The organism is Flavobacterium sp. (assembly GCF_031537875.1).
Lineage (GTDB): Bacteria > Bacteroidota > Bacteroidia > Flavobacteriales > Flavobacteriaceae > Flavobacterium.
Genome location: NZ_JAVKNB010000011.1, coordinates 288,358 through 346,028, shown reverse-complemented (window position 1 = coordinate 346,028; position 57,671 = coordinate 288,358). Strand labels below are relative to the sequence as shown.

Annotated in this window: 53 protein-coding genes and 3 tRNA genes (2 of these 56 only partly in view); 23 read left to right on the top strand and 33 right to left on the bottom strand. The window is 34.5% G+C overall.

Annotated features, from left to right (window positions below; translation table 11 throughout):
- Nucleotides 1-982: the 3' end of a DUF2194 domain-containing protein gene (locus RMR09_RS08815; protein WP_310595428.1), read on the top strand. Its footprint begins 1,946 nt before the window's first position; the window shows 982 of its 2,928 coding nt (coding positions 1,947-2,928); the start codon falls outside the window, past its left edge; its stop codon occupies nt 980-982.
- Between the two features lie 40 nt (nt 983-1,022).
- Here RMR09_RS08815 and RMR09_RS08810 read toward each other — a convergent pair whose 3' ends face one another.
- The 17 genes from RMR09_RS08810 to RMR09_RS08730 all read right to left on the bottom strand — a co-directional run bounded on the left by RMR09_RS08810 (nt 1,023) and on the right by RMR09_RS08730 (nt 20,171).
- Nucleotides 1,023-2,648, bottom strand: a complete 1,626-nt coding sequence (locus RMR09_RS08810; RefSeq protein ID WP_310595427.1) for a DUF4832 domain-containing protein — start codon at nt 2,646-2,648, stop codon at nt 1,023-1,025.
- A 397-nt stretch (nt 2,649-3,045) separates the two neighbouring features.
- Nucleotides 3,046-3,119: transfer RNA gene (locus RMR09_RS08805), tRNA-Arg, on the bottom strand.
- Between the two features lie 176 nt (nt 3,120-3,295).
- Nucleotides 3,296-3,541 carry a GIY-YIG nuclease family protein gene (locus RMR09_RS08800; RefSeq protein ID WP_310595426.1) on the bottom strand — a complete coding sequence of 82 codons (246 nt, stop codon included), beginning with the start codon at nt 3,539-3,541 and terminating at the stop codon, nt 3,296-3,298.
- Between the two features lie 196 nt (nt 3,542-3,737).
- Nucleotides 3,738-4,187 carry a GatB/YqeY domain-containing protein gene (locus RMR09_RS08795; RefSeq protein WP_310595425.1) on the bottom strand — a complete coding sequence of 150 codons (450 nt, stop codon included), beginning with the start codon at nt 4,185-4,187 and terminating at the stop codon, nt 3,738-3,740.
- Between the two features lie 293 nt (nt 4,188-4,480).
- Nucleotides 4,481-6,430 (bottom strand): cell division protein FtsZ, encoded by a 1,950-nt coding sequence (gene ftsZ, locus RMR09_RS08790; RefSeq protein WP_310595424.1) that lies wholly within the window; start codon nt 6,428-6,430, stop codon nt 4,481-4,483.
- A gap of 54 nt (nt 6,431-6,484) precedes the next feature.
- On the bottom strand, nt 6,485-7,870 hold the full coding sequence (gene ftsA / locus RMR09_RS08785; protein WP_310595423.1) for a cell division protein FtsA: 1,386 nt from the start codon (nt 7,868-7,870) through the stop codon (nt 6,485-6,487).
- A 6-nt stretch (nt 7,871-7,876) separates the two neighbouring features.
- Nucleotides 7,877-8,599: a cell division protein FtsQ gene (locus tag RMR09_RS08780; RefSeq protein ID WP_310595422.1), complete on the bottom strand. Its 723-nt coding sequence runs from the start codon at nt 8,597-8,599 to the stop codon at nt 7,877-7,879.
- Nucleotides 8,586-9,935 carry a UDP-N-acetylmuramate--L-alanine ligase gene (gene murC / locus RMR09_RS08775; protein ID WP_310595421.1) on the bottom strand — a complete coding sequence of 450 codons (1,350 nt, stop codon included), beginning with the start codon at nt 9,933-9,935 and terminating at the stop codon, nt 8,586-8,588. Before murC ends, RMR09_RS08780 begins: the two co-directional genes overlap by 14 nt.
- Before the next feature lie 69 nt (nt 9,936-10,004).
- Nucleotides 10,005-11,093 (bottom strand): undecaprenyldiphospho-muramoylpentapeptide beta-N-acetylglucosaminyltransferase, encoded by a 1,089-nt coding sequence (gene murG, locus RMR09_RS08770; RefSeq protein ID WP_310595420.1) that lies wholly within the window; start codon nt 11,091-11,093, stop codon nt 10,005-10,007.
- Nucleotides 11,094-11,104: 11 nt separating this feature from the next.
- Complete coding sequence (locus RMR09_RS08765; protein WP_310595419.1) at nt 11,105-12,397, bottom strand: FtsW/RodA/SpoVE family cell cycle protein; 1,293 nt, start codon at nt 12,395-12,397, stop codon at nt 11,105-11,107.
- A 38-nt stretch (nt 12,398-12,435) separates the two neighbouring features.
- Nucleotides 12,436-13,770, bottom strand: a complete 1,335-nt coding sequence (gene murD / locus RMR09_RS08760) for a UDP-N-acetylmuramoyl-L-alanine--D-glutamate ligase (protein ID WP_310595418.1) — start codon at nt 13,768-13,770, stop codon at nt 12,436-12,438.
- On the bottom strand, nt 13,771-15,000 hold the full coding sequence (gene mraY, locus RMR09_RS08755; protein ID WP_310595417.1) for a phospho-N-acetylmuramoyl-pentapeptide-transferase: 1,230 nt from the start codon (nt 14,998-15,000) through the stop codon (nt 13,771-13,773).
- 6 nt (nt 15,001-15,006) lie between these two features.
- Complete coding sequence (locus tag RMR09_RS08750; RefSeq protein WP_310595416.1) at nt 15,007-16,470, bottom strand: UDP-N-acetylmuramoyl-L-alanyl-D-glutamate--2,6-diaminopimelate ligase; 1,464 nt, start codon at nt 16,468-16,470, stop codon at nt 15,007-15,009.
- Complete coding sequence (locus RMR09_RS08745) at nt 16,467-18,467, bottom strand: penicillin-binding protein (protein ID WP_310595415.1); 2,001 nt, start codon at nt 18,465-18,467, stop codon at nt 16,467-16,469. The genes RMR09_RS08750 and RMR09_RS08745 overlap by 4 nt, the downstream gene beginning before the upstream one ends.
- Complete coding sequence (locus RMR09_RS08740; RefSeq protein ID WP_310595414.1) at nt 18,458-18,805, bottom strand: FtsL-like putative cell division protein; 348 nt, start codon at nt 18,803-18,805, stop codon at nt 18,458-18,460. Before RMR09_RS08740 ends, RMR09_RS08745 begins: the two co-directional genes overlap by 10 nt.
- Nucleotides 18,806-18,814: 9 nt before the next feature.
- Nucleotides 18,815-19,723, bottom strand: a complete 909-nt coding sequence (rsmH, locus tag RMR09_RS08735) for a 16S rRNA (cytosine(1402)-N(4))-methyltransferase RsmH (protein ID WP_310595413.1) — start codon at nt 19,721-19,723, stop codon at nt 18,815-18,817.
- On the bottom strand, nt 19,698-20,171 hold the full coding sequence (locus RMR09_RS08730; protein WP_310595412.1) for a division/cell wall cluster transcriptional repressor MraZ: 474 nt from the start codon (nt 20,169-20,171) through the stop codon (nt 19,698-19,700). The genes rsmH and RMR09_RS08730 overlap by 26 nt, the downstream gene beginning before the upstream one ends.
- A gap of 306 nt (nt 20,172-20,477) precedes the next feature.
- Between RMR09_RS08730 and RMR09_RS08725 the strand changes: the two genes are divergently transcribed.
- Together RMR09_RS08725 and yihA are read left to right on the top strand one after the other, a co-directional pair.
- Nucleotides 20,478-21,251 carry an alpha/beta hydrolase gene (locus tag RMR09_RS08725; RefSeq protein WP_310595411.1) on the top strand — a complete coding sequence of 258 codons (774 nt, stop codon included), beginning with the start codon at nt 20,478-20,480 and terminating at the stop codon, nt 21,249-21,251.
- Nucleotides 21,252-21,270: 19 nt separating this feature from the next.
- The gene (gene yihA / locus RMR09_RS08720; protein ID WP_310595410.1) at nt 21,271-21,891 is read left to right on the top strand and encodes a ribosome biogenesis GTP-binding protein YihA/YsxC; all 621 of its coding nucleotides are present in this window, start codon (nt 21,271-21,273) and stop codon (nt 21,889-21,891) included.
- A gap of 69 nt (nt 21,892-21,960) precedes the next feature.
- Here yihA and gldC read toward each other — a convergent pair whose 3' ends face one another.
- Together gldC and gldB are read right to left on the bottom strand one after the other, a co-directional pair.
- A complete protein-coding gene (gene gldC / locus RMR09_RS08715; RefSeq protein WP_310595409.1) occupies nt 21,961-22,296 on the bottom strand; it encodes a gliding motility protein GldC in 336 nt (111 codons plus the stop codon).
- The gene (gene gldB / locus RMR09_RS08710; RefSeq protein WP_310595408.1) at nt 22,296-23,252 is read right to left on the bottom strand and encodes a gliding motility lipoprotein GldB; all 957 of its coding nucleotides are present in this window, start codon (nt 23,250-23,252) and stop codon (nt 22,296-22,298) included. Before gldB ends, gldC begins: the two co-directional genes overlap by 1 nt.
- 178 nt (nt 23,253-23,430) lie before the next feature.
- On the opposite strand from gldB, the gene nadE reads away from it, so the two are divergent.
- A complete protein-coding gene (nadE, locus tag RMR09_RS08705) occupies nt 23,431-24,237 on the top strand; it encodes an NAD(+) synthase (protein ID WP_310595407.1) in 807 nt (268 codons plus the stop codon).
- A gap of 88 nt (nt 24,238-24,325) precedes the next feature.
- Complete coding sequence (locus RMR09_RS08700) at nt 24,326-24,955, top strand: response regulator transcription factor (RefSeq protein ID WP_310595406.1); 630 nt, start codon at nt 24,326-24,328, stop codon at nt 24,953-24,955.
- Nucleotides 24,956-25,008: 53 nt separating this feature from the next.
- Here RMR09_RS08700 and dnaG read toward each other — a convergent pair whose 3' ends face one another.
- Nucleotides 25,009-26,985 carry a DNA primase gene (dnaG, locus tag RMR09_RS08695; protein ID WP_310595405.1) on the bottom strand — a complete coding sequence of 659 codons (1,977 nt, stop codon included), beginning with the start codon at nt 26,983-26,985 and terminating at the stop codon, nt 25,009-25,011.
- Between the two features lie 236 nt (nt 26,986-27,221).
- Here dnaG and RMR09_RS08690 point away from each other — a divergent pair, with 236 nt between their 5' ends.
- Together RMR09_RS08690 and RMR09_RS08685 are read left to right on the top strand one after the other, a co-directional pair.
- A complete protein-coding gene (locus RMR09_RS08690; protein ID WP_310595404.1) occupies nt 27,222-29,558 on the top strand; it encodes a PAS domain S-box protein in 2,337 nt (778 codons plus the stop codon).
- A 4-nt stretch (nt 29,559-29,562) separates the two neighbouring features.
- Nucleotides 29,563-29,919, top strand: coding sequence for a response regulator (locus RMR09_RS08685; protein WP_310595403.1), 357 nt, complete (start codon nt 29,563-29,565; stop codon nt 29,917-29,919).
- A gap of 350 nt (nt 29,920-30,269) precedes the next feature.
- On the opposite strand, the gene RMR09_RS08680 is transcribed toward RMR09_RS08685, so the two are convergent.
- The 4 genes from RMR09_RS08680 to rlmN form a co-directional block, all read right to left on the bottom strand.
- Nucleotides 30,270-30,419, bottom strand: a complete 150-nt coding sequence (locus RMR09_RS08680; RefSeq protein ID WP_310595402.1) for a hypothetical protein — start codon at nt 30,417-30,419, stop codon at nt 30,270-30,272.
- A 202-nt stretch (nt 30,420-30,621) separates the two neighbouring features.
- On the bottom strand, nt 30,622-31,398 hold the full coding sequence (locus RMR09_RS08675) for a response regulator (RefSeq protein ID WP_310595401.1): 777 nt from the start codon (nt 31,396-31,398) through the stop codon (nt 30,622-30,624).
- Nucleotides 31,399-31,536: 138 nt separating this feature from the next.
- A complete protein-coding gene (locus RMR09_RS08670) occupies nt 31,537-32,514 on the bottom strand; it encodes a polyprenyl synthetase family protein (RefSeq protein ID WP_310595400.1) in 978 nt (325 codons plus the stop codon).
- 64 nt (nt 32,515-32,578) lie between these two features.
- A complete protein-coding gene (gene rlmN / locus RMR09_RS08665; protein ID WP_310595399.1) occupies nt 32,579-33,619 on the bottom strand; it encodes a 23S rRNA (adenine(2503)-C(2))-methyltransferase RlmN in 1,041 nt (346 codons plus the stop codon).
- 106 nt (nt 33,620-33,725) lie between these two features.
- Here rlmN and RMR09_RS08660 point away from each other — a divergent pair, with 106 nt between their 5' ends.
- The gene (locus RMR09_RS08660) at nt 33,726-34,367 is read left to right on the top strand and encodes an O-methyltransferase (protein ID WP_310595398.1); all 642 of its coding nucleotides are present in this window, start codon (nt 33,726-33,728) and stop codon (nt 34,365-34,367) included.
- Here RMR09_RS08660 and RMR09_RS08655 read toward each other — a convergent pair.
- The 4 genes from RMR09_RS08655 to RMR09_RS08640 all read right to left on the bottom strand — a co-directional run bounded on the left by RMR09_RS08655 (nt 34,353) and on the right by RMR09_RS08640 (nt 38,442).
- A complete protein-coding gene (locus RMR09_RS08655; RefSeq protein WP_310595397.1) occupies nt 34,353-34,910 on the bottom strand; it encodes a phosphatase PAP2 family protein in 558 nt (185 codons plus the stop codon). The genes RMR09_RS08660 and RMR09_RS08655 overlap by 15 nt on opposite strands.
- Nucleotides 34,910-35,311, bottom strand: coding sequence for a twin-arginine translocase TatA/TatE family subunit (locus RMR09_RS08650; protein WP_310595396.1), 402 nt, complete (start codon nt 35,309-35,311; stop codon nt 34,910-34,912). Before RMR09_RS08650 ends, RMR09_RS08655 begins: the two co-directional genes overlap by 1 nt.
- A 327-nt stretch (nt 35,312-35,638) precedes the next feature.
- Nucleotides 35,639-37,882, bottom strand: a complete 2,244-nt coding sequence (locus RMR09_RS08645) for a M1 family metallopeptidase (protein ID WP_310595395.1) — start codon at nt 37,880-37,882, stop codon at nt 35,639-35,641.
- A gap of 56 nt (nt 37,883-37,938) precedes the next feature.
- The gene (locus RMR09_RS08640) at nt 37,939-38,442 is read right to left on the bottom strand and encodes a DUF6702 family protein (RefSeq protein WP_310595394.1); all 504 of its coding nucleotides are present in this window, start codon (nt 38,440-38,442) and stop codon (nt 37,939-37,941) included.
- 222 nt (nt 38,443-38,664) lie between these two features.
- Here RMR09_RS08640 and RMR09_RS08635 point away from each other — a divergent pair, with 222 nt between their 5' ends.
- Nucleotides 38,665-39,135, top strand: coding sequence for a hypothetical protein (locus tag RMR09_RS08635; RefSeq protein ID WP_310595393.1), 471 nt, complete (start codon nt 38,665-38,667; stop codon nt 39,133-39,135).
- A 186-nt stretch (nt 39,136-39,321) separates the two neighbouring features.
- On the opposite strand, the gene RMR09_RS08630 is transcribed toward RMR09_RS08635, so the two are convergent.
- Complete coding sequence (locus RMR09_RS08630) at nt 39,322-40,089, bottom strand: carboxypeptidase-like regulatory domain-containing protein (protein ID WP_310595392.1); 768 nt, start codon at nt 40,087-40,089, stop codon at nt 39,322-39,324.
- A gap of 369 nt (nt 40,090-40,458) precedes the next feature.
- Here RMR09_RS08630 and pepE point away from each other — a divergent pair, with 369 nt between their 5' ends.
- Nucleotides 40,459-41,166, top strand: a complete 708-nt coding sequence (gene pepE / locus RMR09_RS08625) for a dipeptidase PepE (protein WP_310595391.1) — start codon at nt 40,459-40,461, stop codon at nt 41,164-41,166.
- 30 nt (nt 41,167-41,196) lie between these two features.
- Here the strand turns inward: pepE and RMR09_RS08620 are convergent.
- Together RMR09_RS08620 and RMR09_RS08615 are read right to left on the bottom strand one after the other, a co-directional pair.
- A tRNA-Gly gene (locus tag RMR09_RS08620) sits at nt 41,197-41,269 on the bottom strand.
- Between the two features lie 46 nt (nt 41,270-41,315).
- Nucleotides 41,316-41,388 (bottom strand) — tRNA-Gly (locus RMR09_RS08615).
- A 169-nt stretch (nt 41,389-41,557) separates the two neighbouring features.
- Between RMR09_RS08615 and RMR09_RS08610 the strand changes: the two genes are divergently transcribed.
- Nucleotides 41,558-41,998, top strand: a complete 441-nt coding sequence (locus RMR09_RS08610) for a GNAT family N-acetyltransferase (RefSeq protein WP_310595390.1) — start codon at nt 41,558-41,560, stop codon at nt 41,996-41,998.
- Here RMR09_RS08610 and RMR09_RS08605 read toward each other — a convergent pair.
- The gene (locus RMR09_RS08605; RefSeq protein WP_310595389.1) at nt 41,995-42,684 is read right to left on the bottom strand and encodes a murein L,D-transpeptidase catalytic domain family protein; all 690 of its coding nucleotides are present in this window, start codon (nt 42,682-42,684) and stop codon (nt 41,995-41,997) included. The two genes, RMR09_RS08610 and RMR09_RS08605, sit on opposite strands and share 4 nt — an antisense overlap.
- 248 nt (nt 42,685-42,932) lie before the next feature.
- On the opposite strand from RMR09_RS08605, the gene RMR09_RS08600 reads away from it, so the two are divergent.
- The 8 genes from RMR09_RS08600 to pruA all read left to right on the top strand — a co-directional run bounded on the left by RMR09_RS08600 (nt 42,933) and on the right by pruA (nt 52,765).
- Complete coding sequence (locus tag RMR09_RS08600; RefSeq protein ID WP_310595388.1) at nt 42,933-45,347, top strand: DUF5916 domain-containing protein; 2,415 nt, start codon at nt 42,933-42,935, stop codon at nt 45,345-45,347.
- Between the two features lie 117 nt (nt 45,348-45,464).
- Nucleotides 45,465-46,982 carry a 2,3-bisphosphoglycerate-independent phosphoglycerate mutase gene (gpmI, locus tag RMR09_RS08595; RefSeq protein ID WP_310595387.1) on the top strand — a complete coding sequence of 506 codons (1,518 nt, stop codon included), beginning with the start codon at nt 45,465-45,467 and terminating at the stop codon, nt 46,980-46,982.
- A 118-nt stretch (nt 46,983-47,100) separates the two neighbouring features.
- Nucleotides 47,101-47,919 (top strand): type I methionyl aminopeptidase, encoded by an 819-nt coding sequence (gene map, locus RMR09_RS08590; protein ID WP_310595386.1) that lies wholly within the window; start codon nt 47,101-47,103, stop codon nt 47,917-47,919.
- Between the two features lie 55 nt (nt 47,920-47,974).
- Nucleotides 47,975-48,385, top strand: a complete 411-nt coding sequence (locus RMR09_RS08585; protein ID WP_310595385.1) for a GxxExxY protein — start codon at nt 47,975-47,977, stop codon at nt 48,383-48,385.
- A 36-nt stretch (nt 48,386-48,421) separates the two neighbouring features.
- Nucleotides 48,422-49,192 (top strand): methyltransferase domain-containing protein, encoded by a 771-nt coding sequence (locus RMR09_RS08580; RefSeq protein ID WP_310595384.1) that lies wholly within the window; start codon nt 48,422-48,424, stop codon nt 49,190-49,192.
- A 48-nt stretch (nt 49,193-49,240) separates the two neighbouring features.
- A complete protein-coding gene (locus RMR09_RS08575; RefSeq protein ID WP_310595383.1) occupies nt 49,241-50,494 on the top strand; it encodes a DUF5103 domain-containing protein in 1,254 nt (417 codons plus the stop codon).
- An 85-nt stretch (nt 50,495-50,579) separates the two neighbouring features.
- Nucleotides 50,580-50,966, top strand: a complete 387-nt coding sequence (gene apaG, locus RMR09_RS08570) for a Co2+/Mg2+ efflux protein ApaG (protein ID WP_310595382.1) — start codon at nt 50,580-50,582, stop codon at nt 50,964-50,966.
- Between the two features lie 173 nt (nt 50,967-51,139).
- Complete coding sequence (pruA, locus tag RMR09_RS08565) at nt 51,140-52,765, top strand: L-glutamate gamma-semialdehyde dehydrogenase (protein ID WP_310595381.1); 1,626 nt, start codon at nt 51,140-51,142, stop codon at nt 52,763-52,765.
- 136 nt (nt 52,766-52,901) lie between these two features.
- Here pruA and rsmG read toward each other — a convergent pair whose 3' ends face one another.
- Nucleotides 52,902-53,531, bottom strand: a complete 630-nt coding sequence (rsmG, locus tag RMR09_RS08560) for a 16S rRNA (guanine(527)-N(7))-methyltransferase RsmG (RefSeq protein ID WP_310595380.1) — start codon at nt 53,529-53,531, stop codon at nt 52,902-52,904.
- Nucleotides 53,532-53,638: 107 nt separating this feature from the next.
- Here rsmG and RMR09_RS08555 point away from each other — a divergent pair, with 107 nt between their 5' ends.
- The 4 genes from RMR09_RS08555 to RMR09_RS08540 form a co-directional block, all read left to right on the top strand.
- Nucleotides 53,639-54,736: an acyl-CoA desaturase gene (locus RMR09_RS08555; RefSeq protein ID WP_310595379.1), complete on the top strand. Its 1,098-nt coding sequence runs from the start codon at nt 53,639-53,641 to the stop codon at nt 54,734-54,736.
- A 68-nt stretch (nt 54,737-54,804) separates the two neighbouring features.
- Entirely contained in the window at nt 54,805-55,992 is a 1,188-nt protein-coding gene (locus tag RMR09_RS08550) for a pyridoxal phosphate-dependent aminotransferase (RefSeq protein WP_310595378.1), read from the top strand.
- Nucleotides 55,993-56,366: 374 nt separating this feature from the next.
- Entirely contained in the window at nt 56,367-56,582 is a 216-nt protein-coding gene (locus RMR09_RS08545; RefSeq protein WP_310595377.1) for a helix-turn-helix transcriptional regulator, read from the top strand.
- 4 nt (nt 56,583-56,586) lie between these two features.
- Nucleotides 56,587-57,671: the 5' portion of a DNA cytosine methyltransferase gene (locus RMR09_RS08540; RefSeq protein WP_310595376.1), read on the top strand. Its footprint extends 133 nt past the window's final position; only the first 1,085 of its 1,218 coding nucleotides appear in the window; the start codon lies at nt 56,587-56,589; its stop codon lies beyond the right edge, outside the window.

Sequence of the window (57,671 nt, the reverse complement as noted above, 5' to 3'; positions counted from 1 at the left end):
GTCAAAAGAAGCTTTAGAAAACGAGTACAAAAAAATCAAAGCCGCTTATTCTGACTATTTAATCGCTTTCAAAAAGAATTACGACTTTATCAATGGGTATTCTGATACTGATTCTGACGAGTTAGAAATGAATTTATTAAAAGAAAAAATGGTGGCTAATCCAACAATTGACTACGCTACCTGGAATACCTATGCTGATTATATGGCTTGGAAACGAAAACCAATTGAAGTTTGGAAATTACTAAAAGACAAATGTCAAAAATACCCTTCGCAAAGCAATATCAAATACTCTTTAGAATTAGACAAAACTATTGGCTACCCTAATTCGGTAACACAAGAATATTGGCTGTACAAACAAATAGAAATTGACCCTAAAAATAGCACTTTATTAAACGATTATATTGGCAATTTCAATTCAGAGGAAAATGCAAAAAAAATTACTAAAGCCTATCAAAAACTATTAAAAATAGACTTTAATGCCACCACGTATTACAACTATATCGAACATGTTTTGGCATTTGATTCTAAAGTAGCTTTAAAAGAATTAGCTAAAGTAGAACCTAATGAAAATCTGAAACCTTTGGCTGAATCCATCACCTGGTTATTTGCTGATAATAAAGAATTCAAAAAGGCATTAGCTTGGTCAAAATTGACCAATAAAATTGACTTTAGATCCAAATTATATTGGTTAGAGTCGTTAAAAGATTATGACACACTCGAAACTCAGTACCTTATTTATATTTCTAAAAATCCTACTGATTATGCAACACGAGCTGAAATGAGTCGTATTTATTTGGATTTAAACCGTGTTAAAGAAGCTTGGATGATTGCCAATTCATTACCGAATTGTCCAGAGAAAAAAGAAATACAAAAAACACTCAACAATGGACTTTTGGATTTCGATAGTAGCGTCCAAAAAGAAATACTCTCGCGCTACCCACAATTAGTATTTCCTGAGATAAAAGCAAAAATTCAAAACTAAAGATTACAAAAAAGGAAGGTTAAAACCTTCCTTCTTTGTTTTAATGCTGAATGACTACCTTTAAAAAAAGAGAATCATTTTCATTTTTTAGCTCAACTAAATAAGTCCCGTCTGGTAGATTCTTAGTTGCAAATACTTTTGTGTTAGCAGTCTCACTAATTTTGTCTACGGCTACTTTTTCTCCTACACTATTATAGAAAATAATTTCAAACGAAGCTATCGCTGGTGCTTCAATCGTCACGCTCTCATCTGCGGGGATAGGATCAACACTCGTAGTAGGTTTCATAACTTCAGGCTCACTTTTTGTAGTTTGTGGCGCACTGATTTCAATTGAATGCAGTAATTTATTATATCCTGTGCGTGATTCCCATATCCCTAAATTAGCAAATTGAATGGCATATTCGGGTCTGTCTTTCAATCGGCTATCATCATCCGCAATATGAAGCAACAGCTCATAAATTCCTGAAGTTATGGTTTCAGGAATCGCTAAATCATAAGTTAATAAATGCTCCGAATCTTTGTCCCAAAAACGTGGATCTGCATCCAATGCAATTGGATATTCCTTTTTATTCTCCTTATTGCGAAGTATAAGCTGCACTGATTTTTTATTGAAAGGAGTGGCAAACCCCGTATTGACTATTTTCAAAGTACAATGTAGCCGATCCGAAACTGCTAATCGATTAGGAAACTCTGCCGTTTTTAATTCAAAACGGTAGCCTAACCTATTCCCAATTTCGCCAAAACACTTATCATTTTTAAATTTTGACAAAACCCCTGCATTGTAATCCATATTCAAAAATGAATAATGAAAACGATTCATCTCGGTTAGTGCCGTAATACAATTGGATCGAATGGTATTAGGGTCGCAGGTTTCCCCTCCCATAGGAACATATTTTGTCTCTGCTTCCAAGTAAGGAAATTCGACACCCACATTACTAAACGTTCCGTTGTCTGTTTCATCAGAAAGAAAACAATCATTAAAATGCCCCGTTCTAGCAACTGCCGTTTCCTTATACGCCTCCTCCTTGCTAACTGGATTTAGTTGGTAGATTTTCTGCTTTAAAAAAGGAGTGCGAAATTGCACCATTCTAGTTTTTGGAACAGCCGCTAATAACGCCTCCATAATGTCCTTTCTATTCGCATAATCCACAGCGGTAGGTTTCATACCAAAATTAGTGGTGTAAAACCATTCTCCCCAAGTCCCTATAAACCCAGCTTGTACCAAGGCAATCACATCTGAATTAGCTTCAAATATTGGCTTGAGTTGTGCTATGTGTTGTAGCATTTGTTTTTTATTAGCGTCTCGTTGCCCTTCTGTGGTTCTAGAATAAGCAAATCGTACAATGCACTTCAATCCTGCTTTTCGAATGGTTACAAAATCCGCTTTGATGGCATTCAAATACGTTTTATCGATGGGAGTATTTAAAAACTTTTCAATATAAAATATTCGTAAGAGTAAGGTAGTATTGTTCTTTACTCGATACGAAATAAGTTCCTCTTCATCAAGCGGAATATACTTAGTAGCGGTAGTTTCTGTATGTTTATAAAACCCACGTTCTGGATTAGGGATAGTAGCAGTATTCACTTTGTAGTTCACTACCGTAGTGTTTTGAGCAAATGCAGTACTTACTATAAATAGGCACAAAATAAAACCTATTCTTTTCATTGAATTCATATCTAAATAATAATTTTCAAAGGTACTGATTTTGTGCGTCAAGAATAAATAGGGCTGCCAAAATAATTAATTCAATGTATCTCGATACAATAACTTATAAACGAGTAACTTCTCCAATTAAAATTCATTCCATTGCTACCCACACAAAAACCTACTGTAAAACAGTAGGTTTTTGTGAGCACTATAGACTTAAAATCAAATCAACTTATTGATTTCCTGAAGTTTATGGGTTCCCCGCTACCGCGCGAATCCCTTCGCGTGGTCATTAAGTTAAAATTACTAAAAACCGCTGCGCAAAGTCTCCTGACTTTGAGCTCAATCAAATATACTGAAAATTATTGCTTATTAATACCCACAAAAAAACCTACTGCAAAACAGTAGGTTTTTGTGACCGCGGAGGGGTTCGAACCCCCAACCCTCAGAGCCGAAATCTGATATTCTATCCAGTTGAACTACGCAGTCAGGTTTTACTTTTATTAATTACTACTATTCAAATCTGATATTCCCTGCCTGTCGGCAGACAGGTATCCAGTTGAACTACGCAGTCAGTTTATTTACAATTTTTGATATTCGATTTACGAAATCAAGATAATAATTTTTTTGTCAGCAAAAAGCGATTCAGTTGAATTAAAAAAATATTACTTTATCAATACTCTTTTTAAAAATTCTCTACCAATGCCTGTCTTTAAATATTTCTCTCGAAGAACAGCTTCTTCTCTTGTTTCAAATTCTTCGAAATATACTAATTTCCATGGAATATATCCTTTAGTAGATTTTGTCTTTCCAGAATTATGTTCTTGAACACGATTATCCAAATTAGATGTTTGACCTTTATAGAGTCTGCCATCTTTTTCACTTTCTAATACATAAACAAAATACTCCATCACTATTGAAATCTGATATTCCCTGCCTGTCGGCAGACAGGTATCCAGTTGAACTACGCAGTCAGGTTATTTACGATTTTTGATATACGATATTCGATGTACGATGTACGATTTACGATATTTGATATACGATGTACGATATTAGCTTCGCTCCGTTCGGCTTTGTCTCGGGTCGATATACGAAATCAATTTAATCCTAAGATAATAATTTTTTTACAATAGTCGAGATGGTTTTTCCATCAGCTTTTCCAGCTAATTCAGCCGAAGCTAATCCCATTACTTTGCCCATAGCAGCCATTCCTGACGCTCCATTATCGGCAATAATTGTAGCCACTACAGCTTCTACTTCCACTTCTGATAATTGAGCGGGTAAGAATTTTTCAATTACGGCAGCTTGTAACAATTCAGGTTCAGCTAAATCAGGACGTCCTTGTTCTGTATAGATATTAGCGCTGTCTTTACGTTGTTTTACCAAACGTTGCAACAATTTAATTTCTTCGTCTGCACTGATTTCTTCTTTGGCTCCACTTTCAGTTTGTGCTAAAAGCAAGGCTGATTTTACCGCTCTCAATGATTCTAAAGCAACTGTATCTTTGGCTCTCATGGCGTTTTTAATTTCGTCCATGATTTGTGTGGCTAAACTCATATTTTCTATTTTTTAGTGTTTTGATTTTTTGCCCCAGATGGTAGTGAAAAGCCTTTTTAGGAGAAAATGTATTTTTTTCTTGGAGTTAAAAAGCGACTTTAGGAGCTCTTTTACCTCTTTATAAAAAAGCATTTTCGAGAAAAAGCTTGCAACGACAGCTGGACTAAGGCACGCAAATTTAGAACAATTTACTCGAACTAACAAAAGATTGATTACTTGGACTACTAGACAAAAAAATAACCCGAAAATCAGTTGACTTTCGGGTTATATTGGTTTTTGGTTAGCGGGGTTCTTTAATCTACATTATCGTGTAGGTACGAGTTGTTAGAACGCAACTGCAAGTCATTGTTACTGTCTGTTCCCACAGATATTCTCGAATTGGTAGAATTTGATTGATTGGTAGAAAGTTCTACTCCTAATCTTTTATAGGCAGGTTCTTTCTCGTATTCATCAATTTTAGACACGTTATTGTGAAACTTATAATTGAACTCTTTCAACTTTCTTCTTCTTTCGTCAGCACGAGCGCGCAAAGTTTCTTCGATGGTCATTTCCATTGGAGAAATCGATTCGAACTCAGAAGCTGCAATAGTTGATTCGTCTATTTTTTTCATAGTGATGTTCAACTCTTCTGGAACTACTTCAGCCACTTTTTGCACTGGTTGAGTAGCCACAAATTCATTTTCTACTTCCATGTACTCTTCTAACGAGTGACGGATTACTCCGTTTTCAGCCACTTCAGTCATAGGTACAAACTGAACTGGATCAACTACTTTGATATCGTTGATTTCGTTAGAAGTCAATTCGAAAACCACTTTATTTTCTTCTACCGCTGGCTCTGATTTAAACAAAGGCAAATCGAAAGAGAAAGTAGCTTGTTCTTCTTTTTGAACGGCTTTTGGCTGCGCTGTTTCAATAGCGTGCGCCTCAGGCGTTGTGAAGGTAAAATCAATATCATTAATTGGTGAAACGATTTCGAAAGTCACATCTAAATTTTTGATGAATTCAGACATTACGATTAAATCATTTTCATTGGTAATTGGTTCGTAAGCAGCAACCACTGGCTCAGCCACAACAGCTGCAACAGGCTCTTCTTCTTCCAATAACTCAAAAACAATTCTTTCTTCAGTCGCCACTGGAGTTTCTGTATTCAAATCGAATGCAGGAACTGGAGTGTTCGATAAATTATGTGTGATTTTTTGCTCATCTTCTAAAGCGTGAATGATTTTTTTTGGCTCATTATTCACGATTTCATTTTGTTGCTCCAAGTCAAAACCTGTAGCAATAACTGTTACTGCGATGGCATCACCAAGAGTTTCGTCTTCACCAACTCCCATGATAATATTCGCATTGAAACCAGCTTCTGATTGGATGTGGTCATTGATTTCACCAATTTCATCCAAAGTGATTTCATTCGTTCCAGAAACGATAAGCAACAATACGTTTTTGGCACCTTTAATTTTGTTGTCATTTAATAAAGGAGAATCTAAAGCAGAAATAATAGCATCTTTCGCTCTTGTTTCACCTTCAGCTATTGCAGAACCCATAATAGCTGTTCCACTATTAGACAATACCGTTTTAGCATCACGTAAATCGATATTTTGTGTGTAGTGGTGTGTAATTACTTCAGCAATACCTCTTGAGGCAGTTGCCAATACTTCGTCAGCTTTTGAGAAACCCGCTTTGAAACCTAAGTTTCCGTACACTTCTCTCAATTTATTATTATTGATAACAATTAGCGAATCAACTTGTTTGCGCAATTTTTCAATACCAATTAAGGCTTGTTCTTGACGTACTTTACCTTCAAAAACAAATGGAAGCGTCACAATACCTACAGTAAGGATATCGCGTTCTTTAGCCAATTGAGCAATTACAGGCGCAGCACCAGTTCCAGTTCCACCTCCCATACCAGCAGTGATAAATACCATTTTAGTATTTTGATCTAACATTTTTTCAATGTCAGAAATACTTTCAATAGCTGATTGTTGTCCTACATCTGGATTTGCTCCAGCTCCCAATCCTTCTGTTAAGTTGACACCTAACTGAATTTTGTTAGGCACAGCACTATTTTGCAAGGCTTGTGAATCCGTATTACAAACAATAAAATCTACCCCTTTGATTCCTTGTTTAAACATGTGGTTGATGGCGTTGCTCCCGCCGCCTCCAACACCTATTACTTTGATTACATTTGATTGGTTCTTTGGTAAATCAAATGAAATACTTCCAAATTCTGAGTTGCTCATCATTTTATTTGGTTTTTGCTATTTGTTATTAATTTAATATTGTCAAAGGCTAGGCCTCTATTCTGCATTATCTAAGAAATCTTTGATTTTAGTAACGTACTTGTCAAAAAAAGATTCTCTGATTTGGGTTCCTGTAGATTTCCCTTTTGGTTCTTCTACAGTTGCTGGTTTTTCTGCAACCGCTTCGTCTTCGACTTGGATTTCAGTTTCAACCTCTGGGGCTTTGTAAACAGGCATACTTGGGGCTTCTGTCTGTTGATTTATTCTAACAGCACTCTGAGTTTGGTTTTCGATACTATTCATCACTAAACCAACAGCAGTTGCATATAAGGGACTTGATATTTCTTCGCTTGAATTGCCAGCCAAATGTTCGTTTGGATATCCGATTCTAGTATCCATACCCGTGATGTATTCTACCAATTGCTTAATGTGTTGCAATTGTGATCCTCCACCAGTAAGAACAATTCCTGCGATTAATTTTTTTCTAGGGTCTTCGTGTCCGTACGCTTTAATTTCAACAAAAACTTGTTCAATAATTTCGACTACACGAGCGTGAATTATTTTTGACAAATTCTTTAACGAAATCTCTTTCGGCTCTCTTCCTCTCAATCCAGGAATAGAAACAATTTCATTTTCTCTATTTTCTCCTGGCCAAGCTGACCCAAATTTCACTTTCAATAATTCGGCTTGCTTTTCAATAATCGAGCAACCTTCTTTAATGTCGTCTGTAATTACGTTTCCTCCAAAAGGAATTACAGCAGTATGACGAATAATGCCATCTTTAAAAATAGCCAAGTCAGTTGTTCCACCACCAATATCAATCAAGGCAACTCCCGCTTCTTTTTCTTCTTGACTCAAAACAGCATCTGACGAAGCCAATGGCTCTAAAGTCAAACCAGACAATTCAATCCCAGAATCGTGAATACAACGCCCCACGTTTCTGATGGATGAAGCCTGTCCCACTACTACGTGAAAACTAGACTCCAAACGTCCGCCATACATTCCAATTGGTTCTTTAATTTCGGCTTGCCCGTCAATTTTGAATTCTTGAGGCAAAACGTGAATAATTTCTTCCCCAGGAAGCATCGCTAATTTATTTACTTGATCAATCAACTGCTGAATGTCATTCCCTCCAATCACTTCGTCGGGATTGCTTCTGCTGATGTAATCAGTATGTTGAATACTACGAATATGCTGACCCGCAATACCTACTACGCAATCTTTTATTTTATAACCTGAGTTATTTTCAGCTTCTTGTACAGCGTGTTGGATCGACTGAATTGTTTGTGTGATATTATTCACAACACCTCTAGCCACACCTAAACTTTTGGATTTTCCAACACCCAAAATTTCTAGTTTCCCGTACTCATTTTTCTTTCCTATCATCGCGACAATTTTAGTTGTCCCAATGTCTAGTCCTACTGCAATATTCTCTTTTTCCATTACCTCTTATTTTGTGCAAACTACTTGTTCCGTAAAACGGAGATCAATTTTTTTATATTTATACAACGAACTGTCTACAATTGCTTTTTGAAAAAACGCTTTATAATTTCTAATTTTTCGATCCACATTGATGGTTCCACCAAAATCAATTTGAAAATCAAAATTCCTATTCAACATTTTTAAGCTACCATTGGGCATAATTTGAATGGCAATGATGTTTTTTTTCAAAAACGCATCGTCATAAATTTTTCGAAATAATTCAGCTAAGGCGTCACTATTTTTTTTGTTTATCACTCCCAAAACTAGGGGGACTCTCGCGGTAAAATTCGCCGAAAGAGGCATTGTACTTCCCTTGTAATCAATATAAAAAGAACGCTTCCCGTCAAAAACTCTTGCTATTGGAGTTTTTTGTTTTACAACTGCTTTTAGCACTCCGTCGATAGTTACAAAAACATCTGATTTTTCAACCATTTGGTTCGCATCTATGACTTTTTCTAATTTATTCAAATCTAATTTATCTTTTCGGATAGCTGAAGCGTCTTTCTTATTTTCTATTAACAATTTATTAACCGTTTCTTGTTTAAGAAATGGCTCATTTTCTCCAACAAAAACCACCATTGATTTTGTCAATTTTCGGTTTCCATTTCGGTTTGAAGTGAACGAAAACAGGAAAATGACCAAGCCCAACATGAGCAGCAATCGAATCGTTATCCAATTAAATCGTTTCATATAATGCGTTTTTTATTGATGGTACCATTTCTCCTAAATCTCCTGCGCCAATTGTCACAATAATTGGAGCATCACTTGCTACAATTGTTGGAATCAAATCGTCTTTGGAAACTAGTTTTTTATTATCGTTTGTCATTTTATTCATCAACCATTGTGAAGTTATTCCTTCCATAGGCAATTCACGAGCCGGATAAATATCTAACAAAAGTACTTCGTCAAACTGAGACAAACTTTTGGCAAAATCATCTGCAAAATCCTTCGTTCTACTAAACAAATGCGGTTGAAAAATAGCCAATACCTTTTGGTTAGGATACAACTCACGAACTGCCTGATGCACCGCATTAATTTCGGTTGGATGATGGGCGTAATCATCGATGTACACCAAATTAGGCGTTTTAATTTGGTAGGAGAAGCGTCTTCTAATTCCTTTAAAAGAAGCTAAGGCATTTGCAATAGCTTCAGACGAAGTTCCAAAAGTTTTGGCCATTGCCAAAGCCATCAATGCATTCATCAAATTGTGTCTGCCTGGCAATCCAAAAGCTATGTCACGTATTGTTTCTGTTGGGGTTTGCACGTCAAAAACATAACTCCCGTTTCCAACTCTAACATTAAAAGCTTTATAGACCGCTTCCTCATTCACAGCACAAGTCACCCCTTCAATTGGCAATTCATTCGTAATAAACAATTGACTTTTATCTTCTACTTTGTTAGCAAACTCTACAAACGAAGCTTCTATTTCTTCACTCGTACCATAAATATCCAAATGGTCAGCATCCATCGAAGTCACACACGCAATGTTGGGATGCAAGTGCAAAAACGAACGGTCAAATTCATCAGCTTCAACTACCGTAACTGTTTTTCCAGTGCCAATTAAATTAGAATTGTAATTTTCAACAATTCCGCCCACAAAAGCAGTGACATCAGCGCCACTTTCAAATAAAATATGACCTAAAATACTCGAAGTAGTTGTTTTACCATGCGTTCCAGCAACTGCAAAACAGAAGGTATCTTTAGTAATGATTCCTAAAACTTCGGCTCTTTTTTTCACCACATAATCACGCTCTAAAAAGTAATTCCATTGCGAATGAGATACAGGAACGGCTGGGGTGATAATAACCAAGGTGTTCTCTACATAATACTCTTTCGGAATTAAATCGATTCGGTCTTCAAAATGAATATCGATACCGCTTGCAATTAATTCATCGGTTAGCATTGAAGGCGTTTTGTCGTAACCCGAAACATTTTTTCCGATGGTTTTAAAATAACGCGCCAAAGCACTCATTCCGATTCCTCCGATTCCTATAAAAAAGACGTTATGTATTTGATTTAAGTTCATTTTAAATATCAATTTCAAAATTCAATTTCAAAACTCAACTTTTATCATTGATTTTTGAAATTGACATTGTTATTTTATTAGTTTTAGTATCTCTTCTACAATGGCTTTAGTTGCATTAGGCAAAGCCAATTTTTTAATATTTTGACTCAATTCTAGTCGCTTGCTTTCATTGGCAATCAAATCTGAAAGAGTCGATTCAAAAGTGGCATCCAACTCGCTTTCACGAATTAAAATAGCCCCTTTTTTATCGGCAACCGATTGAGCGTTTTTTGTTTGATGGTCTTCAGCCACATTCGGAGACGGAATAAAAACAACCGGTTTCCCTACGATACATAATTCAGAAACCGAAGAAGCTCCAGCTCTTGAAATTACTATGTCTGCCGCTGCATACACTAAATCCATTCGTTCTATAAACGCCATTACTTGAACATTAACCGAATTGTATTTTTGGTATTCTTCAAAATACAATTTCCCACATTGCCAAAGCAATTGTACATTTTGCGAAGCAAAAAACTCCAATTCTTTTTCAATCAATTGGTTCACACGACGCGCACCTAAACTTCCTCCTAAAATCAAAATTGTTTTTTTGTTCGGGTCTAGGTTAAAATGAGTAATGCCTTCGGCTCTTTTACTTTCCACATCTATCAAATCTTGACGCACCGGATTGCCTGTCAAAACCATTTTTTCTTTTGGAAAAAAGCGTTCTAAATTTTCATAAGCCACACAAATTGCATTGGCTTTCTTACTCAATAATTTATTGGTTATTCCAGGAAAAGAATTTTGTTCTTGAATCACTGTCGGTATTCCAGCACTATTGGCCATTTGCAACAAAGGTCCACTTGCAAAACCTCCTGTTCCAATTACTACATCTGGTTGGAATCGTTTTATAATTTGTCTTGATTTTAGCAAACTACTCAATAGTTTTACTGGAAACAACGCATTGTCAAAAGTCAATCGTCTTTGTAAACCAGCAATCCAAAGTCCTCGTATTGGGTAACCCGCTTGAGGCACTTTTTGCATTTCCATTTTATCCTGAGCACCAACAAAAAGAAATTCGGCAGTCGGGAAACGAGATTTCAATTCATTAGCGATAGCAATTGCTGGATAAATATGACCTCCTGTTCCTCCTCCGCTTAATATGAATTTGTATGTTCTCATGGTAAAATTTGCTATTTATTTATGACTGCATCCATTGGGTTTTTTGAACTGTCTTGAATGGAGTAATTGTCTGTTTCAGTATGTTGATCTTCTTCTAATTGTTTATCTATTAATTTTTGAAGTGCTTCTTCTCTTTGGGCAGCTTCTTTCATTTCTTGCTCGATTTCTTCTTCTTTCTTAGTCACATTAATAATGATCCCAAGTGCAAAACAAGTCATCCAAATCGAACTCCCTCCACTACTAATCAAGGGTAAAGTTTGTCCCGTTACAGGCAATAATTCTACTGCTACTGCCATATTAATCAAGGCCTGAAAAATCATTGGAAAACCCAAACTAATGACGACTAGTTTCCCAAAGAGAGTAGTCGCTTTATGGGCAGCAATCACAAACCGAAAGAGTAACAAAAGGTACAATCCAAGTACTAGCAATCCTCCTATTAATCCATATTCTTCAATAATAATGGCAAAAATAAAATCGGAAGATGATTGAGGCAAAAAGTGTCTTTGTACACTCTTACCAGGTCCTAAGCCATATAAATTCCCAGAGGCAATTGCAATTTTAGCTTTCTCAATTTGGTAGTCATCTTCACCAGGCTTATCAGATCTAAAATTCTCAATACGACTAGACCAAGTTCCAACTCTATTAAAGAATTTGGAATCTGGAAAAGTTTTTGCGATAAAGAAGAATAACAATAATCCTGCAATAGCCATTCCAATGATGAATCCGATGTATTTTAATGGGTATTTACCAATGAATGCTACCATAACTACCATTGCAAACATCAAAGCTGTAGTAGAAAAGTTAGCGGGTAATATCAACGCAAGCGTAATAAATACAGGTACCCAAAGCTCTATAATAGACAACTTAAATGTGATGGGAGTTTCTCTTGTTTTCGACAAATAACGCGCTACATAGATGTACAATATAATAGCCGCAATTGATGACGTTTGAAATGAAATTCCGATAAATGGCACTTGCAACCAACGACTGGCATTGGCTCCTCCAATATGTGTCCCTTTGAAAAGCGTAAGTGCTAAAAGCCCCCAAACAAAAGGCAATCCTATTCTCGAAATGACTCTGAAATAATGAAATGGCACTTTGTGAACAAAATAAATAATCATAAAACCCATTCCTAAATGAGCTAAATGTTTTACTAAATACCCTAAAGTGTTTCCGTCTCCATCTCGACCAAAAGCTAAATTAGTACTGGCGCTAAAAACAGGCATAAAGGAAAACAAAGCCAATAAAGCCAAGAATGACCAAATTACCTTATCTCCTTTTAAATTGCTTAATAGCTGTTTCATTTTCATATCGCCTAAAGTCTAATAGTTAGCTAATGCTTTTATAAATTATATACAGCTTGTTTGAATTGTCTTCCTCTGTCTTCGTAGTTTTCGAATAAATCGAAACTAGCACAAGCAGGAGATAATAAAACTGTATCGCCTTTTTCTGTCATGCGTTGTGCCATTCGAACTGCGTCAATCATATTATCTACTTCAACCATCACATCAACCACGTTTCCAAAAGCATCAATAATTTTTTTATTGTCTACACCCAAACAGATAATTCCTTTCACTTTTTCGTGAACCAAAGACATCAATTCGTTGTAATCATTCCCTTTATCCACTCCCCCAACAATCCAAACCGTTGGTGTAGTCATACTGTCCAAAGCAAAGAAAGAAGCATTCACGTTAGTCGCTTTAGAATCGTTGATGTATTGTACGTTTTGGATTTTTAATACTTTTTCCAAACGGTGTTCAACACCTTGAAAATTAGACAAACTTTCTCTGATGGTTGCATTTCTAATTTGCATTAATTTAGCCACAGATGTTGCTGCCATTGCATTCTTCATGTTGTGTTTTCCTTCTAATGCAATTGATTCTGTTTCCATTGAAAATTCTTCGTGATTCATCATCTTTACTTCCATTTTATTATCTTTTATAAAGGCCCCTTCCGTGAAAACTTGGTTCAATGAAAAAGGAATTAATTTTGCTTTTGTTGTATTCTTTGTTAACCAATTGGCTATAGCTTCGTCTTCGGCATCATAAATCAAATAGTCCTCTTCGGTTTGATTCATTGTGATTCTAAACTTCGAATCGATGTAATTTTCGTACTTATAATCGTAACGATCCAAATGATCTGGACTAATATTTGTTATGATGGCAATGTGGGGTTTGTACTCTATAATACCGTCCAATTGAAAACTACTCAACTCCAATACATACGAATCAAAATCATTATCCGCCACCTGCCAAGCAAAGCTTTTTCCGATATTTCCTCCCAATCCTACATTCAGTCCTGCTGATTTTAGCAAATGGTAGGTTAACATCGTTGTGGTTGTTTTACCATTACTCCCAGTAATTCCAATTGTAATTGCTTTAGTAAAAGGTGCAGTAAATTCTATTTCTGAAATTACTTTAACTCCTTTTTCAATTAGCTTTTTTACAATGGGTGATTTGTCTGGAATTCCAGGACTTTTCATGACCACATCTGCATCCAAAATCATAGATTCTGTGTGCATTTGCTCTTCCCAAGCTATTCCATTATGATTAAGAACCTCTTTATAATTTTCTTTTATCTTTCCGAAATCAGACACAAAAACTTCGTATCCTTTCTTCTTTCCCAGAATGGCTGTACCCACTCCGCTTTCTCCTCCACCTAAAACAACTAATTTCATCTATCTTAGTTTTAACGTCACAATTGACAATATGGCTAACATAATGGCTACGATCCAAAATCGAGTAACAATCTTACTTTCGTGATAGCCTTTTTTCTGATAGTGGTGATGTAAAGGCGACATCAAAAATATTCTTCGACCTTCGCCAAAACGCTTCTTGGTGTATTTAAAATAAGCTACTTGGATTACTACCGATAGATTTTCGGCTAAGAATATTCCACACAATAATGGAATCAGCATTTCTTTTCGAACGGCTATAGCCAATACCGCAATAATTCCTCCTATTGTTAAACTTCCTGTATCTCCCATGAAAACTGAAGCGGGATACGAGTTATACCAAAGAAATCCGATCAGTGCACCTACAAATGCAGAAATAAATACGGTCATTTCTCCTGAATTTGGGATGTACATTATGTTCAAATAATTAGAGAAAATAATATTCCCCGAAAGGAAAGTAAAAATTCCTAAAGCCAAGACCGAAACCGCCGAAGTTCCTGCTGCTAAACCGTCAATTCCATCAGTTAAATTTGCTCCATTAGACACGGCAGTGATAATAAAAATTACTACTGGAATAAAAATTAACCAAGCCCAATTTTGATATCCTTCTCCAGTCCAAGCTAATACTTCGGCATAATCAAATTCATTATTTTTAAAAAACGGAATTGTTGTTGCTGTAGATTTTACTTCTACTGGCGTTTGATTAATTACATTTTCAGTAGTTTGTTTAATCACAGGCGAATTAGCAAGGTTTTCGCGTACTGTAACTGCAGGACTAAAATAAAGTACTGAACCCACAATTAGTCCTAAACCTACTTGACCAATTACTTTAAAAATACCTTTTAAACCTTGTTTGTCTTTTTTGAAAATTTTGATATAGTCGTCAATAAAACCTATTGTACCCATCCACAAAGTAGTTACAATAAGCAATATGATATAAATATTATGCAATTTGGCAAACAATAAAACTGGCACCAAAGTGGCAAAAATAATAATCAAACCACCCATCGTTGGCGTTCCTGCTTTCTCATTTTGTCCAGCCAAACCAAGTTCTCGAACCGTTTCTTCTACTTGTTGATTGCGCAAAAAATTAATAATTCTCTTTCCGTAAATAGTAGACAACAATAACGAAAGTAAAAATGCTAAACCCGATCTAAACGTGATGTATTGAAAAACTCCAGCTCCTGATACATTTAAGGTTTTGTCTAAATATTCAAATAAGTAATACAGCATAATTTTCTATTTATGGAGTTGATCTAATAATTCTTTAACTATTTTCATATCGTCAAAATCATGGCGAACTCCATTGATTTCCTGATATGTTTCATGCCCTTTTCCAGCGATTAAAATAATATCGTTTGGCTGAGCCATTTGACAAGCCGTTTTAATTGCTTGCTTTCTATCGGTGATGGATAATATTCTTTTAAAATTTTGAGGCGCAACACCTTGTTCCATTTCGCTGATAATTACCTCTGCATCTTCATTTCTTGGATTGTCTGAAGTAAAAATCGCTTTATCACTCAAGTCAGATGCAATTCCTCCCATTACTGGACGTTTTGCTTTATCTCTATTTCCTCCGCAACCCACAACGGTTATTAATTGTTCATTTTTGGTACGGATGTCGTTAATAGTTTTCAAAACATTTTCTAAAGCATCTGGTGTATGCGCATAATCAACAATTGCTGTGATATTACCCTCAGAAACAATGTATTGAAAACGTCCAGACACACTTTCTAACTCTGATAATAATCGTAGCGCCTCTAAACTTTCCATACCTAATTCAATTGCCGTTCCGTAGATAGCCAATAAATTATAGGCATTAAAAGTCCCAATTAGTTTTACCCAAACTTCGTTGCCATCTACTTTCAATAGCAAACCTGACAATTGGCTTTCTAAAATTTGAGCTTTATAATCGGCATACGATTTTAAAGCATACGTACATTTTTTAGCTACTGTATTCTGCAATAAAACGGGTCCATTTTTATCATCAATATTAGATAGCGCAAAAGCTGTTTTTGGCAAATGATCAAAAAATGATTTTTTCACATCTCTATACTCTGCAAACGTGGCGTGGTAATCCAAATGATCGTGTGATAAGTTAGTAAATACCCCTCCCACAAAATGCAAAGCTTCAGTACGTTTTTGATGAATCCCATGCGAACTCACTTCCATAAAACAGTACTCAACTCCCGCTTCAATCATTGCAGATAAATAATGATTAATCGTAATAGAATCTGGTGTGGTATGAGTAGCTTTATACTCTACCTCATCTACCATTATTTTAACTGTAGAAAGCAAACCTACCTTATACCCCGCTTTTTTATATAGTTGATACAATAAAGACGCAATAGTTGTCTTACCATTAGTACCTGTAACTCCAACCAACTGTAGTTTTTGTGACGGATTGTCAAAATAATTCGCCGCCATTATTGCCAATGCCGAATTAGTATCTTTTACTTGAATATAAGTAACTCCTTCCGCAATAGTCTCAGGAAGCGTATCGCAAACAATTGTAGTTGCTCCCAATTCAATAGCTTTTGCAATGAAATCATGACCATCAGAAATAGTCCCTCGAATGGCTACAAAAACATCATTTATTTCGATTTTTCTTGAATCAAAATCAATTTTACCAATAGCAATTTCCGTCGAACCTTTTACCGCTTCGATAGCTACTTTATATAATATGTCTTTAAGGATTCTCACGATAATTCTAAAACTATGGTTGTGTTTTTAGCTATATTTTGACCTGCTTGAAGAGATTGTTTTTTTACTTTTCCAAACCCTTTTATTTTTACTCTAATACCTAGATTTTCTAACAAGGCTATTGCGTCCATTCCCGACATTCCTTTGACATCTGGAATTACGTTTTGCTTATTTTGTGATTGAGTATAATAAGCCGCATAATCCAACTCTTGTTTCGGAATTTTTCTGTCTATTTTTCTAATTTCATTGGTAGAAGGAGCGTCTGTAAATATTTTTTGTGCAATACGTTTAAAAACAGGACCCGCTACATCGGCACCATAATAATTATTATGAGCGGTATTAGGCTTGTGAACAACTACTATACAAGTATATTGAGGCTTATTTGCGGGAAAATAACCAACAAAGGAAGAAGCATAATACATTCCAGATCCAGATTTGTTTCCGTAATTCATCTGTGCCGTACCAGTTTTTCCTGCCATTGGAAATTCTTTAGTATATAAACTTTTTGCTGTACCACGTCGTACTACATTCTCCAAAACCACTCGTATTTTCTTTAGTGTTTCTGGCGAACAAACTTTTGGATTGATTACTTGAGGTTCAATTTTTTTAATAGTAGAATTCCATTTTTTAATTTCAGAAACCAATTGCGGTTTTACCATTACCCCATTATTTGCCACCGAATTATAATAGGTCAAAGTTTGCATAGGAGTTACATTAATTCCATAACCAAAAGCCATCCATGGAAGCGAAAGTGCAGACCAACCAGCTTCTCCTGGTTTAGGAATCTTTGGTGTGGCCTCTCCTTTAAGTTCTAGTCCTATTTTTTTATCTAATCCCCAATCTTCAATATGTTTTATAAATTTTGATGGATTATTTTTATAATTATTATACACCGATTGCACCATTATCGTATTTGAAGAAACCTCAAATCCGTGCGCTAAAGAAACTTTTCCCAAACCATGATGCGAATCTTCAACCGGTTTTCCGTGTATTCTAATAATTCCGCCATTAGCATCAAAAACCGTACTTGTATCAGCTACTTTATCTTCTAATACAGCCATTAAATCAACTAACTTAAATGTTGATCCCGGATCATGAGCTTCAGTAATAGCGTAATTTTGAGTTTCATAATACGACCCGTCTGTAGCTTTTCCTAGATTAGAAATCGCTTTAATACGACCGGTTTTAGTTTCCATCACCACAACGCAACCATGTTCAGCATCGTACTCTTCCAATTGCTTTAACAAAGCGTGATGCGCAATATCTTGAATAAATACATCAATCGTAGAAATTACATCATACCCATCTATTGGGTCTACTTCATTAAGATCCCGAATTGGTTTCCATTGTCCTTTAGCGATTTTTTGCTTTAAAATTTTACCATCTTTACCATTCAAATACTTTCTGTACGCCCATTCAATACCTTTCCCATCAGGAGTTCCGTCCGGCTTAACTCTTTCGTAGCCAATGGTTCTTTCTGCAATTTTTCCAATTGGATATTCTCTAACCGTTTTCTGAGCTACTATAATTCCTCCTTTATTAGCACCTGCTTTAAACAAAGGAAAACCTTTAATTTTAACATAATCGGTATAACTCAAGTTACGAGCTATTAAAAAATATCGATTCTTTTTTGCTCTAGCTTTTCTTAATTCGTTTTCATAAAAATGAGATGGTTTTCCTAACAAATATGCCAATGAATCAGCCAACGAATCAACAGATCTTTGAAATAATTCTGTCTTTGGAACAACCGCATCAAAACGAATTTCATAATTTGGAATCGAAGTAGCCAAAAGACTTCCATCAGCTGAATAGATATTTCCTTTATTAGCTTCTATTTTGAAATTTTTAACCGTTCTTTCTTTAGCTAATTTTCTATAATGAGCACCTTCTACCCATTGAATATTCGTTAATTTTATAACAATAGCGCACGCCATGACAAACATTGCGAATGCCACCAGATAAATTCTATATGAAATATTTTTATCCTCTACTGCCATAATTTTTCAAAAAATCCTTTTTCTTCTTCTTTCTTTACTTTTATTTTTAACGGAGGAACTGTTGACGATTTTACTTGTCTTGCTTCCATTTTTTGAGCTACAGTAGACTCCATTTTTAATTTCATTAACTCAGAACGTCTATCCACAAATTCAGAACGCAATTCTTTTACTTCATTAGTCATCTCCGCAATTTTAAAAACCTTTTGCTCATAACTTTGTGTATTAGCAATCATAACTATTGCTAAAAAAATAATAAACACGATAAAACGCCAATTTTTAATTGCATCTTCATCCAGAAGAAATCGCGCTTTTAATATGCCGTATACCCCGTTTTTCATTCTAACTAATTATAATTTTTCAGCAATTCGAAGCTTAGCACTTCGCGCTCTATTATTTTCTTTAATTTGTTCGTTATTCGGAACTATTAATTTTCCAATTGTTTTAAATGGAACCGAAAAATTGCCAAAAAAATCTCGCTCTGGCTCTCCTTCAAACATTCCGTTTTTAATAAATCGCTTTACCAATCGATCTTCAAGAGAGTGGTACGAGATAATACTCAATCGCCCTCCAGTCTTCAAAACTTCTAATGATTGTTCTAAAAATTCTTTCAAAACATCCATTTCTTGGTTCACTTCTATTCGAATAGCTTGATAAATTTGAGCTAATATTTTATGACTCTTGTGTGCTGGTAAAAAACGACTCAACACTTGTTTTAACTGCTCCGTATTTCGAATCGGCGCCATTTCTCTTGCTTCTAAAATCACTCTTGCAATAGCAGGTGCATTTTTCAACTCTCCATAATCGAAGAAAACTCTACGTAAATTCTCCTCGTCATATTCATTCACCACTCTATAGGCATTCAAATCGTTTTTTTGACTCATTCTCATATCTAACTCCGCGTCAAATCGAGTAGAAAATCCTCTTTCAGCCACATCAAATTGATGAGAAGAAACACCTAAATCACCTAAAATACCATCAACACTCTTTACATTATGAAAACGCAAAAAGCGTTTAATGAATCTGAAATTTTCATTTACAAGAACAAAGCGATCATCTTGTAAGGCATTCGCCAAAGCATCTTCATCCTGATCAAAAGCAAACAACTTTCCATTAGGACCTAATCTGCTTAAAATTTCTTTAGAGTGACCTCCACCACCAAAAGTAACGTCTACATAAATTCCGTCTGGCTTGATATTCAACCCATCCACCGACTCATGAAGTAAAACAGGATTATGATATTCCATTATCGTCGTCATTTACATTACCCATTACATCTTCTGCCAAATCAGCAAAATCTACATCCTCTCCGTTTATTGATTTTTCATACAAGTCTTTATCCCAAATTTCAACAATATTCACTGCTGAAGAAAAAACCACATCTTTTGAAATACTAGCAAATCCAACCAAATCTTTAGGAATCAATAATCTTCCTAAAGCATCAATTTCCACCACTTTAACACCAGCAGTAAAACGACGAATAAAATCATTATTCTTCTTTACAAATCGATTCAACTTATTGATTTTTTGCATCATTCCATTCCATTCTTGCATTGGATAAAGCTCCAAACAAGGTTGAAAAACAGAACGCTTCAAAACAAAACCTTCTTGCAATGATGAGGCCAACTGCTTTTTCAAAGGCGAAGGCATCAAAGCCCTTCCTTTTGCATCAACCTTACATTCGTATGTTCCAACTATTGTGTTCAAGAAATTGTATTTAAATGATATTAAGCAAAAATATAAAATATTTTACCACATTTTACCACAATATACCACTTTGTTAATAAGTTTCCCCACTTTACAACCAAAACCCTTATTATTTGTACAATCAGAGCTTTAGCTACAATTCAGGTTGTTTATAAATATTGTTAAAGACTTACCAAACAAAAACCACCAATACTTGATTTTTAAAAGGTAAAAAAAGGAATATCTCATTAAAATTTGTTGTCAAAAATTAATATTTATGTATTAAATCCTATATTTGTCGAAATTGAAAAATAGGGATCCGAAAAAATGGAACAACACTATAAAAAAGAAGGTAGATACAGTTATTTTGAAGCAGGAGAAGGAACTCCAATCGTTATCCTACATGGGCTAATGGGTGGTTTAAGTAATTTCGACGGAGTTGCAAATTACTTTTCTAACAAAGGCTACAAAATAATTATCCCCGATTTACCTATTTACACCCAAAATATTTTAAAAACTAACGTAAAGGCTTTTGCTAAGTACGTTAAAGACTTTATTACGTTCAAAGGATTGGACAATGTAATTCTGTTAGGAAATTCTTTGGGCGGTCATATTGCACTATACCATACTAAAATGTATCCTGAAAAAGTAGCTGGATTAGTAATTACAGGAAGTTCTGGCTTGTACGAAAGTGCTATGGGAGACAGTTACCCAAAAAGAGGCGATTACGAATACATCAAGAAAAAAGCAGAAGATGTTTTTTACGATCCTAAGGTAGCTACTCCTGAACTCATTGATGAAGTATATGCCTCTGTGAATGACCGAATTAAATTGATCAAAACACTAACCATCGCTAAGAGTGCTATTCGTCATAACATGGCGAAAGACCTACCCAAGATGAAGACACAAACCTGTATCATTTGGGGTCGTAACGATAAAGTTACACCTCCTGAAGTAGCAGAAGAGTTTAATAAATTATTACCGAATTCGACTTTATATTGGATTGACAAATGTGGCCATGCTGCTATGATGGAACATCCTGACGAATTCAACAGAATATTAGAAGAATGGTTTACAACTGTTTACAAACCGGTTTCTTAAATCAGTCTAAATCATACCTATGAAAATTACTACTGCTGAATTTATTATTAGCAACTCACAAGTGGATAAATGTCCAAAAGACTATTTACCTGAATATGCCTTTATTGGTCGTTCTAACGTAGGTAAGTCTTCACTTATCAATATGTTAACTAATCATAAAAATTTAGCAAAAACTTCTGGAAGACCCGGAAAAACGCAACTAATTAACCACTTTCTAATCAATAAAAACTGGTTTTTGGTCGATTTACCTGGTTATGGTTATGCCAAAGTTTCTAAGAAAACCAAATCTATCTTTCAACAATTTATTACCGATTATTTTGAAACCCGAGAACAATTAGTTTGCGCTTTTGTTTTAATTGATATCCGACACGAAGCTCAAACTATTGACATCGAATTCATGTCGTATATGGGCGAAAGCGAAATCCCGTTTTGCATTATTTTTACCAAAGCAGACAAAATCAGTAAAGTAAAAATAGACTCGCATATTGCCGCCTATAAAAAGAAAATGTTTGCTAATAATTGGGCTGAAATGCCTCAATATTTCGTAACTTCTTCAACTGAATTTACTGGAAAAGAAGAGCTTTTAAGTTATATAGACGAAGTTAATCAAGAAGTTTTTAAAGGTCAAAACGAATTTTAAATCGTTGATTTAAAACAAAAAAAGCCAAAACAATTCGTTTTGGCTTTTTTTGTTGTAGCAACTATTATTTTATTTGGTCAGCTCTAATTTTTCGGCAAAGTAATCACAAAAATCTTTCATCGTGTCGGCCATTTTTTCGTCGTCAGTAGCGCGTTTAAAAGTATCTGACATAGCTACTAAGGTTTGATGAAAGAAAATCTTCATCTCATCTACAGGCATGTCTTTGGTCCACAAATCAATGCGCATGGTTTCTTTTGCTTTGCTATCCCAAATAGACAACATAAAAGCTTTTGCTTCTTCTTTAGCCACACCGCCATCGGCAGCGGTCCAAAATAATTTTTCAGGAACACGGTTCGCGTCTAATTCAATTTCAAATTTAATTTCTGATGTGATAGTATCTGGCATTATTTCTTTGGTTTATATTTTGATTTTTCAAACAATTCTTTAGCATTCATTTTTAATAAATCGGCTATAGCAACATCATTATTCTCTGCATACGAACGCACTATTTGCCATCCTATCCAAGCTCCAACTTGTCCCGGAGATTCATTATCTATTTCCAAATAAAATTTAGAAAATGGAGCTGGCGTAATAAACCGTGAACTTAATTTAGGTTCGTCACTATATAACATGTCATTTTCTAAAAAGTAACGCCAAATATACGCTTCATTTTCTTGACACCAACTAATTTCTTTTGGAATGTATCCCATTTTTTCAGCATCAGTATATTCAGGTAATAAGAGATCTTTGAGATACAATTGTTTTCCACAATAGATCATCTGACTCAAAAGAGTTTTCTCTTTCTCAACACTAATTTTACTAGTTGAAAAAGCAGCAACCACATCTGGCATCATTTGTCGCTGCTCAAAATTTTGCTTAATGTATTTGGGGAATTCGTAGAATTTATGGTCTTTTCCTAGGTACAACTCTAACGAAATTATAACTAAACTATCCGCATAAATAACTTTATTATTGTAATCCATTTCAGCAATTACTGTTATTGCTTTAGGCGTTTTTGTCTTTGGAAAATAATGTTTAATGTGCTTAAACAGCGTAATCAATTCAGAACGAACAGGCTCAATATCACTATATTTTTTTTGAACTTCGGTATACAATTCACGCCAAAGTGGATTTTGTATCTTATTTGTCCAAACACTGTCTGGAACACCTGCAGGAAAGAAAAAAGGATACTGTTTCTTGATTTTCTTTAAATCAGTTGGTTTTGACTCAAAAAAAACTTGATCAAATCGTTCTACTTTAATATCCATAGGAATTTCCTCGACTACTTTTTCTACAGCCTTTTTTTTATCACATGATAAAAAAAACAGACAAAGGGAAAGCAAAAACAACCGTATCTTCATGTCTAAAAATTTTTTAAAGGCGTAATTAATTTAGGATATCTTTTTTTGCAAAAAACAATTTGTTACTGGCGATTTCATAATTTATTAATTAAATTTGTTTCCAAAGTAACAGGAAAACAGATTCATTTTAAAATGGTTCTGCAAATATACATTCCTGCTTTTTAATACCTAAACTATTATGTCGAAAAAAAGCACACTTCAAGTTGAAAAAGCAAATGAATTTATTGTTAATTGGTTAAAAGCTTATGCCACTAACGCAAAAGTGAATGGTTTTGTTGTGGGAATTTCAGGTGGAGTTGATTCGGCCGTTACTTCTACACTTTGTGCGCAAACAGGTTTAAAAGTAGTTTGTGTAGAAATGCCCATTCATCAAGCTGCAAGTCATGTGGCACGAGGTAGAGAACACATCAACCAATTAATGCAACGTTTTCCTAATGTTTCAAGAGCCGAATCGAATTTGACTTCGGTATTTGAAACTTTCAAAGAAGTACTTCCTAATGACACCGAAGAACAACAACTGCATTTAACTCTAGCCAATACCCGCGCGCGAATCCGAATGACAACGCTATATTATTATGGTGGAATTTATGGTTTATTAGTAGCCGGCACTGGGAATAAAGTAGAAGACTTTGGAGTGGGATTTTATACTAAATACGGAGATGGAGGCGTGGATGTAAGTCCTATTGCTGACTTAATGAAATCGGATGTATTTGCTTTAGGAGCTTATTTAAAAATTCCTGAATCTATTTTAACTGCTTCTCCTACTGATGGATTATTTGGAGATGATAGAACTGATGAAGACCAATTAGGTGCCAGTTATGACGAATTAGAATGGGCGATGCGTCAAGATGAAGAAGGAAAATCAGCTGCTTCTTTTTCAGGCAGAGAAAAAACAGTTTTCGAAATTTACAAACGTTTAAACACTATAAATCAACATAAAATGCAACCGATACCTGTTTGCATACTGCCTCAATCGTTAAAATAATACATTTTAACTGATTTGCAATTGTTTACAGAATTTATTTATTAATTTTACTCTTCCAAAAACAAATAACAATTCTAAAAACAACATTATGATTAAGGTATGTGTCGCCGATAATTTCCCTGTGGTGCACTTTGGAGTAAAATCGTACTTCAAAGATCACTCGGATATTGCTATAGTTGCTAACATTGGAAGCTTTTCCATGTTGAACGAAATACTTCAGACAAAAGAAATAGACGTTTTATTGTTAGACCTTGAATTAGAAGGGCTAACAAGTATTTTTGAAGTAAAATCCATTCTAAAAGAATTCCCAAAAACAAAAGTGATTATTTACAGTAGCCTTTCAGAACAAATTTATGCTCCAAATGCAATTAAAGCGGGTGTTTCTGGATTTGTACATAAAACAGAAAAGCTAGGAACTTTGGCAGAAGCCATCATCAAAGTGCAGCAAGGAAAAATTATCATGAACGAAACGGTAAAGAAAAATTTAGCCTTAATTGCTAAACAAAGTAAAAGCGAACGATTGTATCGCAAACTTTCTAACCGCGAAGTAGAAGTATTACGTTACTTAAGTGATGGCAAGAAAAACCACGAAATTGCCGATATCCTTAAATTAAATGAAAAAACAATCAGTACTTACAAATTAAGATTGTTGACTAAATTGAATGTAACCAATTTAGTTGACTTGGTTAACAAAGCCAAAACATTAGAAATTGTTTAGACTAAATAAGAAACCGTTTAAAAAAAAATGAAAGCCAATGGCTTTCATTTTTTTTATATATAGGTGGAACGAATTCTTCCGATAGTTCCCGTTAGATTAACTTTTAACTTATTATAATCGTTAATCAATACTTTTAATTCTTCTTGATCGGTATCGGATTGCTCTGGAAATTCACTCATTAAATCCAAAATCAATTTATTAATCAAATATTCTCGCATAGAGATAATAATTTCAGAAGTATGCTGACTTACCGTTTCTGTTTTTTGTTTGACAAAAATGTTTTGACCATCCCAGTTGTGAAGAGTAACGCGTTCATCTTCCATCAGAATATCAGTTACTTCTTGTGCAAATTCAGCAGGCAAGTGTTTTAAATAATTCTCAATTCCAAAATTTTCATTTTGCAAATAGTAATTCATCAAATCATTAAAAATAGCTTTAAACAAAGGATTTGCTAATTCGACCTCATCTTCTTGCAAACTCAAATAAATGCGTTGGTATACTTTATACTCCTTTTTTTCAACTACTTGATCAATTTCTCCTTCTGAATTTGTCTTTAAAAGTACATCTTCAAATTCTTCTGTTTTATTTCCGTAAAGCAATAAAATTTCAATTATTTTTCGCTCCAATCGGTATAAAATATCAATTTTTTCAGTTGGAACAGGTGCTTCATTCTTTACAATTTCAAATGCTTTTTGCTCTTGTTTTTGCTTCTTTCCAACTTCTGCAATATCTTTTTGAACAAGCTGTGCCAAGGTACTCACCAAAACCTGCTCTGAAATATCCATAATTCGGGAACACTCTTGAATATAGATTTCTCGTTGAATTCGGTCAGGAATTTTAGAAATACTTTGTACCATATCCCGAATCAAATCAGCTTTCTTGATAGGATCATTTTGAGCGTCTTTCATCAAAAGCGATGCTTTGAATTGGATAAAATCCTTCGCATTATTCTCAAGATAGGCCACTAAGTCATCATACGATGTTTTCTTTGCAAAACTATCTGGATCTTCCCCATCAGGAAATGCACATACTTTTACGTTCATTCCTTCCTCAAGAATCAAATCAATTCCTCGGATAGACGCACGAAGTCCCGCCGCATCTCCATCAAAAAGAACGGTGATATTTTTAGTCAATCGATTGATTAATCTAATTTGGTCTGGAGTCAATGCCGTTCCCGAAGAGGCCACCACATTTTCTATTCCCGCTTGATTGAACTGTATTACGTCAGTATATCCTTCAACCAAATAACAATTATTCAGTTTAGCAATAGATTGTTTGGCCTGAAAAATACCATACAACACTTTACTTTTATGGTAAATTTCACTTTCTGGTGAATTGAGGTATTTGGCTGCTTTTTTATCATTCGTTAGAATTCGACCACCAAAACCTAAAATTCGTCCCGACATACTTTGTATTGGGAACATCACTCTCCCTTTGAAACGATCAAAAGGCCTATCATCTTTAGGAATAGTTAAACCTGTACTTTCTAAAAATTCTAATTTATACCCTTTTCCTAAAGCTTCTTTGGTAAAAGCATCCCAAGTCTCTGGAGAGTATCCTAAACCAAACTTAGTAATCGTTTCATTAGTAAAACCTCTTTCTTTAAAATACGAAAGACCGATTGCTTTACCCTCTTCTGAATGTAAAAGTGTATTGTGAAAATACGTTTTAGCAAATTCAGAAACCAAATACATACTTTCTTTAATGTCTGTATTGGCTTTTTCTTCATCGGTTTGCTCGGTTTCTTCTATTTCAATATTGTATTTTTTAGCTAAATAACGAATCGCCTCTGGGTAGGTAAAATGTTCATGTTCCATCAAGAAAGCAACAGCATTACCCCCTTTACCAGAACTGAAATCTTTCCAAATTTGCTTGACTGGCGAGACCATAAATGACGGAGAACGTTCATCAGAAAAAGGACTCAATCCTTTAAAATTACTCCCTGCTCTTTTTAATTGTACAAAATCACCAATAACCTCCTCAACTCGAGCAGTTTCGTAAACGGTATCTATGGTAGCTTTTGAAATCATTTATTTAGTAGTAAAGTGACAAATATACAAAGTTTCACCTCGATTTTTCAGAATAGAAAATGATTTTTGGAAGCTTTAAAATCGAAAATGGATTATATTTTGAAATTATACCCAGAAAAAAACTTTTATTTACCAATAAACTTTTATTTTTATACCAATTATATGGTTATTTTGCTTTAACGTCCCGAATCGTGATTGCAATTTACTACTGCAACTAACCCAAATACCTAAAGCCTATGCCCTTAAATAGCATAAAAATTAAATCTATAATTAAGTCAACTGCCTTTCAAGAAGAATGTCTTGCTATACTTTCTTTTGCAGCCGAAGTCTGTGAAATTCCAAAAGCAGTCTTGTCATTTGTAGAAAACAATTCTACGACCATCATTGCACAAACAGGGGAAAGCTTAACCATTACAACGGAAAATAGTGATTGGCTTAACGCCAAAATTATTCAAGAAAACGAAACCCAGACTCAATCGGAGCCTACATTTTATATGGGAATTCCAATCGTATTTGGAAATAAAACCACTAACGGAACACTTTGTTTTTGGGATTCAAAACCGAGAACAATTAACGCTACACAATTAAAAATAATTAATCATATCGTAAATGAAATCCAACGTTTACACCAATTGCAAGAGCAGTTTTCAGAATCAGAACCAAAAGAATTATACAAAAAGATTTTAGATCGACTCCCTACTGAAATTGCCGTATTTGATAGTAATCATAGGTATTTATATGTAAACCCTGCCGCTATTCAAAATGAAGAACTTCGCCAATATATCATAGGAAAAGATGATTTTGAATATGCTGAACATACCGGAAGAGATCCACAATTTGCTCAAGAAAGAAGGGATCGATTTATAGAAGCAGCAAAATCAAATTCTGTCATAGAATGGATTGACGAAATTAAAAAAAGTGACGGATCAACTTCGATTCATACACGCAAATACGCACCCGTTTTTGGAGAAGATAAATCGCTTGAAATGATGGTGGGGTTTGGAGTTGATATTACTGCTCAGAAAAAAGCTGAAGCAGCTTTAAAAATAAGTAATGAACGATTCATCTATGCGAGTCAAGCCACTTCAGATGCGCTTTGGGATTGGAATATGCAAACGGATGAGATTTTTGTTGGAGAAAGCTATTCAACTCTTTTTGGGCATCAATTTGAAAATAATATAATTACTGCTGCTGAATGTGAAAATTTTATTCATCCCGAGGACAGAGAAAATTATTTCAACCATTTTGATGCGATTTTAGAAAGCAACTCTACAAAATGGTCTGATGAATACCGCTATCTCAAATCTGATGGAAGTTATGCTTACGTGAGTGATAAAGCAATAATAATTCGTGACACAAATGGCAAAGCTATCCGAATGATTGGAGCTATGGAAGACATTACCGAAAGAAAAAATGTAGAAAAACAAAATCGCCTGCTAATAGAAGAAAACAACCGCAATAAAAACATTCAGCTTAATGAAGCTAAAAACATGTACCGCCTTTTAGCTGACAATACCGTAGACTTGGTATGTTTACATAACTTGGATACTACCTTTGAATATGTATCTCCATCAATTGTAAAACTAATGGGGTATAGCCCCGAAGAATTAATTGGGGAGTCACCTATGCTATTTGTCCATCCAAAAGATTTAGAATTACTTCAAGAACGATTTGAAAGTTTTATCACTAAAGCTGATGACTCGTATGTTGAAGCCCGATTCAAAAATAAAAACAACGAATATGTATGGTTTGAAATAAAAGCGAGTATCGTTATGGTAAATGGAGAACCTGTTAGCTTTCAATCAAGTGCAAGAGATATCACTCAAAAGAAACAAGTTCAGAATGCGATGGAAAAAGCACTAATCCAAGAGAGAGAATTAAATGAATTGAGAACAAATCTTGTTTCTACTATTTCGCATGAATTTCGAACTCCAATGACAACTATTCGAACTAGTGCTGAGTTAATAGAAATGTATATTGAAGGTCATAATTTTGTTCACTCCGCCCAATTGCAAAAGCGAATTAATACTATTACCGAAGAAATAGACCGAATAGTTGAATTAATGAACGCTGTGCTTACCATCTCTAAAGATGATGCTGGAAAAACTAATTTTAACCCAACTATTTTTGACTTAAAACAAATTTGTTTGGATGTAATTGAAACTAGTTACTCGCATCAAATTGGCGGTAGAAAAGTTCAATTTAATTTTAAAGGAAACCATTTTACAGTTTTTGCAGACAAAAACTTAATGGAATATTCTCTTTTTAATCTGTTAAATAACGCATTCAAATACTCTGAAGGTGCTGGTGATATTCTTTTGAATCTAAATTCAAAAAACAATGAAATTGAAATTCAAATCATTGATTTTGGCATTGGAATTCCAGAAAAAGACATTCCAAAATTATTCAATACTTTCTTTAGAGCCAGTAATACCGAAGGTATTCAAGGAACTGGACTGGGGCTTTATATTGTAAAAACATTTACGGAAAGAAACTCTGGGTCCATTCAAGTTACTAGCGAACTTGGAAAAGGGACTCAAGTAACTCTTACATTCCCTCTATTTAAATCATAGTGCTATGAAAAAAGTACTGATTATTGATGACGAAATCAAATTAAGAGAAGCTATAGTGGAGCTATTCTCTTTTATAGGATATGAAATTGTAGAAGCTCAAGACGGATTGGAAGATTTAGAAAAAGTTAAATTACACTCTCCAGATTTAATTATTTGCGATGTCATGATGCCTAAATTAGACGGGTATGGATTTTTAAAAAACCACATGAATTCAGCACAATCAAATATCCCTGTCGTATTATTAACGGCAAAGACTGAAGAAATAGATGAGATTACAGGATTAAATTTAGGTGCTAAAGACTATATCAAAAAACCATTTTCTTTTCAAGATCTAAAACGAATAGTAGAAAAGCATCTTTAAAAAAAATATTTTTTTTAAATTATTTAAACGCTATGTTTTTGTTGATTTTTTTTAGGGAGAGAAGTTTTTTAGTATCTTACCTAAAGCAGCTTACTTTAACTAAATTGTAATCATAAATTCATTGCCCCCAATAAATTTTCTGAGTAAGCTGCCCGGTAAGAAAGATCCCAAATCTTACATCAAAAATAAGTGAAGTATTTTTATTTCATTATATTTTAATGGATAAATTAAAAAAAAATGCTAATAATTTAATTTCTAATCTACTTCAATACTTCAAATGTGCTTAAGCAATACAGAAATTGAATTGGTGTAAAAAACAAAAAATGCCTTTAGAGCATTTTTTGTTTTTTTTAATTACTACAAAGTAGGATTCCGAATAAGACTAATACAAAAAAACTTAATCCAAGAATAGCTCGATTAACATAAGCTATATTCTTTTCATTATAATTAAGCATTACATCTAATCTATCCCACGTTTCATCAGAAGGCCTTAGTTTCATTGGGATACGTTTATAATTATACAGATTTAAATTGTTATTCTTAAAGCTTTAAAAAAAACCTTACGACACAATTTTGATGATTCGATGAACGAAAATTATAATAGAAATTTGAAAAAATTTAATTTTTACTTATATTTTAAAAAAGAATAGGAATGGTAACAATTTAGTAATATAGTTTACTTCAATTACTACAAAAAACGACTTATTTTTCTAATTCTGAAGCTTGAATTGACTTAATATAATCACGAGGACTCATCTCACTATACGCCTTAAAACTTGTAGAGAAATACGAAAAAGACCCAAAGCCTGTTTCGTCCACTAAGAATTGAATATTTCTCTCTCCTAGTTTAATCAACTTCATAGCATATTGAATTTTAAACTCTCTAATGTATTGGCTTATATTTTTATTTGTGAGTTTTCTAATTCTTTTATCTAAGGTAGATTTACTGATAAATAATTTTTTAGACAATTCGTCTAAATCTGGTCTTGTTTTAATGCCTTTTAATAGAAGTTCATTTAGAGATGTAAGAAAATCTTTCTCCGATAATTTAATAGTAACCTTTGAAAAAGGATCTATACCAAAGTTTTTTTCAATGTTTTTTCTTAACTCTAAAACATTATTTACTTTAAAGATTAACTCTTTTACTTTAAATGGTTTCATGATATAATCATTCACGCCATGTTCTAATTGACGCAACTTGACTTCATCATCTATGTTAGCGGTGATAATAATAAAAGGAACTGTATTGAATTTTCTGTTTTTACGAATATTCAAATACAATTCTTCTCCATTCATAACTGGCATCATTAAATCACTTATGATTAGATCGGGTATATTCTGGTAGAGATATTGAAGGGCAGGTGTACTTTCTTCGAACCAAGTAACATCAAAATTATTCAATAGTAACAGCTCTAGGATAGCGTTTCCTAATGCTACATCGTCCTCAATTAATACTATTTTTCTCTTTTGAATTTTCACGTGACGAATTTAACTATAATATTTTTAAATTATTCGCTTTTTTTTAAAATTATAGTATTTTTTAAAATCAGCAGTAAAATATTATAAATTATACCGCTTTTTATACACTTTAAAAGCTCAATATTAGAAAATATAGAATTATATTTTTCTTTCAATAACGTAGTTCACCATCAAGACTAAAGAATCTTTAAATGGAGAATCCGGATAATTGGCTAGCAGTTGCAATGCTTCTTGTTGGAATTGAAGCATCTTTTGTTCAGCATAAGCCAAACCATTATTATTCTTGACAAAAGCAATGACTTCTTTAACCCTTTTCTTGTCTTTGTTGTGGTTTTTAATAGAATTGATTAACCAAGTTTTTTCTTTAGCAGTACAGGTATTCAAAACATGAATTAAAGGCAAAGTCATTTTTTGTTCTTTAATATCTATCCCTGTTGGTTTACCAATAGCGTCATCGGTATAATCAAACAAATCATCTTTGATTTGAAATGCCATCCCTATTAATTCCCCAAAACGATGCATATTTTTCACCTGAACTCCATCTTCAATTACTGACTGAGCTCCCAAAGCACAACAAGCAGCAATCAATGTTGCTGTTTTTTTACGAATGATATCGTAATACACCTCTTCCGTAATATCTAATCGGCGGGCTTTTTCAATTTGAAGTAATTCTCCTTCACTCATTTCACGAACAGCCACGGATATGATTCGGAGTAAATCAAAGTCGCCATTATCAATGGATAGCAACAGTCCTTTAGAAAGTAGATAATCGCCCACTAAAACGGCAATTTTATTTTTCCAAAGTGCATTCAAAGAGAAAAATCCTCTACGACGGTTACTATCATCTACCACATCATCATGAACCAAAGTAGCGGTATGAATCAATTCAATCACACAAGCTCCTCGATAAGTACGTTCATTCACAACGCCTTGAGAAACCATTTTGGCAGTCAAAAACACAAACATAGGACGCATTTGTTTCCCTTTGCGATTGACAATATAATAGGTAATTCTGTTAAGCAACGCTACTTTAGAAGACATCGATTCATAGAACTTTTTTTCAAAAAGTTCCATTTCGATCAAAATAGGCTGTTTTATTTGAGAAGTGATATTCATTGGCTCCAAAGATACAAAATCATTATTTTTTCAAAGCCAATACCTTTACTAAATTCAGTGCTTTTTAAGATTTATTTGCTAATTGTCCACAAGCTGCATCAATATCTTTTCCGCGACTTCTTCGCACCTTGACTACAACTCCTATGGCTTCTAATCCTTTTATGTAAGACGCAATAGCTTCTTCAGAGGCTTGTTGAAATTCACCATCATCAATGGGGTTGTATTCAATTAAATTGACTTTGCACGGCACATATTTGCAAAACTTAACCAAGGCATCTACCGAAGCCTTGTCATCGTTAATTCCTTTCCAAACCACATATTCGTAAGAAATCTTACTTTTGGTTTTTCGGTACCAATATTCCAAAGCTTCCCGCAAATCAGCCAACGGAAAATTTTCACTGAAAGGCATAATTCGAGAACGAATTTCGTCAATGGCCGAGTGCAACGAAACCGCTAATTTGAATTTCACCTCATCATCTGCTAATTTTTTAATCATCTTTGGCACACCCGAAGTCGAAACCATAATTCGTTTGGGAGACATTCCCAAGCCTTCTGGTGAAGTAATCATATCGATCGCTTTGATAACATTATTATAATTCATCAAAGGCTCTCCCATTCCCATAAAAACAATATTAGATAGCGGGTGATTGTAATACAAACGACTTTCTCTGTCAATAGCGACCACTTGGTCGTAGATTTCTCCAGGTTCCAAATTACGCATTCGTTTTAATCTAGCGGTAGCACAAAAGTTACAATCTAAACTGCATCCCACCTGACTCGAAACACAAGCGGTAGTTCTAGTTTCGGTAGGAATCAAAACCGATTCTACAATCAAACCATCATGCAAACGAACAGCATTTTTTACCGTTCCGTCTTCACTGCGTTGCATCGTATCGACTTTGATGTGATTGATAACAAAGTGATCTTCGAGCATTTGCCGAGTTGGTTTAGCCACATTGGTCATATCTTCAAAAGAATGTGCGCCTTTGCTCCACAACCATTCATACACTTGGTTGCCACGAAAAGCTTTGTCTCCATTGGAAACAAAAAAGTCTCGCAATTGTTCTTTGGATAAGGCCCGTATGTCTTTTTTCTCGATTTGCATGGCGCAAATTTAAGGAGTATTTGTTGATTTATTTCATCAATTCGCATAAATGCTCGTGTGTGATTTGATAATTTGATAACTTTGCGCCAATTGAAAAAACTATCCAATGCACTTCATTTCTCAAGAACTCGAAGATTATATCGAACAACATTCTGAAAAAGAACCTCAATTATTAGCCGCACTCAACAAAGAAACGTATCAGAAAATTTTGTTGCCAAGAATGTTAAGCGGTCATTTTCAAGGACGTGTTTTGAGTATGCTGTCTAAATTAATTCGACCAGTAAATATTCTTGAAATCGGTACTTATACAGGCTATTCTGCTTTGTGTTTGTGCGAAGGCATGCAAGACAACGGACAGCTACATACCATTGATATCAAAGAAGAGTTAGTTGATTTTCAACGCAAACATTTTGACAAATCACCTTGGGGCAACCAAATTGTGCAGCATTTGGGAGAAGCTGTTGACATTATTCCTAGTCTTGATCTGAAATTCGATTTAGTTTTTATTGATGCCGACAAAGAAAATTATATTAATTATTTTGAATTGATTGTTCCTAAGATGAATAAAGGCGGTATTATTTTATCGGACAATGTGTTGTGGAGTGGTAAAGTCTTAGAGCCGTTGCAAAAAAATGATTTGAGCACCAAAATACTTTTAGAGTACAATCAATTACTGAAAAACGACCCTAGAGTAGAAACTGTTTTGTTACCAATCCGAGACGGATTAACGGTTTCAAGAGTTCTTTAAAACGTATTTTTGATACAATTGGTACGCTATAAATCCAAAACTAGCACCAACCAAATAACCTGTTACAATATCTAGTGGATAATGTAGTCCTAAGTAAATTCGACTATACGCAAAGATTAAAGGGAATAAAAATAACAGAAAAGCATACCGATAGTACTTTTTCAAAAGTAAGAACAAGAAAGTCATCGTTGCCATAGAATTGGCCGCATGGCCTGAAAAGAAACTAAATGTATCACTCGATTTGACAATTCGGATAAACGAATTAATCTCAGGATTGTTACATGGCCGCAAACGTTGAAAACTATATTTAAAAAGATTACAGGTTTGATCAGTAGCAAGAAGCAATAATGTTACTGACAATAACACTAAAAGCGTTGGTCTCGTTCCTATTTTTTTATAAACTAAATACAATAGAATCAAGAAATAAGGTGTCCAATGGGATTGTTTTGTGATAAAAAGCCAAAAACTATCATAGGTTTCAGAACCTAAACCGTTTAAATAAACAAACAATTGGGTATCTAAAGCTACTACTTTGTCAAGCATTACATTTGACGTTTAATTGGGCCCTCAACAACATCTTCTTGAGCTACAGCTGCCACTTCCGTTTTATTTTCTTCTACAGAAAGACCTTGCTTTACTTGCGTTATTTCTGAAGTCACTGTATTAGAAAAATCCGTCAACGTACTTGAATCTCCTAATAAATTTTCCTTTGCCTTGTCAATTTCAGCAGTAATATTTCCAGTCAAATCGGCTAACGATTGTTTGTCAAAACCATTTGCTTCGGCTCCTTTTTGGATTTCCGTTTTTATATCATTTGTCGCGTTTTTAATTTGCGCCATAGTTTTACCCAATGTTCGTGCAATCTCAGGCACTTTATCAGAACCGAAAAGCATTAAAACGATAAACATGATGAAAATTAATTCGCCTCCACCTATACCAAACATAATTGTATTTTTTTTCTTAGAGGACAAATATACCAAATTTCAAGTCCTACTATTTTAAATTTTTCATAAAAGTTCTATTGAATACTGATTGGTCTATAACAAAGGTTTTTATAAAAAAGTGAAAAATTGATAACCATTAAGATATTAAGCTAATTAAGATTAAATGTAATTTTAAAAAACTAATTTAATTTAGCTTTTATAACATCCCGTTTTTCTATTAAAAATAGGACAAGAATGTTAAAAACCATTAAGATGTTAAGCCTTAATAAAACTTAATATCTTAATGGTTTTTTTAATTAAAAGATTCCCTTTAAAAGTATAACTATTTTAATCAAATTTAGATTTTGTTTCTTGTTTTGGCCAAGTGTTATTGGTAACATCAATATCAGCCGTTTCCAATTTAGGATCTATTTGTATTTGTTTGATTGCCTTTGCAGTAGCATATACCTTTTTGGCAGTATCATTATTTTTTCTCCAAATTTGAGCAGGATATTTGAAACTTTCCTTGGTGTCATCTTCATACGTGATTTCGACTAAAATAGGCATTATCATTCCGCCTGGTTTATTGAACGTTACTTCGTAGAAGTATTTAGGTGATTTCAAACTCGCTTTTTCATCAGCAGATAAATTTTGATTGATGTAATCTGAAAGCAATTTTACATCGTCAATTTTCAATGCTTTTTTATCCTTTGGATTCAATTCTGAATTTTGCCCTGAAACCAAATAAACGAAAGGTCCTTTATCTAAGCCAAAACGTCCTTTTCTTACTTTTACTTCTTTTAGATCACTCGTTGCAGTTTCAGAAACATAATATTGTTTTACGTCTTCCACTCCAATATCTACAAAATCTGTTGAATAGAACCATCCTCTAAAGAACCAATCCAAATCAAAGGCAGAAGCATTTTCCATAGTTCTAAAAAAGTCTTCTGGAGTGGGGTGTTTGAATTTCCATCGATTTGCATACACTTTAAATGCATGGTCAAACAACTCTCTACCCATAACGGTTTCTCTCAGAATGTTCAATCCTGTAGCTGGTTTTCCGTAAGCATTATTACCAAATTGATAGATGTTTTCAGAGTTCGACATAATTGGCTCCAAGAATTTTTGATCGCCACTCATGTACGGAACAATATTTTTAGCAGGACCGCGTCTTGACGGGAAATTCGTTCCCAATTCTTGTTCGGCCATATATTCCATAAAGGAGTTCAAACCTTCATCCATCCAAGTCCATTGGCGCTCATCTGAATTCACAATCATTGGAAAAAAGTTGTGTCCTACTTCATGAATAACTACACCAATCATTCCGTTTTTAACTTGCTCACTAGTTACTCCATTTTCATCTGGTCGCCCAAAATTCCAACAAATCATTGGGTATTCCATTCCTTGATCTTCTGCCGATACAGAAACTGCTTTGGGGTAAGGATAATCAAAAGTATGAGACGAATAACTTTTTAAAGTATGTGCCACAGTCATTGTCGAAGTTTCTCCCCATAACGGATTCGCTTCTTTTGGATAAACCGACTCGGCCATAACCACTTTATTACTCAATTTTACAGCCATCGCGTCATAAATGAACTTTCTTGACGAAGCGATTCCAAAATCACGCACATTTTTAGCACTGAATCGCCATGTTTTTTTCTTATCTGAAAATCCTTTTTCAGTAGCCGTAGCTTCTTCTTGAGTTACAATCACTACGGGTTTATCAAATGATTTTTGAGCTAATTCGTATCTTTTTACTTGAGCCGGTGTAAATACTTCGGCACGGTTTAGTAGTTCTCCGGTAGCATCAATTACATGATCAGCAGGAACTGTAATGTTAACATCAAAATTTCCAAAAGGCAAGGCAAACTCTCCACTTCCCCAGAACTGCATGTTTTGCCAACCTTCCACATCGTTATAAACCGCCATTCTTGGATAGAATTGAGCAATTACATAAATTTTATTACCGTCTTTCTCAAATAACTCATATCCTGAACGGCCACCTTCTTTTCTATAATTGTTGATGTTGTACCACCATTTTGTAGAGAAAACAAATGTTGAACCTGGTTTCATTGGTACAGGCAGATTAATACGCATCATGGTTTGGTTGATGGTATAAGACAATGGAGTCCCTTTAGCATCTTTCACATATTCAATATGGAATCCACGATCTGCTTTTTCTTTCAAATAGTCTGAAGCAAACTTTTCAGCTGGCAATACCGGATCTATTTTTTGGCTTTCGGCCAAAGGAGATTGCGAAGTTTTCGCTTGTTGGTTTTGATCCAATTGCACCCATAAATACTCTAAAGTATCAGGCGAATTATTGGTATAAGTAACCGTTTCAGAGCCACTTAATTTTGAATTTTTATCATCTAACTCAATGTCAATTTTATAATCGGCTTGTTGCTGATAATAAGCAGGTCCAGGAGCTCCTGAAGCGGTACGAAACATATTGGGCGTGGCCAATACATCATACATCTGACTGAATTTATTCGTATCATATTTTCCGGTTTGCTTTGGTGCTGCCGGTGTTGATTTTTCTTGCGCCATTGTAAGTAATGGCAAAAGTAATACTAATGCGATTTTTTTCATTTTGGGGAATTTTAGCTTGTGAAAATAGTAATTTTTAACAAATCGAGTCGATCTAATTAAAATTTTAACACTTCGGCCTTGTTAGAGGTTGTAAAAAGCAGGGTTTGTTTTTCTCCAAAAGCCGTAAAATGCAAAATATTTTGTTGTTCTGAATTCCAATGTGTTAAAAATGTATTGGTAATCTCAACCGAATGTAGTTTGGATACATCAGTTACCCGACAATAACAAATTAGAATATCTCCTTCTAGTTCTTTGCTCAAAAAAGCTACTGGTTTGGTCTGACCATTTACTTTGATTTGTAAGTTTTCAAGAAAGTACTTTTTAAGTATTGCTTGATCGTCTGCAGACTCTTTATCAGCACCTAAAAACGTTTTTTTGCCGTATTTTTTTTCGAGTGCCAAATTCAAATCATCTACAAAAATACGAGACGTAATTTGCAGCATTTTCTTTTCAGGAGCATAGTTCACCTGAAAAATAGCCATGTAAAATTTATGGACTTCAAATGCCGAAACACTTACCAACAAAAGACCTAGAAAGGTCATAAAAAAGATTTTCTTCATCTTTCAAAAGTAGTAATTCTTTTGAAATGATATTGAGATACTTTTGAATGAGGATTTTTATAAAAAGTTCCCTACCCCTATTTACTACCTTGTCCATTTGTACTATATTTTTTATATATTAGCATTACGAGAAAAACTGATTTTTATTAGACGTTAAACCCAAAACAAGTTCTATGTCTAATTTTTTCAGACATATATAACTTAGCGGTAATATTAACCAAAATGAACGAAAATAATCCAGACTTAAAGCTTTTAACAATTTCTGTAATCAATTTATTGTTTCAGTTTTTTATTTGGGGACTTACTAAAAGAGACTCAAGTTCATCGCTTGGTTATATGTTTTTTCTTTTCATTGGTTGGATAATTTTGTTAGTTATTACTGGAATAATAATTTATAAAGACAAAATAAAACTTAGAACATGGAATATGCTATTATTCATATTTTGCACCCCAATTCCTTTTGTATTATTCATAGTACTCTCGTCTGGAGACCCAATTATGGGGACTTACGAGTATCATAAAAATAAACATCAAATAAAAGAAATTTTATATGATGATAGAAAAGAATATTTTTCAAGTGTAGATACCACATCTGAAAAATACCCAATTCCTTTGGATGAAAAATATCATCTCGACAGCATTATTTATTATGAAAAAAATGGGAAGATAATTAAAACTATATATTTTAAATAAATAGAAAGTACCGCGCGAATCCCTTCGCGTGGCTCGTTGTTATAATTAACAAAATTAAAAGCTTTTTTTTTAGTAGGATAGCTATTTTTTACTTTTTGTCTTGTCATTTCGACGCAAGGAAAAAGCACATAACGAGAGCAACTAATGAGATTCCTCCTTCCGTCGGAATGACAAAATAGAAGGAATTTAATTCTCTTTTTTTGGAACAATAATTTCAAGGTACTGAGTCGCCAATTCCCCTAACAAAAACTCAATAGAAGTTCGATTCTTGGTTTCTAAAACCCTTGTGAATTTTGGATTTTCCACTGCGAAATATTGAAATCCTTTGACATAGATGGCTGGAATATGCAAAATATTTACATAATGATGCTGATCAAATAGTGATTCCAATTGTACTATAAAAGTTTCTTTCTTTTCTACTTCCAATTCCTTCTTCAACATGGCGGTTCGACCTGATAAGAAGTTTAAAAATGGATCTGCTGAAATTGATCCTCCTGTCAATCCTCCTATATTCCCGTGGGCATTCAAATCAGTTGCCGTAGCTAATTTGCGTTCGGCAGGCGTATATTTTTTTTGACCGTACGGAATGATTCCTAACGCCTCTGCAGAAATATTGGGGTAACGACGCACAATTACTTCCTTCAATTCATTCATAATAGGTCGCATCTTCACAAAAAACAAATTGATTTGGAGGTTCTCGGGAGTCAAAACAAATTTAGTAGATTTAAATTGAACTGCTGACAAAAGTAGGGTATCTCCGGCTACTCCTTTAATTGAAAAATAACCTTCTTTATCCGTTATCGAAGCGTTTTCGGTTTTGAGATTAATCACATAAATACCTTCCAAATTAGTCATATCCGCAGTTACTTTTCCGTGACATTCAACAGCAACTTTTTCTTGAGAAAAAAGTTGGGTGGTACACCAAAAAATTATAAAACAAATCAGTCGTATCATATAGTAGCTAGTTCCTATCTCGGAAATAGGTTACAAAAGTATTGGAGTATCCTCCAAATTAATTACTAATGAGTTGGTAAAAATTTGTTAATTAAAAAACCCGTTGGGTGTAATTAGTTTTTGATGATAATTTTACGTCAGTTCGAGTAATTTTCTCCCGAATCTTCGGGAAGAAAATTGTATCGAGAACAAGTGAAATTTCATTAAAAACGATTAACTACGTTGAACCTAAAGGTTTCTCGATACATTTTTTGTTCCATTTCATTACACAAAAAACACTCGAATTGACGTTTTTAATAATTACACCCAACAGGTTAATTAAATAAGTGGATTTTCTACCTTTACCTCAAATTACAAATACAATAGACCTTGAAAAACATACTATTAGCAAGTACCTCAACAGTATACGGGAGCGGTTTCTTAGAATACCTTCTTCCTGAATTAGAACACCATTTTAAAGACTGCAAAACCCTACTTTTCATTCCGTATGCTCGGTCTGGCGGAATGACACACGATGAATATACTGCCAAAGTAGCATTGGCTTTCGCCAAAATAAACATAGCCGTAAAAGGGATTCATGAATTTGAAAATCCAGCCGAAGCGGTTCAAAATGCTGAAGGAATATTTACAGGTGGTGGAAATACGTTTGTTTTGGTTTCCCAATTGTACAAAAACCAAGTGATGGAAGTTTTGGCAGAAAAACTTAAAAGTGGCACGCCTTATTTAGGCACTAGTGCCGGAAGTAATGTTGCCGGATTGACCATCCAAACAACAAATGATATGCCTATTGTGTACCCTCCTAGTTTTCAAACTTTAGGAATGATTCCGTTTAATTTGAATCCGCACTTTATAGATACCGAAGCTACATCCAATCACATGGGAGAAACCCGTGAAGCCAGAATCAAAGAATTTCACACCTTCAATTCTATTCCTGTTTTAGGGTTACGAGAAGGTAGTTGGTTAGACATTAAAGGAGACATAATTACACTAAAAGGAAATCTTAAAGCACGCCTTTTTAGACAAAACCAAGCGCCAGAAGAATTGGAAAGTGGCAGTGATTTGAGTTTTGTGAAATAAAAAAGCCGAAACATTGTTTCGGCTTTGAAGAGCGGAAGACGAGGCTCGAACTCGCGACAACCAGCTTGGAAGGCTGGAGCTCTACCAACTGAGCTACTTCCGCATGAAAAACAGTAAATAAAAAACCTCAAAATAATTTGAGGCTTTAGAGCGGAAGACGAGGCTCGAACTCGCGACAACCAGCTTGGAAGGCTGGAGCTCTACCAACTGAGCTACTTCCGCATTTCAACGGTGCAAATATAAATAATAAGTTTTCATGATTGCAAGTTTTTTTCGAAAAAATAACAATCATCCCTGTTGAACAGGAATTTAAAATAGTTCAAATACAACCATAAATATTTTAGTATGAAATTATTATCTCTTTAATTTGTACAAAAGACCAACTCAAAAAATGAATTATTTTATTCAAGAAATTACTGCAACCGAGACTTATCCTGTAAGACATATTGTTTTAAGAGCCGGAAAACCTATTGAAAGTTGTCGTTTTGAAGGTGATGAATTACCATCAACGCATCATTTCGGCTATTTTTTGGATAACCAACTTATCGGGCTGGTCTCCCTATTTGAATCCGAAAATTTACTTTTAGGAGACCAAAAATCTTTTCAAATTAGAGGTATGGCGGTTTTGGATTCTCATCAGAAAAAAGGAATTGGTAATGCATTAATTCAAGAAGCCGAAGCCTTTTGTAAAAAACAAAACACCACCTTAATTTGGTTCAATGCCCGTACCTCAGCCGTTGGATTTTACAAAAAATTAGGCTACGAAATAGTGGGAGCTGAATTTGAGATCAAAGAAGTTGGACCACATTTTTTAATGTTCAAAAAATTTTAGGACAATAATTGGGAAACCAGCTTGGGATGGTAAATGAAAAGACACGATTTGTCTTTGATAGCACCTATAATATCTTTTGACAAACCAACCGGAATAGCTGGACACCCTTGGCTTCTGCCCAGTCGTCTATTATTTTTGACGAAGGAATTGGAAACATAATCGGCTGCATGCATGACTACTCCCCTATTTCTTGCATTATCATTAATCCCTTTTTCTAGTCCGTCCAATCGTAGTGACAATCCGTGTTTCCCATTATACACTTCGCCCGTAGCATAAAATCCCAAACTGCTTTTAAAGGATTGGGCTGCATTCGAAAAACTATTGGCAAATTCTTCCCCCGTATTTCTACCGTGTGCTACTAAAGATTGGTACAAAATAGTTTTGGAAGCCAAATCTATTACCCAAAGTCGTTTCATATTAGACGACAAGCTGAAATCAATTAACGTCAAAATATCTTTCTTAATAACCCCTCTTTCCTTTAATTTATAAAATCCTTTCAATGCTTGTGTAAAGCTCTCTAGTTTAGGCAACTCATAATGATTCGTTTTTAAACCTGAATAGACCATTTCAACTGAATTTTCAAGACTTAAATCACTTTTTATACGATGCGAAAAAGTAGTTGCATTGGAATAAAAAGTAACAGAGGAAAAGAAAAAAAAGGAAAGAAAAAGAAATTTGGCAACCATAGTATTTTGTTAATGTATTTTTAGATCTGAGAATTGCAAAGATACGTTCAACAAGAAGTCAATTGAGTTAAAATCAGATATTTAACATTGTTTTTAACAAACTAAAGCTATTTAACACTAGTTATCTTAAAAAGATTGGTTTGATTGTGTAACAAATTAAAACAATCAAGACTAATGGTATGCAATCCAATTTTATAATTAAAATTACGTTGTACTAATTTAAAACCAGCTAATCGCATCCCCAAAATATGAAATCAGTTTTCAGTCTTGTGTTAGTCTTCGCTTTTTGTTTTGGCTACAGCCAAAAAAAATCATTGACCACTCAGTTTACAACCGAAAAAATCATCATTGATGGTAAATTCGATGAAGCCGCTTGGTTAAAAGCTGATGTAGCAAAAGATTTCGTAATGTGGATGCCGGATAATGGTAAAGCCGAACCCAAAGAACGACGTACCGAAATTAAAGTAACCTATGACAACGAAGCGGTTTATTTTGCCGCTACTATGTACGATGATGAGCCTGGTAAAATCCTAAAAGAACTAAGCCAAAGAGATAATTCTGGAACTGCAGACCGTGTGGGGATTTTTATCAATGGCTACAATGATGGGCAACAAGAATTCAGCTTCATTTTAAGTGCTGCGGGAGTTCAAGAAGATTTCCTTTTTACCGAAAGCAACGGGGAAGATTCTTCATGGAATGCGATTTGGGAGGGGAAAACCCAAATTACTGATTTTGGTTGGACCGCCGAAATACGAATTCCATATGCCGCCCTTCGATTCTCTACCGAGAAAAAACAAACTTGGGGTATTAACTTCATTCGTGACTTTAAAAGAACGCGCTCTTTTTATTCTTGGAATTTAATTGACAACAAAATCAATTCAAGAGGCAATCAAGAAGGAGTGTTAAATGGTATTGAAAATATCAAAACCCCCACTCGTTTATTCTTGATTCCGTATTCTTCTTTTTACTTGAATTCCAATGCTAATCAGAAAACCAAAGGCGATTTAAAAGGTGGAGTCGATATCAAATACGGAATCAATGATGCTTTTACTTTAGACGCTATTTTGGTTCCCGACTTTGGACAAACAGCCTTTGATAACGTGATTTTAAACTTAAGTCCCTTTGAGCAAAAATTCAATGAAAACAGGCCTTTTTTTACCGAAGGAACAGAGCTATTCAGCAAAGGAAATTTATTTTATTCGCGAAGAATTGGCGGAAGCCCAAGTATTAGTCCTGAACTATCCGCTAATGAATCTATTACTGAATCCCCTGGAAAAGTAAACTTATTGAATGCATTAAAAATTTCAGGAAGAACTAAAAACGGTTTAGGAATTGGGGTTTTGAACGCTGTGACCGAAAAAACAGAAGCAATTATTACTAATGATATTACAGGAGCTACTCGCAAATCATTGATAGAACCTTTGGCTAATTACAATGTTTTTGTTTTAGACCAACGCTTTAGAAAAAATTCATCCGTTTCGTTTATCAACACTAATGTAACCCGTAATGGTAGCGGACGTGACGGAAATGTATCGGCACTTTTATTTGATTTGAATACCAAGAAAAATACCTATAATTTATCGGGTGATTACAAATATAGTTTTGTCAACGGACTAGGTGTTGAAAACAAAAAAGGCTTTAGTTCGAGTATTACTTTTGGTGAAACCAGTGGAAAATTTCAATATGGAGGAGGCGCTGAATATGTTTCCAAAGGTTTTGATAATGACGATATGGGAATTCAATTTCAAAATAATTATCATAGTTTTTATTCTAATGGGAGTTATCGCATTTTAAACCCGACCGCGACATTCAACATGTTCAACATCTATATGAACCTCTATTCAGAATTTGACAACCGGACAGGTCGAATCCAACAGGGAATGGTTAATTTTAACCTAAATTCTGTAAATAAAAAAAATCATTATTTTGGAGGGGGTTTTAACGCGAGACCAATAAAAACATCTGATTTTTATGAACCTCGCACTTCAGATCAATCTCGTTATATTCAAATGCCTGAATTCATATCGACTTATTTGTATTATTCGTCTAATTCAAATAACAAATTTGCTTTTGACTTCAACCCTTTTATCAGTTTTGTCAACGAAAAAAACAGACGAAATTATGGAGTTGTAATAGGTCCTAGATACCGGTTTTCAGATCATTTTTCACTTAGTTATAATTTTGATTTCAGCAAACAAGATAACAACCTGGGGTATGTAGGAAATGACAGTGCCACTAATGAAATTTTCATGGGACGAAGAGACCGAACTACCTACGTCAACACTTTACAAGGTAAATTCACCCTCAATAGCGAAATGAATTTCAACCTTTCATTACGTCATTATTTAAGTTTTGCCGACTATAGTCAATATTATAGTCTTCAAAATGACGGCACCTTGAGATCCACTTCCAACTTTACTCAAAATAGTAATTCTATTTTTAACGCTTGGAATTTGGATTTATCCTACTCTTGGTGGTTTGCTCCCGGAAGTCAAGTGTCCATTTTGTATAGAAACAATGCCGCTTTATTTGAGAACGAATTCAAAAGAGACTTAGGTAGTAACTTTGAAAAAGTCATTGACAAAAACAACCTAAATCATGTTTTTTCAATAAGTGTTCGTTACTTTATTGATTACAACTCATTGAAAAAAAATGATAAGTAGTTCCAAAATTCAATTATAAAACAAAAACTATTTTATTTGTTACTATTTGAATAATTGTGAATTGGATGTATTCGGAGATTTTTAGAAATGCCTTATCTTTGCCTAAAATAAATTCCGATGAACAAGAAAGTTATCCTTATGATTTTGGATGGTTGGGGAAAATCTCCTGACCCAAAAGTGTCTGCAATTGACAATGCCAATGTACCTTTTATCAATAGTTTATATACAAAATATCCCAATGCGCAATTGAGAACTGACGGTTTGAACGTTGGTTTACCTGAAGGACAAATGGGAAATTCAGAAGTAGGTCACATGAATCTGGGTGCTGGCCGAATTGTATACCAAGATTTAGCGAAAATTAATTTGGCTGTAGCCAATAAAACGTTGGCCAAAGAACAAGTACTAATTGATGCTTTTAACTATGCGAAAGCCAACAATAAAAAAGTACACTTTTTAGGTTTAGTTTCAGATGGTGGAGTACATTCGCATACTTCGCACTTAAGAGGTTTAATAGATGCTTCTCAAGAATACGGACTAGACAAAGTATTCATCCATGCCTTTACCGATGGACGTGATGTGGATCCTAAATCAGGAAAAAAATACATTCAAGATTTACAAGATTATATTGCGCCAACTCCAGTAAAAATAGCGTCAGTAATTGGACGTTACTACGGAATGGATCGTGATAAACGTTGGGAAAGAGTAAAATTAGCTTACGATTTAGTAGTTCACGGAACAGGAACTGCTACAAAAGATATCGTAACTTCTATCGCAACTAGTTACGGAAACGATGTTACTGATGAATTCATTCAGCCATTGGTTGCTGTGGATGCCACCGAAAAGCCTTTAGCAATCATCGAAGAAGATGATGTCGTTATTTTCTTCAACTTTAGAACCGATAGAGGTCGTGAGTTGACAGAAGCGCTTTCGCAACAAGATTTCCACGAGCAAAACATGCACAAATTGAATTTGTATTATGTTACATTAACAAACTACGATGAAACTTACCAAAATGTAAAAGTGGTGTACAATAAAGACAACATCACAGAAACATTAGGAGAAGTTTTAGAGAAAGCCAACAAAAAACAAATTCGTATCGCCGAAACAGAAAAATACCCTCATGTTACGTTTTTCTTCTCAGGTGGTAGAGAAACTCCTTTTGAAGGTGAAAGTCGTATCTTGAGAAACTCTCCAAAAGTAGCGACTTACGATTTACAACCCGAAATGAGTGCTTACGAATTAAAAGATGCCTTGGTCCCTGAATTACATAAAGGCGAAGTGGATTTTGTTTGTTTGAACTTTGCTAACGGAGACATGGTAGGGCATACCGGAATTATGGAAGCGGCAATCAAAGCTTGTGAAGCGGTTGACGTTTGTGTAAAAGAGGTAGTAGAAGCGGCTTTGGCCAATGATTATACAACTATCATCATTGCTGACCACGGAAACTGTGAAACTATGATTAATCCTGATGGTTCACCAAATACAGCACACACAACAAATCCTGTGCCTATTATCTTAGTAGATAAAGATTTGAAAAAAATCAACAATGGAGTTTTAGGAGATATTGCGCCAACTATTTTAGAATTAATGGGAGTGGCACAACCTGCTGCTATGACAAGTCATTCATTATTATAAGATAATTTACAAAAACTAAAAAGGCTGCTCTATTTTGGGCAGCCTTTTTTATTCTCATCTATTTGACTTTAAAAGTTCCTATAATATTGTACTTTTGCCAACTGAAAATTAGATAATCATGATTATAGTAAAATCAAGAGAAGAAATAGAATTAATGCGCGAAAGTGCCTTAATCGTATCCAAAACCTTAGGAATGATTGCTTCTGAAATCAAAGAAGGAGTCACCACTTTACACTTAGACAAACTAGCTGAAGAATTTATTCGTGACCACGGAGCAGTCCCAAGTTTCTTAGGATTGTATGGCTTTCCCAATTCGCTTTGTATGAGTCCAAATACTCAAGTAGTACACGGAATTCCTAACAACACTCCTTTACAAAGTGGCGATATCATCTCTGTAGATTGTGGTGCTTTCAAAAACGGTTTTCACGGAGATCACGCGTACACTTTTGAAGTAGGTGACGTAGCTCCTGAAACTAAAAAATTATTACAAATCACAAAAGAATCTTTATATGTAGGTATCCGCGAATTCAAAGCAGGAAATCGCGTAGAAGATGTAGGTAATGCTATCCAAAAATATACCGAAGCCCATGGTTATGGAGTGGTTCGCGAATTAGTAGGACACGGCTTAGGGCAAAAAATGCACGAAGAACCTGAAATGCCAAATTATGGCAAAAAAGGTCGTGGAAAATTATTCATCGAAGGAATGGTAGTTGCTATCGAACCGATGATCAATCTTGGAACCAAAAACATCAAACAACACAAAGACGGTTGGACAATTACTACTGCTGATAACAAACCTTCAGCTCACTTTGAACATGATGTTGCTTTAGTAGACGGAAAACCAGAATTACTTTCTACCTTCAAATACATCTATGACGCTATGGGCATTGTGAGTAATGAGGAAGATGAATTTAGAAAAGACCCAACTTTGATTTAAAGAGATTTTCACAAAACACGCAAAGAACCCACAAAGAATCCCAAAGAATTTGTTTATGAACGGTGAAAACAAATTAATTATTGATGAAGAATTAGAAGCTATAACTTATAAGGTTATTGGTTTAGCAATCGAAGTTCATAGAGAACTTGGAGCTGGATTGTTAGAATCTGCATATCAAGAATGTTTATTCTACGAAATAAAGAATACTGGTTTGTATGTAGAAAAAGAATTGAAATTACCTGTCATCTATAAAGATATAAAAATTGATCACGGTTATAGAATTGATCTTTTAGTTGAAAACAAATTAGTTTTAGAACTAAAAACTGTAGAAGGATTTACTGCTGTTCATTTTGCTCAGATTTTGACTTATTTAAAACTCGGAAACTATCCATTGGGATTGCTTTTTAATTACAACTCGACTATTTTAAGAAATAACATTAAACGATTTATTAATACACCATCGTGATACTTAGTGTCTCCTTTGTGAATCTTAGTGAAATAAATGAAAAAAATATTTAAATTCATCCTTAATACCATCCCACGTCCTATCTTAATTCGATTAAGTATTGTAGCACGTCCTATTTTGGCATTTTTATTAAAGGGAAAGACATTCACTGACCCTATTGATGGGAAAAGTTTTAGAATGTTTTTGCCGTATGGGTATGGAACACAAAGAAATAACGTACTTTCTCCAAGCACCCTTTCATTAGAAAGACACCGTTTATTATGGTTGTATCTTCAAAATGAAACTGATTTTTTCACGGCAACTGAGAAAAAAAATGTATTGCATTTTGCTCCTGAACAAGAGTTTTACAAGCGTTTCAAAAAGCAAAAAAACATTCAATACACTACTACCGATTTGTTTTCCCCATTGGCGGATGTGAAAGCAGATATTTGCAACCTACCTTTTGAGGACAATCAATACGATATGCTATTTTGCAACCACGTTTTGGAACACATTCCAGATGACACCAAAGCCATGCAAGAATTGTATCGCGTTTTAAAACCGGGCGGAATGGCCATCCTTCAAATTCCGCAAGATTTAAATAGAGCCACTACTTTTTCTGACGACTCTATTACAGACGAAAAAGAACGCGCAAAAATTTTCGGACAATACGATCACGTCAGAGTGTATGGACGTGATTATTTTGACAAATTAAGAAGTATTGGTTTTACAGTAATTGAAGAAGATTATACTAAAAAAATCAGTCTTGAATTGGTTACAAAATACTGCTTAGCTCCAGGAGAAATAATACCAGTTTGTTTCAAATAAGCAAAAGCGAATAATTGCTTATATTTACATTTCGTAATCCAAACAATTATGCTACGTTACCTGTTTCAAACGCTATTTTTTCTTGCAGTTACTTTTGCATCAGCTCAAGTTGAGAAAGAAATAGTGGCGCCCTACAACATCAAAACGGTTTCTTTTGTTCAAAATAATCAAAATACAGTTCCAATATTTCAATTAGGAGACTCTTTTCAATTGCAATTTGACGATCTGTTTGGCAATGACGCTTCTTATTTTTATGAAATCATTCATTGTGATTATAATTGGAATCCTTCTGATTTACAAAAAAGAGAATACCTTCAAGGATTTGATAATCAACGTATCCAAGAATCATCCAGTTCCTTCAACACCTTACAAATCTATACGCATTACAAACTAAGCTTTCCCAATGCAACCACGCAATTAAAAATCAGCGGCAACTATATACTGAAAATTTTAAACGAAGACAAAGAAGTTGTTTTCTCTAGAAAATTCATCTTGTATGAGGATGTAGTTTCGGTTCCAATTCAAGTTAAAAGAGCGCGAACGCTGAGCAACTTGGATTCCAAACAAAATGTAGAATTTACTATAAAATCCAATGTGATTAACTTCCAAAATCCATTGAAAAATATCAAAACCGTACTACTTCAAAACGGAAAATTTCAAACAGCAATAACAAACATTCCTCCTCAATACACTATTGGAAACGATTTAGTTTACAAATACGATACGCAAACTCAATTTTGGGCTGGAAATGAATTTCTTTATTTTGACAACAAAGAAATCCGAGTAGCAAGTAATAATATCTCTCTTATCGACAATCAAAAAGAAATATACAATTCCTATTTGTTTACCAATGAAGCCCGTGCCAACTCCAACTACTACAACTGGCAAGATGTAAACGGAAATTTTGTGGTACGTAAATTATTTGCTGAAAACAGTGATATTGAAGCTGATTATTCGTGGATTTATTTTAGTCTTTCTGCTCCTACTTTTAGAAGTGCTGATGGCTCTATTTATGTAACTGGAATGTTCAACAATTATGCTCTGACTCCGGAAAACAAGATGGAATACAATAGCGAAAAAGGAATTTACGAAAAAGCCATTTTAATCAAGCAAGGGTTTACTAATTATGAATATTTAGCTGTGAACCCAAACGGCACAATTGACCAAGAAAATGCTATTGATGGCAATTTTTACCAAACCGAAAACGAATATACTGTTCTGGTATATTATCGAGAAAATACCGATCGCTACGACCACGTGATAGGAAAAGGAACTGCAACTTCCTTAAATATAATTAATTAAAAAACATTTTCCAACTAAATTGTTAAAGCAAAATCATTTTTTTGTAGCTTTGTAAAGCACAATTTGATCATTTCAATATTCTATTATGGTTTCTCAAATTACAAGAGGCATAAAAATTTCTGTTTTGACTAGTTTTGAAGGCACTTACTTCAAAAACTATCGAATCCATTTTGCTTTTAGTTATGAAATCAAAATTGAAAATCACAGTAAAGATTCTGTACAATTAGTTTCTCGTCATTGGGAAATATTTGACTCGCTAAATGAATTAGAAATTGTAGATGGCGAAGGAGTTATTGGCAAAAAACCCGTTTTAAAACCTGGAGAACTTTACACCTATAGTTCTGGCTGTTTACTTTCTTCTCCACATGGCGCAATGAAAGGACATTTCAATATGATTAACTTTACTACAACTAAAACTTTCAAAGTTATTGTACCTTCATTTCGATTAAGCGCTCCTTTTGCCCTTAATTAAGAACACATTTCATTGAATAAATTTTAATTTATTCCTTTCAATTATCTTTTTTATTGAATTATCCTTTGTACTTTTGTAATAGTTTAAATTATTCGCAAGATTCAGAATAATTTTATTTTTTCAATTTTCTAATTCAAATCTGCTCTTTAGACAGATTTTTTAATACTATTATTATGCTAAAAGGATTTTTTAAAGTACCCAAAGCGGTCAACGAACCTGTAAAAGGATACGCTCCTAATTCACCTGAAAGAGCAGCTGTATTGGAGGCTTACAAAAAAATGTGGAATACTACTATCGACGTTCCTTTGTATATTGGAAGCGAAGAGATTAAAACTGGAAATACCAGAACGATGTCGGCACCACACGACCACCAACACATTGTAGGAACGTATCATTTAGCAAAGAGATCGCATGTAGAAAAAGCGATTGCTAACGCATTAGAATCTAGACACGCTTGGGCTAGCATGGCATGGGAACAACGTGCGGCTATTTTCTTAAAAGCGGCCGAATTAATTGCGGGACCTTACCGAGCTAGAATTAACGCAGCAACAATGATTGCGCAATCTAAAACGATTCACCAAGCCGAAATTGATGCGTCTTGTGAGTTGATTGACTTTTTGCGTTTCAATGTAGAATTTATGTCGCAAATTTATAGTGACCAACCTACCTCTGACTCGTCTGTTTGGAATCGTTTAGAATACAGACCATTGGAAGGTTTTATTTACGCCATTACTCCTTTTAACTTTACGGCTATTGCGGCGAATTTACCCGCAAGTGCTGCTATGATGGGAAATGTTGTGGTTTGGAAACCAAGTGATAGCCAAGTTTTTTCAGCTAAAATTATTATTGATATTTTCAAAGAAGCAGGTTTGCCTGATGGGGTAATCAATGTAGTTTTTGGAGATGCTTTAATGGTAACTGATACCGTTTTGGCAAGTCGTGATTTTGCAGGTGTTCACTTTACAGGATCAACCCATGTGTTTAAAGACATTTGGGCTAAAATTGGAACCAACATTCACCATTATAAAACTTACCCAAGAATTGTTGGAGAAACAGGTGGAAAAGATTTTATTATTGCCCATCCTTCAGCAAATGTAAAACAAGTTGCTACAGGAATTGTTCGTGGTGCGTTTGAATTCCAAGGACAAAAATGTTCTGCAGCTTCAAGAGCTTATATTCCAAAAAGCCTATGGTCAGCGGTAAAAGAACAAGTAATTACTGATGTAAAATCTATGAAAATGGGTTCACCAGAAGACTTTTCAAACTTCATTACTGCGGTGATTCACGAAGGATCTTTTGATAAATTGGCGAGCTATATTGACCAAGCTAAAAAAGATGCCGATGCTGAAATCATTGTAGGAGGAAATTACGATAAATCCAAAGGGTATTTTATCGAGCCTACAGTAATTGTGACTACGAATCCAAAATACACCACTATGGAAACCGAATTATTCGGTCCAGTAATTACCATTTACGTGTATGAAGATGCGCATTGGGCTGAAACCTTAAAATTAGTAGATACCACTTCAGAATATGCTTTAACAGGGGCTGTTTTCAGTACCGATCGTTATGCTATTGAAGAGGCGACTGTAGCACTTCAAAATGCAGCAGGAAATTTTTACATCAATGACAAACCAACCGGAGCTGTTGTAGGACAACAACCTTTTGGTGGTGCTAGAGCTTCCGGAACCAATGACAAAGCAGGATCTGCCTTAAATTTATTGCGTTGGGCTTCGCCAAGAACCATCAAAGAAACCTTGGTAGCTCCAGAAGATTACAGGTATCCGTTTTTAGGATAAACCAATTTACGATTTACGAAGTACGAGGTAAGATTTACGAAATACCAAGTAGGATATAAAAAACCCACAAATTGAAATTCAGTTTGTGGGTTTTTTATTGTAACTATTTACAATCGTAAATCTTATATCGTATATCTTATATCGTAAATTTCAACGGTAAGTGCACGACTTTCTTTGTCTCAAAAAATTCATCTTCAAAGATATCGGCTAAGTCATACAAACTGGCTTTTGGAAAAGCTGCTAACTCTTCGGTTAAGTCGCCTCCTTTAAGGTAGAGGATGCCGTTTTTTAATTCGTGTTTGTGTTGTTTTTTGATTTTGGTCTTTACCCAAGAAACAAAATCAGGCATATTGGTTACAGCACGACTTACGATGAAGTCAAAATCCCCTTTTACATTTTCGGCGCGAATTTGTTCGGCTTTCACATTTTTTAATCCTAAAGCATCAGCAACAGCCTGAACCACTTTTATTTTTTTGGCAATGACATCAATCAAATAAAAACGCGTTTCTGGAAAAAGTATCGCCAACGGAATACCTGGAAAACCACCGCCAGTACCTACATCCAAAACGTAAGTACCTGGTTCAAAAGCCTGTATTTTAGCAATCCCTAAGGAATGCAAAACGTGTTTAGTATATAATGCATCAATATCTTTGCGCGAAATGACATTGATTTTTTCGTTCCAATCGTGGTATAAAGAATCTAACTGTTGGAATTGTTCTTTTTGAACTTCGGTTAGATTAGGAAAATACTTCAGAATCGCTTCCATTTTAAAAATTTTTAACAAAAGTACTGTTTTTAGATTGGAAATAGTAGTTCATTTTTGCACATCGAAAATTTATAATAATTATCTTTGTTGATTATTATAACAATATTATGAATCAGACCGCTCCAACATTTGCAAAGCAAGACGATCTAAAATTTTTTAGAACATTAAACTCGCGGGTCAACAATTATTTCAAAGAAAACAACCTTGATAAAACTGGCAACTGGAAATTGCATCTCAAAACAATTGTGATGTTTTCTATTTTCTTAACGCCTTATTTCTTCTTATTGGCAATGGATATGCCCTTTTGGACGTACCTCCTACTCAACCTAATCATAGGTGTAGGAATGGCTGGCGTAGGAATGAATGTAATGCACGATGGTAATCACGGCGCCTACTCTAACAAATCATGGGTGAACAAATTCATGGGAGGCAGCATCTATATCTTGGCAGGAAACGTATACAATTGGCAAGTACAACACAACGTTTTACACCATACCTATACCAACATTTTAGGCCATGACGAAGATTTAGAAGCAGGACGTATTTTGCGTTTTTCTAAAACAGCTAAATGGTACAACTACCATAAATTCCAACATTATTACTCTGTTTTTTTATACGGTTTATTAACTTTCAATTGGGCAATCACTACTGATTTTCTTCAAATGAAACGTTACCTAAAACGCAACTTATCGTATGGTGAATTCAAAAAACCAGCGATTCGTTGGACTACATTAATCATTACCAAAGTCATTTATTTCTCCATTTGGCTAGTTATTCCAATGGTATTAGGCGTTACTTGGTGGAAAGTAATTCTAGGCTTTTTAGTAATGCACTACACCGCAGGATTGATTTTGAGTGTAGTCTTTCAATTGGCACACGTAGTAGATGAAACCGAAAATCCAATTCCAAACGAAAATGGAGAAATAGAAAATACTTGGGCCGTTCACCAATTGTACACCACTGCTAATTTTGCACCAAAAAATTGGTTAGTGAATTATTATACAGGTGGTTTGAATCACCAAATCGAACACCATATTTTTCCGAATATTTCGCATGTACATTACGATAAAATTGCCGAGTTTGTGAAACAAACTGCCAAAGAATGTAATCTTCCGTATCACGAATTTAAAACCACTAGAGAAGCCATTCTTTCGCATTTTACTCACCTGAAAAACTTAGGAATGAAACCCGAATTAAGCGCATAAACTAAAAACTAATACTAACTATACCTAATTCCAACAAAGAAGAATTAGACCATTCAATACAATAGAAAATGAGCAATCCACTTTCAGACAGAATTAACAACTTAGCTACATCACAAACATTAGCCATGGCTGCTTTAGCCAGAGAATTAAAAGCACAAGGAAAAGACATCATCAGTTTAAGCTTAGGAGAACCTGATTTCAACACGCCAGACTTCATTAAAGAAGCCGCTAAAAAAGCCATTGACGAAAATTACAGCACCTACTCTCCAGTAGATGGATATGCCGAATTAAAAGAGGCAATCTGTAGAAAATTCAAAAGAGACAATGATTTAGACTACAAACCATCTCAAATCGTAGTTTCTACAGGAGCAAAACAATCTTTATACAACATTGCACAAGTCATGTTAAATGATGGTGATGAAGTAATTTTACCTGCACCGTATTGGGTTTCTTATTTCGAAATCGTAAAACTTTCGGGTGGAGTTCCAGTAGAGGTACCAACTTCTGTGGAGTCTGATTTTAAAATCACGCCAGAGCAATTAGAAGCGGCTATCACGCCAAAAACTAAAATGATGTGGTTCAGTTCACCTTGTAATCCAAGTGGTTCTGTGTACAGCCGTGAAGAATTAACTGCTTTAGCAAAAGTGTTAGAAAAATACCCAAACATCTATGTAGTAGCTGACGAAATTTACGAACACATCAACTTCTCTGGGACTTTTTGCAGTATTGCTTCTATCCCAGGCATGTTAGAAAAAACAATTACTGTAAACGGAGTTGCCAAAGCTTTCGCTATGACAGGATATAGAATTGGTTACATTGGTGCGCCAGAATTCATTGCCAAAGCGTGTACCAAAATTCAAGGACAAGTAACCAGTGGAGCTAACTCTGTGGCTCAACGCGCAACCATTACTGCCGTAGATGCTGACCCATCAGTTTTAAAACACATGGTGAATGCTTTCCATAGCCGTAGAGATTTAGTGGTAGGATTAATCAAAGAAATTCCAGGAATGAAAATCAACGTGCCAGAAGGTGCTTTTTATGTATTCCCAGACGTTTCTTCTTTCTTCGGAAAAACCTTGAAAGGAACCGAAATTAAAGATGCTAACGATTTTTCTATGTACCTTTTGGCAGAAGCCAATGTGGCTACCGTAACAGGAGACGCTTTTGGAAATCCAAACTGTATTCGTTTCTCTTATGCGACTAGCGATGACATTTTAAAAGAAGCGTTACGCCGAATCAAAGAAGCGGTTTCTTAAAACCAACTTCTCATACAATCAAAAGCCTCAAGGAAACTTGGGGCTTTTTTTTGTAAAAAATTTGGGCGTGTCCTGTTGGCTTCGTGGCCTCGCCATAACAGGTCGGGCAATACGCTCTATCTTTTGTTTAGACATTGCGAGGTTAAGACGCGGCAATCTAAAAACAAAAGGATGCCGCTGCTATCCCTCACGCGGGTGTAGTTTTCATAAGAAAAATGTAATATAAAAGACAATCACACAACCAACAATTACAAAACAAAGTTTATATTAAACAATTGATTTTTATATACTTACAATCATGTTATTCCAAAATGGAATAACGATTTTAACTTATTAATATTGTTAAGTAAAATCCCAATTTTATTTCTACTCCTATGACAGAAAAAAAAATCAACCAAATCATTTCACATCAATTAGTTAAAGCTAGAGAAGAATTAGGTTATACCCAAATAAAAGTACAAAACGATAAAATTATTCGTCAAAGTACTTTGTCCAAAATTGAAAATGGAGTAAAGAACATTAGTGCTGCCAAACTTTTGGTACTAGCTGAATATTACAAAAAACCAATCGAATATTTTTTTAAAAAATAAAAAAATGAATTACATAGATTTATTTGCGGGTGCAGGTGGTTTATCCGAAGGATTTATCCGTAATGGATTTAATCCAATTGCACACGTAGAAATGAATAAAGACGCCTGCGATACTCTAAAAACTAGAACGGCATTTCATTATTTAAAAGAAAACAGTCAAATAAATACCTACTACGACTATCTAAAAGGTAAAATTTCAAGACAGGAATTGTGGGATAAAACACCTAAGAATCTAATTGAATCTGTCATTAATAAAGAAATTTCAACGACAACTTTACCTTCAATTTTTGAAAAAATTGATAATGAACTTGGTGAAAACCAAGTTGATTTAGTAATTGGAGGCCCTCCATGTCAAGCCTATTCAGTAGCTGGAAGAGCAAGAAAAAACATGGAAGATGATCCTAGAAATCATTTATATCTTCATTATGTTGAGTTTTTAAAACGATACAATCCTAAAATGTTTGTGTTTGAAAATGTTCCCGGAATTTTGTCCGCAAGTAATGGGATTTACCTAGATAAAATTTTTGAAGCAGTCAGAGATGCAGGCTATGAACTAGAAAAATCAATATTAAATGCTAAAAATTTTGGAGTTCTACAAGACCGAAAAAGAGTAATCATTATTGGCTGGAAGAAAGAATTAGATTTCAAATACCCTCATTTTGAAGTCAAAGAAAATAATTTTGAAATATTAAAACATTTATTTTCAGATTTACCCAAAATAAAAAGCGGACAAGGAGAATGGAATGTTTCCAAATATGCAAAAAAAACAAATGCTTATTTAGAAACAACAGGAATCCGAAATGGAATTGATTTTACAACACAACACGTTTCTAGATTTAATAATGAAAATGATTTAGAAATTTATAAAATTGCTATTGAAAAATGGACAAATGAAGGCAAAAGATTAAATTATGCAGAATTACCTTCAAGACTAATCAAGCATAATAATACCTCCACATTTAAAAATAGATTTCAAGTGGTTAACCACAAAGGTGTTTCACATACAGTTGTAGCACACATCTGTGCAGATGGACACTATTATATACACCCAGACATAACGCAAAATCGTTCGATAACAGTTAGAGAAGC

Coding starts and splice junctions, on each gene's coding strand:
- RMR09_RS08670 (WP_310595400.1), bottom strand. CDS start 32,514: ATGAATATCACTTCTCAAATAAAACAGCCTATTTTGATCGAAATGGAA.
- RMR09_RS08650 (WP_310595396.1), bottom strand. CDS start 35,311: ATGTTTGGTATAGGTGGAGGCGAATTAATTTTCATCATGTTTATCGTT.
- RMR09_RS08740 (WP_310595414.1), bottom strand. CDS start 18,805: ATGAAAAACGGGGTATACGGCATATTAAAAGCGCGATTTCTTCTGGAT.
- murG (WP_310595420.1), bottom strand. CDS start 11,093: ATGAGAACATACAAATTCATATTAAGCGGAGGAGGAACAGGAGGTCAT.
- gldC (WP_310595409.1), bottom strand. CDS start 22,296: ATGCCAGATACTATCACATCAGAAATTAAATTTGAAATTGAATTAGAC.
- RMR09_RS08600 (WP_310595388.1), top strand. CDS start 42,933: ATGAAATCAGTTTTCAGTCTTGTGTTAGTCTTCGCTTTTTGTTTTGGC.
- RMR09_RS08685 (WP_310595403.1), top strand. CDS start 29,563: ATGAAAAAAGTACTGATTATTGATGACGAAATCAAATTAAGAGAAGCT.
- RMR09_RS08610 (WP_310595390.1), top strand. CDS start 41,558: ATGAATTATTTTATTCAAGAAATTACTGCAACCGAGACTTATCCTGTA.
- RMR09_RS08800 (WP_310595426.1), bottom strand. CDS start 3,541: ATGGAGTATTTTGTTTATGTATTAGAAAGTGAAAAAGATGGCAGACTC.
- rlmN (WP_310595399.1), bottom strand. CDS start 33,619: ATGCAAATCGAGAAAAAAGACATACGGGCCTTATCCAAAGAACAATTG.
- RMR09_RS08655 (WP_310595397.1), bottom strand. CDS start 34,910: ATGCTTGACAAAGTAGTAGCTTTAGATACCCAATTGTTTGTTTATTTA.
- apaG (WP_310595382.1), top strand. CDS start 50,580: ATGGTTTCTCAAATTACAAGAGGCATAAAAATTTCTGTTTTGACTAGT.
- RMR09_RS08555 (WP_310595379.1), top strand. CDS start 53,639: ATGAATCAGACCGCTCCAACATTTGCAAAGCAAGACGATCTAAAATTT.
- RMR09_RS08680 (WP_310595402.1), bottom strand. CDS start 30,419: ATGAAACTAAGGCCTTCTGATGAAACGTGGGATAGATTAGATGTAATG.
- RMR09_RS08660 (WP_310595398.1), top strand. CDS start 33,726: ATGCACTTCATTTCTCAAGAACTCGAAGATTATATCGAACAACATTCT.
- RMR09_RS08810 (WP_310595427.1), bottom strand. CDS start 2,648: ATGAAAAGAATAGGTTTTATTTTGTGCCTATTTATAGTAAGTACTGCA.
- murC (WP_310595421.1), bottom strand. CDS start 9,935: ATGAACTTAAATCAAATACATAACGTCTTTTTTATAGGAATCGGAGGA.
- RMR09_RS08550 (WP_310595378.1), top strand. CDS start 54,805: ATGAGCAATCCACTTTCAGACAGAATTAACAACTTAGCTACATCACAA.
- RMR09_RS08780 (WP_310595422.1), bottom strand. CDS start 8,599: ATGAAACGATTTAATTGGATAACGATTCGATTGCTGCTCATGTTGGGC.
- ftsZ (WP_310595424.1), bottom strand. CDS start 6,430: ATGATGAGCAACTCAGAATTTGGAAGTATTTCATTTGATTTACCAAAG.
- RMR09_RS08605 (WP_310595389.1), bottom strand. CDS start 42,684: ATGGTTGCCAAATTTCTTTTTCTTTCCTTTTTTTTCTTTTCCTCTGTT.
- RMR09_RS08795 (WP_310595425.1), bottom strand. CDS start 4,187: ATGAGTTTAGCCACACAAATCATGGACGAAATTAAAAACGCCATGAGA.
- rsmH (WP_310595413.1), bottom strand. CDS start 19,723: ATGACGACGATAATGGAATATCATAATCCTGTTTTACTTCATGAGTCG.
- map (WP_310595386.1), top strand. CDS start 47,101: ATGATTATAGTAAAATCAAGAGAAGAAATAGAATTAATGCGCGAAAGT.
- RMR09_RS08575 (WP_310595383.1), top strand. CDS start 49,241: ATGCTACGTTACCTGTTTCAAACGCTATTTTTTCTTGCAGTTACTTTT.
- nadE (WP_310595407.1), top strand. CDS start 23,431: ATGTCGAAAAAAAGCACACTTCAAGTTGAAAAAGCAAATGAATTTATT.
- RMR09_RS08765 (WP_310595419.1), bottom strand. CDS start 12,397: ATGAAACAGCTATTAAGCAATTTAAAAGGAGATAAGGTAATTTGGTCA.
- ftsA (WP_310595423.1), bottom strand. CDS start 7,870: ATGGAAAAAGAGAATATTGCAGTAGGACTAGACATTGGGACAACTAAA.
- RMR09_RS08690 (WP_310595404.1), top strand. CDS start 27,222: ATGCCCTTAAATAGCATAAAAATTAAATCTATAATTAAGTCAACTGCC.
- RMR09_RS08545 (WP_310595377.1), top strand. CDS start 56,367: ATGACAGAAAAAAAAATCAACCAAATCATTTCACATCAATTAGTTAAA.
- gpmI (WP_310595387.1), top strand. CDS start 45,465: ATGAACAAGAAAGTTATCCTTATGATTTTGGATGGTTGGGGAAAATCT.
- RMR09_RS08725 (WP_310595411.1), top strand. CDS start 20,478: ATGGAACAACACTATAAAAAAGAAGGTAGATACAGTTATTTTGAAGCA.
- mraY (WP_310595417.1), bottom strand. CDS start 15,000: ATGCTGTATTACTTATTTGAATATTTAGACAAAACCTTAAATGTATCA.
- RMR09_RS08645 (WP_310595395.1), bottom strand. CDS start 37,882: ATGAAAAAAATCGCATTAGTATTACTTTTGCCATTACTTACAATGGCG.
- RMR09_RS08700 (WP_310595406.1), top strand. CDS start 24,326: ATGATTAAGGTATGTGTCGCCGATAATTTCCCTGTGGTGCACTTTGGA.
- RMR09_RS08630 (WP_310595392.1), bottom strand. CDS start 40,089: ATGATACGACTGATTTGTTTTATAATTTTTTGGTGTACCACCCAACTT.
- dnaG (WP_310595405.1), bottom strand. CDS start 26,985: ATGATTTCAAAAGCTACCATAGATACCGTTTACGAAACTGCTCGAGTT.
- RMR09_RS08585 (WP_310595385.1), top strand. CDS start 47,975: ATGAACGGTGAAAACAAATTAATTATTGATGAAGAATTAGAAGCTATA.
- pruA (WP_310595381.1), top strand. CDS start 51,140: ATGCTAAAAGGATTTTTTAAAGTACCCAAAGCGGTCAACGAACCTGTA.
- RMR09_RS08745 (WP_310595415.1), bottom strand. CDS start 18,467: ATGGCAGTAGAGGATAAAAATATTTCATATAGAATTTATCTGGTGGCA.
- gldB (WP_310595408.1), bottom strand. CDS start 23,252: ATGAAGATACGGTTGTTTTTGCTTTCCCTTTGTCTGTTTTTTTTATCA.
- RMR09_RS08580 (WP_310595384.1), top strand. CDS start 48,422: ATGAAAAAAATATTTAAATTCATCCTTAATACCATCCCACGTCCTATC.
- yihA (WP_310595410.1), top strand. CDS start 21,271: ATGAAAATTACTACTGCTGAATTTATTATTAGCAACTCACAAGTGGAT.
- RMR09_RS08635 (WP_310595393.1), top strand. CDS start 38,665: ATGAACGAAAATAATCCAGACTTAAAGCTTTTAACAATTTCTGTAATC.
- RMR09_RS08640 (WP_310595394.1), bottom strand. CDS start 38,442: ATGAAGAAAATCTTTTTTATGACCTTTCTAGGTCTTTTGTTGGTAAGT.
- murD (WP_310595418.1), bottom strand. CDS start 13,770: ATGAAATTAGTTGTTTTAGGTGGAGGAGAAAGCGGAGTGGGTACAGCC.
- rsmG (WP_310595380.1), bottom strand. CDS start 53,531: ATGGAAGCGATTCTGAAGTATTTTCCTAATCTAACCGAAGTTCAAAAA.